Below are 57,671 nucleotides of genomic sequence, written 5' to 3'. Positions count from 1 at the left end.
TCCAGCGCGGAATGCCCGGCATCCGGCACCAGGGTCAGGCGTGCCCGCGGCCAGGCCTCGGTCAGCGCGAAGGCCGTGGCCGGCGGGCAGACCATATCGTAGCGTCCCTGCACGATCTCCGCCGGGATCGAAGCGATGCGGTCCATCCGCCCCAGCAGGCCCTCGGGCGGCAGGAACAGGTCATGGGCGAAGTAATGCGCCTCGATCCGCGCCAGGCCCAGGGCGGAACGGTCCTGCGCGAAGCTCGCGACCAGCTCCGGCGAAGGCAGCAGCGTGCTGCACATGCCCTCGAAGTTGCTCCAGGACCGGGCGGCGGAAAGATGCACCACCGGGTCGGGATCGGTCAGTCGGCGCAGATAGGCGGAAAGCAGGTCGCCCCGCTCCTCGGGCGGGACATGCTCGGCGAAGGCGGCCCAGGCATCCGGAAAGATCCGGCGCAGCCCATAGAGGAACCAGTCCACCTCCTCCCGCCGCCCCAGGAAGACCCCGCGCAGCACGCAGCCCAGCACCCGCTCGGGATGCGCCTGGGCATAGGCGAGCGCCAGGGTCGACCCCCAGGAGCCGCCGAAGAGCAGCCAGCGCTCGATGCCCAGGAACCGCCGCAGCGTCTCGATATCCCGCACCAGATGCGGCGTGGTGTTGTCGCGCAGCTCCCCCAGCGGCCGCGAGCGCCCGGCGCCGCGCTGGTCGAAGATCACCACGCGCCAGTGGCCGGGGTCGAAGAAGCGGCGATGCACCGCCCCCGCCCCCGCCCCCGGCCCGCCATGCAGGAACAGCACCGGCTGGCCCCGGGGATTGCCCACCTGCTCCCAGTACATCACGTGGTTGACCCCGTCCGCCGCGGCGCCCGAGGGCGAGAGCGGCAGCAGGCCGGTCTCGTAGGGGGAGATATCGGGAAAAAGATCGCCGCGGGGCATCGCGCCTTTGGTCACCGGAAGCATAAGGGAAGGCCATCATGCACAAGATGGTGCGCGCCCGCCATCTGCCCCCTTCGCCCGCGCGCCTCCTGCGCCTAACTTGGACCGTCATGGCGAGTTCATTCCCCACGCGCGAGCCCCGAGGCGGCAATCCGGACAACGGTCCGGGCGGCGATCCGCAGCGCCACGCCCCCGGCCGCACGGGCCCCGGGCGCCCGGGGCCCGGACGCCTGGGAAAGGACGGCCCCTTCCAGCCTGGCGCGGGACGCTCCGGCGGCAAGCCCGGCATGGTGCGCTGCGCGGTCTGCGGAACGGAAAGCCGGCAGCCCCGCGCCGTCGCGCCGCCGCCGGAACAGGCCCCGGACCTGGATCTGCGCCCCGGGGAACCGCTGCGCTCCACCATGCGCTTCTGGCTGCAGCAATGCCCCCATTGCGGCTATGCGGCGCCCGACATCACCCGCGCGCACCCGGCCGTGGCCCAGGCCGTGGCCGCCGCCCCCTTCCGCGCGCTGGTGAACGAGACGGCGCACCCTCCCCTCGCCCGCCGCTTCCTGGGCTGGGCACATGTGCTGGAGGAAAGCGGCGCCCTTCATGCCGCCGCCGAGGCGACGCTACAGGCCGCCTGGGTGGCGGATGACGAAGGCCTGCCCGAACTCGCCCGGAGCTGGCGGCTGGAGGCCGTGGCGCTCTGGCGCAGCGGCCCGCCCCTGGCGCCCGAACAGGCAGTGCGCGTGGTGGACGCCCTGCGCCGCGCCGGCGCCTGGCACGAGGCCGCCCATGCCTGCCGCCTCGCCATCGCGGCCGCCACCGAAACGACGGACGAGGTCCTGGCCCTGGAAACGCGCCTGATCGCGGCCGAGGATGGCGGGCGCCACACCCTGGCCTCCGCCCTGCCGCCCCCCGCGCACCGGCCCCATGTCAGCCATAACGGCCCTTCCACCGCCATCGACCGGACAGCCGGCTGGTGGGGCCGGATGAAACGCTTCTTCGGCGGCCACTGACCCCCGGCCAAGCGCCTCAGCCGGCGCGGCGACCTCGGTTGTGGACCACGAAGCCACGGATGGCATCCACCAGCGCCTCGGGCTCGTCGGCACGGATCGAATGGCTGCTGTTCTCGAAGATCCGCAGGTCGGAGCCGGGAACCAGGCGGTGGATCTCCTCCGAGAATTCCGGCGCGCAGATCCAGTCGTGCCGCCCGGCCAGGATCAGCGTGGGCGCGGTGATGCGGCCGAGTTCGGGCCGCAGGTCGAAGCTGCGCAGGAAGCCGCCCGGACGGAAGGCGCGGTTCAGCGCCTCGGGCTCGTGCAGGGTCCGCATCCGGCTGGCGGTCCCGGCGGCGGGATCGTAGCGGCGCGAATAGAGCGGCCCCATCACCTCGTAGTAGTGCCGCACCTCCTCCACCGTGCGGAAGGCGCCATCCCAGAGCATGTCGCAGACGCGGCGCTGTTCCGGCGTGCCGGTCTCCTCGATGATCCGCTGCGCCCGGGGAACGAAGCCGCCATGGGAGGCGGTGACCACCAGCACCAGGTGCGACACCGCCTCGGGATAGCGGGCCGCATGCGCCTGGGCGACCATGCCGCCATAGCTGGTGCCGATGGACACGACCGGCCCCAGGCCGAGATGCCGGCGCAGCGCCTCCATGTCCTCGACATTCTCGTCGAGGTTCCAGCTCTCCGGGTCCTTCTTGCTGGAACGCCCCTGGCCGCGATGGTCGAAATAGACGAGCTGCATCCGCTCCGCGAGCGGCGTGTAGCCTGGCTTGAAGCCACTGTGGTCCCCGCCCGGGCCGCCATGGATCACCATCGCGACCGGGCGCTCGCGCATCGTGTCGCCATCGGGCACCAGCCCCATGCCTTCCACGTCGAAATAGATCTCGGTCCCACGGATGCTGGCGCGCATGCGGCCTCCTCGCCCGGGCGGTCCGCCGCCCCTGCCTGATTCCAGGCCGCGAGCTTAGCCCCCGTTCGGCCCATGCGGGAATCCCGGCCTGGACGGCACCACGGACCCCGGACGGAAACGCGGGGGACGCCGGCCACGGAAACGCAACAGGCCCCGCCGGTATCGCCGGCAGGGCCTGTTCCGTGAAGCTGAGGACAATCCTCCCGGGCGGGGGTCAGGCCGCCAGGGCGCGCCGCAGCGTGTCGCCGTTGCGGAGCTGGACCAGCGTGAAGAGCCCCGCCGGCGGGCAGGGCTCGATCGCCTCGATCTCCGCGGTCTCACGGTCCAGCAGGGCGGAAAGCTCGAAATCCGGATGCCAGCCGAGGACGCGCGACAGCGGCGCCATGGCCCGCTCGACCCACCAGCGGGGCCCGGCCTCGGCGGCGAAATGGTTCACGAAGAGCAGGCGGCCACCGGGGCGGACGACGCGGCTCATCTCGGCATAGAGCTGCCGCGCGTTCGGCACCACGGAGGCGGTGAACATGGCCACCGCCATGTCGAAGGCGCCGTCCTGGAAGGCCATGGCCTCCGCGTCCATCTCCAGCAACCCGTCCACATTGGGCAGCCGCTCGCTGGCCACGCGCTCGGCGGCCTTCTCCAGCATCTCCCGCGACAGGTCGATGCCGGTCACGCGCAGGTCGCGCCGGTAGAGCGGCAGGGCCAGCCCGGTCCCGACGCCGACCTCCAGGACCCTCGCGCCGGGCAGGCGGTTGACCGCCGCCACCGCGCGCTTGCGCCCGAAAGCCGAGACGCCGCCGAAGAGCGCATCATAGACCCCCGCCCAGCGCCGATAGGCATCCCTGACCGACGAAGCATCCAACGCTGCGCGCGGATGGTCCCGGCTCACACTGCTGCGATCCACCGCCGACGACATTCTGGCCCCAAGACTGCTTCAGGAAGGGATGCGCTAGACCACCGGGGGGCGCTGCGCAAGCCATAGGCAACGCAACTGCACGCGCCTCTCACGCGCGCACAACACAGATGTGTCCTCAGAGTCTCGCCGCACGGGAGGGCGGGGCATCGTCGCTTCGTTGCAGGGACGGCTCGCCAAGGGCGGCGGGCAAGGCCGTCTCCTCCTGCTGTGTCGTGCCGCCCTGGGCGGAGCCGGCCGTGGTCCGCGTGGGAAGCGGTGCGCCGAGGATGCTGGCCACCAGAGCGAGGCGGATCGGGTACATCGGGTACATCTGCATGTCGGCGGCCCAACGCCGCATCGGCGCACGGGTTTCCCCTTCCGCCATCACCCGCAAGCTCGTTTCTTTTCAAGAACATGGCCGGATGGCCCCGCCATGATGCCCGCCGGGGCCAGGGCCGGCCCGGGCGCCCGGCCCGCCGGTTGCGCCACCGAGGCGAACATCGAGGCCAGGAAACACGGACCGGGCGGAAGCCTCCCGGCCCGAGGCCCGGCCTTCAGCCGCGCGAATGCCTCGGCGGTCCGGCGTGGCGGAAGGACTGGGGACGCCCATGCCCGCCCCCGGGGCCGCCACGGGGGCGATCCCGGCCCTGGCCCTCGCGCGGCCCGCTGAAGGAAGGCGGGCGCACGGGGCTGCCATGCCCCAGCGGTTCCACCTGGATATGCGCGTCCTCGCCCTCCGCCCGGCGCGCGGCGGCGGCGAAGCGGCTGGCGGCGGCGGCGGCCACCTCGAACTGGGTCTCGCGGCCCAGGATGCGGATCCGGCCGATCTCCCCACGCGTGACATGGCCACGCCGGCACAGGAAGGGCAGCAGCCAGCGGGGATCGGCATTCTCGTTGCGCCCGACGCTGGCGCGGAACCAGACGCCCTCCGGCCCGCCCTGGCGCTCCGGCCGCTCGCGCGGGGTGCGGTCATTGGTGTCCGACAGCTCCTCCGGCGCCGGCAGCGGGCCGCGCAGGGTGCGGATCAGGGCGGCGGCGACCGCCTCGGGCGCGTTCTTCTCCAGCAGGCCGCGGGCCAGCGCCAGATCGTCCTCCGCCGCCTCCTCGGCGACCAGCTCGCCGGCCTGGACGGACAGGCGCTCGTTGTCCTTGGCGCGGATCGTCTCGGCGGAAGGCGGCGGCCCCCAGCTCGCCTGCACCCGGGCGGCGGCCAGCAGCCGCTCCCCGGTGCGACGGCGGTTATAGGGCACCAGCAGCACGCTGATGCCCTTCCGCCCGGCCCGGCCGGTGCGGCCGGAACGGTGGGTCAGGGTCTCGGGATCGCGCGGCAGCTCGGCATGGATCACCAGCCCCAGATCCGGCAGGTCGATGCCGCGCGCCGCCACGTCGGTGGCGACGCAGACCCGCGCCCGCCCGTCGCGCAGCGACTGCAGCGCACGGGTGCGCTCGGACTGCGACAGCTCGCCGGACAGCGCCACGGTGGAGAAGCCGCGCTCGGTCAGGTTGCCGTGCAGCCGGGCCACCATGGCGCGGGTGGCGCAGAACACCATGGCAAGGCGTGGGTCCTCGAAGCGCAGGATGTTCACCACCGCCCGCTCGATCTCGTGCGGGGCGATGGTGATGGCGCGGTGCTCGATGTCGCCATGCCCGGCGCCGTCGCTCTTCACCTCGATGCGCTGCGCGTCCTTCTGGTAGGAACGCGCCAGCGTGGCGATCTCGTGCGGCACGGTGGCCGAGAAGAGCAGCGTCCGGTGCGGGTCCGGCAGCGTGTCGAGGATGGCCTCCAGCTCCTCGCGGAAGCCGAGGTCCAGCATCTCGTCCGCCTCGTCCATCACCACGACCTGCAGCGTGTCCGGCCGCAGGTTGCCGCGGTCCAGGTGGTCGCGCAGGCGGCCCGGCGTGCCGACCACCACATGGGCACCGCGCGACAGGTCACGCCGCTCGGCCACCGGGTCCATGCCACCGACGCAGGACACGACCCGGCCCCCGGCGCTGCCATAGAGCCAGGCCAGCTCGGTCTTGACCTGCAGTGCCAGCTCGCGCGTCGGCGCGATCACCAGGGCGAGCGGCGTGCCGGCGGGGGGAAGGCGCTCGGCCGTGCCGAGAAGGTTGCTGGCCATGGCCAGGCCATAGGCCACGGTCTTGCCGGAGCCGGTCTGGGCGGAAACCAGAAGGTCGCGCCCCGCCGTGTCGGCGGCGAGGACGGCGGCCTGCACCGGCGTCGGCTCGGCATAGCCGCGCTCGGCCAGGGCCAGGAGAAGGGGGGCGGGAAGATCGTCAGGAAAGGGCATGTCGTGCTTTGCTGAACGCGGCGCGCCGAACGGCGATGCGATCGGGGTCGAATTTTCGCCAGGGCCGACAGGACCACCGCAGGGCACCGCGCCCGGAGGCGCTGAGCAGAACGGCAGGGCGGAAGCACCGTCCACGGGTTGGCCGGATGCATACGGCCCGGCCACGCCGGAGGCTGCCCCGCCTTTCAGGCTCCGGCCAGGCGTCGGAACGCGCGCGGAAGGGGATCAGGAGCGCGGCAACTACCGAATTGCCCCCCGCAAGTCCAGAGAATTTGAGACATGCCCGCCCCGACGGCGCAGCCAAGGCAGGATCGTCCTGTTTGCACAACCTCGGATTGTATTTCATGATATCTTGATCTGGACTCGGGAAAGTTCCGGGCAAGACCGACCAGCAGTGCGATGCCCCCACGATCCATCGATCACCACCTTCCGCCAGAGCCCGGCCAGACACCCCTGGAAGGGCTGATCCGCCTCGACCAGCTCCGGGCCGTCCGGCGCAGCGTGCTCATCTCGCTTCCCGTCACGGTGCTGCTCAGCCTCTCCAACCTGGCGATGGCGAACTACGGCGGCCACGGAGAGGCTGGCTTCGCCTGGTTCTGGGCCAGCATCGCGGTCAACCTGCTGCGCAGCCTGCTTTGCGGCTTCCCGCCCCGCGCGGTGCTGCTGGAGGGGCGCGAATCCCCCGCCGTCCGCCGCTGGTTCCACGCCATGTGCCTGCTGGCCTGGTGCTCGGGCATGATCTGGGCGGCCGTGCCCGTGCTCTGCGACGGCTTCACGACATCCCAGGCGCCCTTCTTCCTCGTGGTGGTCTGCGGCATCACCGCCGGCGCCGTGGTGCACGGCACCGCCTATGCCCGCGTGCCGATCTGCTTCATCACCCCGGCCCTCTTCTCGGTGATCACCTGCCTTGTCTGGGCCGGCAGCTTCGAGCAGCGGATGCTGGCCGCCACGGTCGCCCTCTACACGATGGCACTGGTCCGCAGCGCCTGGGAGGGCGAGCGCGCCTTTCTCCAGGCCAGCCGCAGCAAGCAGGAGGCCCGGGCCCTGGCCACCTCCCTGCACGAGTCCCATCGCCAGACCCTCGACATCGCCGAGGACCTGCGCCACCGCGCCACGCACGACATGCTGACCCAGGCGCTGAACCGCGCCGGCTTCATGCAGGTCCTGGACGACAGCCTGGCCAGCGCCGCCGGCAGGACCGACGCCCCCCCCGGCGCTCCCCCCGGCGCCACCCCCGACCCGGCCGGCGCGCCGGCGCGGATGGAGGAAGGGCCGCACTGCCTGATGCTGCTCGACCTCGACGGCTTCAAGTCGGTCAACGACCTTTTCGGCCACAAGGCGGGCGACCTCCTGCTCGTCGAGGTGGCGCAGCGCCTGCGGCAGGCCCTGCCCCGGGGCTATGTGCTCGGCCGGCTCGGCGGCGACGAGTTCGCCGTGCTCGGCCGGCTCTGCCCCGCCAGCCTGGCGCCGGAGCGTGAGGCGGCGGAGCTGGCGACGCGGCTCACGGCGGCGGTGGCGATCCCCTTCACGGTCTGCGAGGCCGGGCGGGTCGGGGTGAGCATCGGCGTCTTCTGCGACCAGTCCTCCGGCATCTCCGCCAGCAGCGGGGAGATGCTCTCCTGCGCCGACGCCGCCCTCTATGCCGCCAAGCGCAGCGGGCGGAACCGCTTCTGCCTGTTCGACGACACCCTCCGGCACCAGCGGGAGGTGACGCGCGACATCGAGCGCGACCTGCCCCGCGCCCTGGCCGGGGGTGGGCTGCAGGTCCACTACCAGCCGCTGCTCCGCCGCCCCTGCGGCACCCTGGCCGGGATGGAGGCGCTGATCCGCTGGAGCCACCCCCGCCACGGGCCGATCGACCCGCCCGCCATCATCCTGGCGGCCGCCAGCGCCGGACAGGCCGAGCCGCTGCTGCGCTTCATCCTGCGCGACGTCTGCCGCATGATCGCCACACTGCGCCAGATGGGGCACGCCGATGCGGTGGTAAGCATGAACGTCTCGCCGCGCGAGATGACCCAGTTCGGCGTGGCCCGGCTGGTCATGTCCACCCTGGCGGAGTTCGGCCTGCCCCCCGGGATGCTGGAGATCGAGCTGACCGAGGAGGCGATGATGGACCTGCGCATCGCCCAGGCAGGGCTGGATACGCTCGGCCGCGCAGGAGTGCGGATCGCCATCGACGATTTCGGCGTGGGCTTCGCCTCCCTCGGCTCCCTGCAGAAGCTGGAGGTGGACCGGATCAAGATCGACCGCAGCTTCATCTCGGGCATGGTCAAGGCGCGCAGCGACCAGGTGCTGGTGCAGGCGGTGCTGAGCCTGGCCCGCTCGCTGGAGATCGAGGTCGTGGCCGAAGGCGTCGAGAACGAGGAGACGCTGCAGATGCTGGACCGCTTCGGATGTCCCATCGTGCAGGGCTACCACCTCTCCCCGCCCCTCCCGCCCGCCGCGCTGCTCGACCGGATCCGCCAGTGGGACGCCGTCCTCCCCCGCCCCGCCACCCGCGCCCTGCCCTGGCGGTGACCACCCGCCCCTGACCGCCCCCCGCGACTCCCCCTCGCGGGCGGGACCGGCCCACCGCCGGACAAGCATCTCCGGGTGCCGCGCGGCCTCCCCTTCCCGGCCGATCCGCTCTACATGCGGGGCGACATGGCTCCTCCTCCGCTGCTCCTCCTGACCGACATCCGGCTGAACTTCGGCACCACCCCCCTGCTGGCGGGCGCCTCCCTCGGCGTCGGCGCCGGCGAAAGGCTAACCCTGGTCGGGCGCAACGGCTCGGGGAAATCCACGCTGCTGAAGATCGCGGCGGGACTGGCCGAGCCGGACGGCGGCACCCGCTTCGTGCAGCCCGGCGCCACCGTGCGCTACCTGCCGCAGGAACCCGACCTTTCCGGCTTCCCCACCACCCTGGCCTATGTGGAATCCGGCCTCGGCCCAGGGGACGACCCCTACCGCGCCCGCTACCTGCTGGAACAGCTCGGTCTTTCGGGCGAGGAAACCCCCGCCGTCCTGTCCGGCGGCGAGGCCCGCCGCGCCGCCCTCGCCCGCGTCCTGGCGCCGCAGCCGGACATCCTGCTGCTGGACGAGCCGACCAACCACCTCGACCTGCCCGCCATCGAATGGCTGGAAGGCGAGCTGCGCTCCCTGCGCTCGGCCCTCGTCCTGATCTCGCACGACCGCCGCTTCCTGGAGAACCTGTCCCGCGCCATGGTCTGGCTGGACCGCGGCGTGACCCGGCGGCTGGACCAGGGCTTCGCCCATTTCGAGGCCTGGCGCGACCAGGTGCTGGAGGACGAGGAGCGCGAGGCGCACAAGCTGACCCGCAAGATCGCGCGGGAGGAGGACTGGCTCCGCTACGGCGTCACCGCCCGGCGCAAGCGCAACGTCCGCCGCCTCGGCGAGCTGCACGACCTCCGCAAGAGACGGCGCGAGCGGGTGGGTGCCCTGGGCAAGGTCAGCATGGCCGCTGCCGAGGCAGGCGGATCGGGCTCCCTGGTCGTCTCGGCGGAGGAGATCAGCAAGACCTATGACGGCCGCACCGTGGTCGCCCCCTTCTCCACCCGCGTCCTGCGCGGCGACCGGGTGGGCATCGTCGGCCCCAACGGCGCCGGCAAGACCACGCTGCTCAACATGCTCACCGGCAACCTGCCCCCGGACAGCGGCGAGATCCGCCTCGGCACCGGGCTGGAGATGGTGAGCCTGGACCAGCGCCGCGCCAGCCTCGACCCCGCCATGACGCTGCAGAAGGCGCTGACCGGCGACGACAGCGACCTCGTCCATGTCGGCGGCACGGCCCGACACGTCATCGGCTACATGAAGGACTTCCTTTTCCCACCGGAACAGGCCCGCACCCCCCTGGGCGTGCTCTCGGGCGGGGAGCGCGGCCGCGTCATGCTGGCCCGCGCCATGGCCCGCCCGAGCAACCTGCTGGTACTGGACGAGCCGACCAACGACCTGGACCTGGAAACCCTGGACCTGCTCCAGGAGCTGATCGCCGACTACGCCGGCACCGTCCTGCTGGTCAGCCACGACCGCGACTTCCTCGACCGCTGCACCACCTCGGTCATCGCCTATGAAGGCGCGGGCCGCTGGCAGGAATATGCCGGCGGCTATTCCGACATGGTGGCCCAACGCGGCCACGGCGTGCAGGCGCGCGCGTCCGCTTCCACCCTCGCCCCGGCGCGCTCCACGCCCGCCCCGCTTCCCCAGGCCGGGGAAGCCCTGGCCGGGCCGCGCCGGCTGAACATGCGGGAACGCGAGGCGCTGAAGACCCTGCCCGCCCGCATGGACAAGCTCCATGCCGAGATCCGCAAGCTCGGCGAGATCCTGGCCGATCCCGGCCTCTACGCCCGCGACAAGCCGCGCTTCGACAAGGCCAGCGCCATGCTGGCGGAGCGGCAGGCGGAACTCGCGAAGGCCGAGGAGGAATGGCTGGAGCTGGAAATGCTGCGCGAGGCCGCCGAGGGCAACTGACACGGGACGATGCGCTCCGGCGTCAGGGAGGACCGGAGAAAACGGGCCCAGGGCACGCAGCGTCCTGACGGAGTGGGAACATCGGGGACGAGGCAGCACCTTGCCCCCGGGCCAACGCCCCCCACCACCCCGGAAGCGGCCGAAGAAGGCTGCGGAAGCGGGATCAGGCCCGCAGCGGCCCCGCGCTATGGGTCGCCAGCACCGCCTCCGTCATGGCGTCCACCTCCACCAGCTTCACCTCATAGCCCCAGAGGCTGGCGAGATAGCGCAGCGTGTTCTCTGCATCCTTGGCCTGCAACAGGCGCCCCGGCGTGGTGCGGTGCTGCAGCATCAGCCGCCGGTCGCCCGCCAGGTCCACATCCACCACCTGCACGTCCGCGGTATTGACGCCGGGGTCATAGACGCGGGCCAGGGAACGGCGGATCTCGCGATAGCCGTCCTCGTCATGGATGGCGTCCACCAGCAGATAGGGCTCCCGCGTGTCGTCATGCAGGCGGAACATGTGGAACTTCCGCATCACCGCCGGGGACAGGAACTGCTGGATGAAGCTCTCGTCGCGATAATTCGCCCAGGCGTCGCGCAGCGTGCCCATCGGATCGCCGTTGCCGGCGAAATCGGGGAACCACCGCCGGTCCTCGGCGGTCGGCTCGCGGCAGATGCGCTCGATATCCGACATCATCGCATAGCCCAGCGCATAGGGGTTGAAGTCCCCCCCCGCCGGGTGGTCGAAGCCGGGCTGGGTGATGACGTTGCTGGTCGAATGCAGCACCTCCAGGAAGGCGGCGTCGTCGATCAGCTCCTTTTCGTGCAGCCGGGTCATGATCCGCTGGTGCACCCAGGTGGCACAGCCCTCGTTCATCACCTTGCCCTGGGGCTGCGGGTAGAAATACTGCGCGATCAGCCGGACGATGCGGATGATCTCCCGCTCCCAGCTCTGCAACCGCGGCGAGGTCTTTTCCAGGAAGTAGAGCAGGTTCTCCTCGGGCAGGCCGAGCCTGCGCCGTCGCTCCGCCACCGGGTCCGTCCCCGGGGCGGGCTTGGTGGTGGGCACCGTCCGCCAGAGGTCGTTATAGACCTTCTCGTCATACTCCCGCCGCTCGCGCTGCCGCCGCTCCTCGGTCTGCAGGTTGAGCTGCCGGGTTCCGGCATGGCGGTGTACCCCGTGATGCGACAGCGCATGGGCGGCATCGAGCACGCGCTCCACCGCCGCCGCCCCGAAGCGGTCCTCGCAGCGCGCCACGTAGGACCGGGCGAACTCCAGGTAGTCCAGGATCGAGGAGGCCTCGGTCCATTGCCGGAACAGGTAGTTGTTGCGGAAGAAATGGTTGTGGCCGAAGGCGGCATGGGCGATCACCAGCGCCTGCATGGTCGCGGTGTTCCCCTCCATCAGATAGGAGATGCAGGGATTGGAGTTGATCACCACCTCGTAGGCGAGGCTGGTATAGCCCTTCCGGTAGCTGACCTCGTGCTGCAGGAACCGCTTGCCGTAGGACCAGTGCCGGTAGGTCAGCGGCATCCCGTGCGAGGTGTAGATGTCGAGCATCTGCTCGGGCGTGATGATCTCGATCCGGTTGGGATAGACCTCCAGCCCCAGCTCCTTCTCGGCGATCTCCTCGATCGCGTCATAGGACCGCCGCAACGTCGGGAAATCCCAGTCCGTGCCCGTGTAGAGAAGTCCAGCCCCCATCGTCCTACCCTCCCGAGGCCCAGCCGGCCGGCGCCGTGCGCTTGCCGAACAGGTCTCGGAAGACCGGGAAGATGTCCTTCCGCTCCCCGACCCGCCGCAAGGCGAGGTTCTCGGCCCGTCCGGCGACCGGCGCATAGCCGCGCCACAGGTCGCTTTCGCCCCGGATCACCGCCCCGGACACGCCGACCTCGATATAGGCGAAGTACTGCACGATCGGCAGGATGCCCTTCTCCAACAGGGAGACGGTCTTGGGCGTGTCGCCGCTGTAGTTGTCGCCATCCGAGGCCTGGGCGGCATAGATGTTCCAGGAATCCGCCGGATAGCGTTCCTTCTGGATGCGGAGCAGCTCCTCCAGCGCCGAGGACACCACCGTGCCGCCGGTGCGCGGATCGGTGAAGAAGGTCTTCTCGTCCACCTCCTCCGCCGCCTCGGTATGACGGATGAAGACAAGGTCCACCCGCTTGTAGCGCCGTTCCAGGAAGACGTGCAGCAACAGGAAGAACCGCTTGGCCAGGTCCTTCATGCTTTCGGTCATGGAGCCGGAAACATCCATCAGGCAGAACATCACCGCCCGCGCGGTCGGCCGCGGCGTTGGGGTGAAGCGGCGGTAGCGCAGGTCCACCGGGTCCACCCAGGCGATCCGCCCCAGCCGCCGCAGCGCCGTTGCCAGCTCCTCGCGCAGCACCGGCAGGCGCTCCGGCGCTTCGCCACTTTCCTCCAGCCCGGCGATCTCGGCCTCCAGCGCCCGGATCTCGTCCGTCTTGGGGCGCCGCAGCCCGATCCGCCGCGCCATGGACTGGCGCATGGTGCGCGCCATGTCGAGCTGCGACGGTGCCCCATCCGTGCTGATCCCGGCGCGGGAGGGGGACACGTTCTCCACGTCCATGACCTGGGCCTTCACCAGGTCCGGCAACTCCAGGTCCTCGAAGAACAGGTCCAGGAATTCGTCCCGGGTCAGCACGAAGCGGAAGTTGTCCTCCGACTGTCCCTGGGCATTGCCCGCGCCCTGCCCCCCGCCACCATCGCCGCCACCTCCGGAGGGTGGCCGCTTGATGCGGTCGCCGACCGAGAACTCCTTGTTGCCGCCCAGCACGATGTCGCGCTGGCCGCTGGTGAAGACGGTGTGGAAGAAGGGCTCGTGCAGGCTGTCGGCGGGGATGGTGACCGCTTCCCCGCTCTTGCCGACCTCGCGCAGTGTCCCGCTGTCCACAGCCTCCCGCACTGCCCGCGTCACGGCGGACCGCGCGCGGGCCAGCACGCGCCGGCGGTTCTCCAGGTTCTTCCCGTGCGGATTCGGACGTCGGTCGATAATGTCCAAGCGGTGTGCCTCGCTCCCCGGAACCTTCAGGCCGACTGCTTCACGCGCATGTACCACTCGACCAGCCGGCGGACCTGCCGCTCGGTATAGCCGCGCGAGACCATGCGCTCGACGAAGTCGTTGTGCTTCTTCTCCGTATCGCCATCCTTCTTCGAACCGAAGCTGATGACGGGGAGCAGATCCTCGACCTGGCTGAACATCCGCTTCTCGATCACGTCGCGGATCTTCTCGTAGGAGGTCCAGGACGGGTTGCGCCCGCCATTGTTGGCCCGAGTCCTCAACGCGAACTTGACCACCTCGTTGCGGAAATCCTTCGGGTTCGCGATGCCCGCCGGCTTCTCGATCTTGGTCAGTTCCCCGTTCAGCAGCTCGCGGTTCAGCATCTGCCCGGTATCGGGATCCTTGAAGTCCTGGTCCTCGATCCAGGCATCCGCATAGTCGAGGTAGCGGTCGAACAGGTTCTGGCCATAGTCGTGGTAGCTCTCCAGATAGGCCTTCTGGATCTCGTTGCCGATGAACTCGGCATAGCGGGAGGCGAGCTCCGACTTGATGCTGGTCAGGTAGTTCTGCTCGACCTCGGCGGGGAACTGCTCCCGCTTCACGGTGTTCTCCAGCACGTACATCAGGTGCACCGGGTCGGCCGCGACCTCGGTCGGGTCGTGGTTGAAGGTGGCCGAGAGCACCTTGTAGGCGAAGCGGGTGGAGATGCCCTCCATCCCCTCGTCCACCCCGGCGGAGTCCTTGTACTCCTGCATGGTCTTCACCTTGGGGTCGGTCTCGCGGAGGTTCTCCCCGTCATAGACCCGCATCTTGGTGAAGGGCCGCGAATTGGCATGCGGCTTCAGCCGCGACAGCACGGCGAAGCGGGCCAGCATCTCCAGCGTGTGCGGGGCGCAGGGCGCCTCGGCCAGGGCGGAGGAGGAGATCAGCTTCTCGTAGATCTTCGTCTCCTCGGTGACCCGCAGGCAGTAGGGCACCTTCACCACGTTCACGCGGTCGAGGAAGGCCTCGTTGGTCCGGTTGTTGCGGAAGCTCTGCCACTCCGCCTCGTTGGAATGGGCCAGGATGATCCCGTTGAAGGGGATGGCGCCGATATTCTCCGTGCCGAGGTAGTTGCTCTCCTGCGTCGCCGTCAGCAGCGGGTGCAGCATCTTGATCGGAGCCTTGAACATCTCGACGAATTCGAGGAGCCCCTGGTTGGCGCGGTTCAGCCCGCCCGAGAAGCCATAGGCGTCCGGGTCGTTCTGCGAGAACATTTCCAGCTTGCGGATATCGACCTTGCCGACCAGGGCGGAGATGTCCTGGTTGTTGTCGTCGCCCGGTTCGGTCTTGGCGACGGCGATCTGCTTCAGGCGCGAGGGATGCAGCTTCACCACCCGGAACTTCTGCAGGTCGCCGCCGAACTCCTCCAGCCGCTTCAGCGCCCAGGGACTGGCCAGGCCGTTGAGGTAGCGGCGCGGGATGTTGAACTGCTTCTCCAGCACCGGTGCCATCCGCTCCGGCTCGAACAGGCCGAGCGGGCTCTCGAAGACCGGGCTGAGGTCGCGTCCGGCCTTGAGCACGTAGATGGGCTCCTGCTCCATCAGCGCCTTCAGCCGCTCGCCCAGCGAGGACTTGCCGCCGCCGACCGGGCCCAGCAGGTAGAGGATCTGCTTGCGCTCCTCCAGCCCCTGCGCGGCATGGCGGAAGAAGGCGACGATGCGCTCGATCGTCTCCTCCATGCCGTAGAACTCGGCGAAGGCCGGATAGACCCGGATGGTGCGGTTCAGGAAGATGCGACCGAGCCGTGCATCCTTGGCCGTGTCGATCGTCTCGGGCTCGCCGATCGCCTTCAGCATGCGCTCCGCCGGGGAGGCATAGCAGAGCGGATCGTCGCGGCAGGCTTCGAGGTATTCGGACAGGCTCATCTCGGCCTCGCGGCGCTGCTCGCGCAGCGAGGAGTGCAGGGAGAAGATGTCATCGAGCGGAGCCATGGAACCCTCCGGAAAAGAGATGTTGGCGACGGGCGGTGCTCTGGTCAGTCCTTGCGAAACGAAACAGCGGTCTGAATTCCGCGCCGCGCGCCGATGCCATAGGAAAATTCTGGGCACGGCTCGGGCAACGGCAAGAGAGCGATACACAACGGTTTCAAAGAAACGCGCCCCCTGGACCAGGGCGGACACACGGGATCAACTTCGGTTGCCCCGGCCCGTGGCAGGACGTTACAATCCCGCGGGCTTCACCTTGCTTGGATATGGAAGCGTAGGGCAGCGGTGCCAATAGCTTCAACTCCATTCCTCATCGATTGTGGGAAGAGAGTTGCACTGTGGTTTTCCCATCCTGCTGCATTGCCGCGACAGCATGACATGCCGGTGCCGGATTCGCTTCTTTTTTTGGATACCCCAGCGAAAACCCGGTGACATTCGGACCGTCCTCCCCACCCCGACGGCCACCCATGCAAATCGCTTGCCGCCGCGCCGCGCCGGCCGGCGGAAGGGTCCCGGGCGCGTCCGGACAGATCCCCACGCCCTCCTCCGCGCCCTCGCGCATCCCCAGGGGGCTCTTGATGGGCGGCGCGATCGGGCCTCTTGATCGGGGCCGCATTCTGATCCGGAGGCTCCCGATGACCCAGACGTCCCTTCCGCTCGAACAGCGCATCGACCGGCTCGCCGAGGTCGCCGTCCGCGTGGGCCTCGGCCTGCGGGAAGGGCAGGAGCTGGTGATGACCGCGCCGCTCGACGCCCTGCCCCTGGTGCGGCGGATCACCGAACATGCCTACAAGGCAGGCGCCTCGCTCGTCACCACGCTGCTGAGCGACGAGGAAATGACCCTCGCCCGCTTCCGCCACGCCCCCGACAGCGCCTTCGACACCGCGCCCGGCTGGCTCTTCGAAGGCATGGGCCGGGCCTTCGCCGGCAATGCCGCCCGCCTTGCCATCACCGGTGAGGACCCGAACCTGCTTTCCGCCCAGGACCCGGAAAAGGTCTCCCGCGCCAACCGCGCCCGCTCGAAGGCCTATCTGCCGGCGCTGGAGCGGATCGTGAACTTCGACATCAACTGGACCATCGCCTCCTACGCCACCCCCTCCTGGGCCCGGGCCATGTTCCCGGAGGAGGCGCCCGAGGCCGGGGTGGCGAGGCTCTGGGACGCGATCTTCGCCGCCTCCCGCGTCGATGCCGCCGACCCGGTCGCCGCCTGGGCCGCCCACAACGCCAGCCTCCACGCCCGCACCCGCCTGCTGAACGGCAAGCGCTACAGCGCGCTCCGCTTCCGCGGCCCTAGCACCGACCTGACCGTCGGCCTGGCGGACGGCCATGCCTGGCTGGGCGGGGCTGAGGTCGCCAAGAACGGCATCACCTGCAACCCGAACATCCCCTCCGAGGAGGTCTTCACCACCCCCCACGCGGCGCGGGTGGAAGGACATGTCCGCTCCACCAAGCCGCTCTCCTATGGCGGCACGCTGATCCGCGACATCGCCGTGCGCTTCGAGGGCGGCCGGATCGTGGAGGCCCAGGCCAGCACCGGGCTGGAGGTGCTGCGGAAGGTGCTCGACACGGACGAAGGCGCCCGCCGCCTGGGCGAGGTCGCGCTGGTGCCGCACTCATCCCCCATCTCCGCCAGCGGGCTGCTTTTCTTCAACACCCTCTTCGACGAGAACGCCGCCTGCCACATCGCCCTCGGCCAGGCCTACAAGACCTGCTTCGAGAACAGCGCCGGCCTGACCGACGAGACCTTCCAGGCCCAGGGCGGCAACAAGAGCCTGATCCATATCGACTGGATGATCGGCTCCGGCGAGGTGGACGTGGACGGCATCACCGCCTCCGGCGAGGCCGAGCCGGTGATGCGCCAGGGCGAATGGGCCTGACCGGGCGGGCCTCCTGACCGGGAAGGGCTGAGGCGGGACCGGCCCCGCCCGCCCCCGGGGGTCACCTCCTGGGGGCCACGGCGCCGGGCCGGGGCATCGCCGGCCTACCGTCAGCGCCGCGCTGGCACGCGGCCCCGGCTCTCCCCATCTTGCCCTCGGGCGGTCTAGAAACCCCGCCGAACCGCATAACGCACTGACAGGAAAGCTGCCGATGGACCAGCCCGTCCTTTCCCGGCCGTCTGGTCCGGAAACCCATGCCGCCACCGGGGCCGCCGAAACCGCCGTGGCGCGCGAGGCCGCGCGGCGCCGCGCCTTCGCCATCATCGCCCACCCCGACGCCGGCAAGACCACCCTGACGGAGAAGCTGCTGCTGCGCGGCGGCGCCATCCAGCTCGCCGGCCAGGTCCGCGCCAAGGGCGACCGCCGCCGCACCCGCTCGGACTGGATGAAGATCGAGCAGGACCGCGGCATCTCGGTGGCCACCTCGGTCATGACCTTCGAGCGCGACGGGGTGGTGTTCAACCTGCTCGACACGCCGGGCCACGAGGACTTCTCCGAGGACACCTACCGCACCCTCACCGCCGTGGACGCCGCGGTGATGGTGATCGACGCCGCCAAGGGCATCGAGGCCCAGACCCGCAAGCTCTTCGAGGTCTGCCGCCTGCGCGACATCCCGATCATCACCTTCATCAACAAGATGGACCGGGAGTCGAAGGACATCTTCGAGCTGCTGGACGAGATCGAGAAGACGCTGGCCCTCGACGTCGCCCCGGTCGCCTGGCCGGTGGGCGCCGGCCGCTCCTTTGTCGGCACCTACGACCTGCTCGACCCCGCCCTGCACCTGATGGCGGAGGGCTCCGGCCCGGTGAGGCTTTCCGGCCTCGGCGACCCGAAGCTGGACACGCTGGTCAAGCCCGACCTGGCCCGGGAGCTCCGCGACGGCGCCGAACTGGCCGGCGCCTATCCGGATTTCGACCCGGCGCGCTTCCTGGAGGGTACGATGACGCCGGTCTATTTCGGCTCTGCCCTGCGCGACTTCGGTATCGGCCACCTGCTGGAGGGCCTGGCCCGCTTCGCCCCCCCGCCCCGCGACCGCGCCGCCGACAGCCGCACCGTCACGGCCTCCGAGCCCGAGCTGACCGGCTTCGTCTTCAAGATCCAGGCGAACATGGACCCCAACCACCGGGACCGCGTCGCCTTCCTGCGCATCTGCTCCGGCCGGCTGCAGAAGGGCATGCGCCTGCGCCAGACCCGCACGGGCAAGCAGGTCCCCGTCAACGCCCCTCTCTTCTTCTTCGCCCAGGACCGCCAGGTGGCCGAGGAGGCCTGGCCCGGCGACGTGGTCGGCATCGCCAACCACGGCATCCTTCGAATCGGCGACACGCTGACCGAGAAGGAGGCGCTGAACTTCTCCGGCGTGCCGAGCTTCGCCCCCGAGATCCTGCGCCGGGTGATGATCGAGGATGCCATGGTGGGCAAGAAGCTCCGCACCGCGCTGGAACAGCTGGCCGAGGAAGGCGTGGTGCAGCTCTTCCGCCCGCTGGACGGAACGCCGCCGGTGGTGGGCGTGGTCGGCGCCCTCCAGCTCGACGTGCTGGCCGAGCGCCTGAAGGCCGAGTACGGCGTCCCCAGCCGCTACGAGAACACGCCCTGGAGCCTGATGCGCTGGGTCGCCTCGGAGGACGCGGCGGCGCTGGAACGCTTCCGCCGCGCCATCCCCCATGACGTGGCCGAGGACCACGACGGCGCGCTGGTGGCCTTCTTCAGCAGCGACTGGCGCCGCAACAGGGCGGCGGAGGACTTCCCGGAACTGCGCTTCCTGGAGGTCCGCGAGCAGCACAGCCTCATGACGAAGGCAGGGTGAATCGCCTGATGCGCGAGTAAATACTAATTTACTCGCGCTTCACGTTTGTTAATTATTAGGAATTATATCCCATATACGGCTTTTCGCGACCGCAGAATGTTGCGATCAGTAGCAGAGTTGTGATGAAGTTCTTGTTCACATTCCCCGGCTGTGCCACCCGATCAGCATCATTGTCGAGGAGTTGATCTGTGAGCACTCGTCCCATCGGTTCAACGGAAAGCTTTCTCGATTCGATCGGTGTCAATACCCATATCAATGACACCAGTGGTGGGTACGGGAATATCAGCAAGGTTATTTCCAATCTCGACTATATCGGCGTCACGCATGTCCGTGATGGTCTTACCGGTTCTTTGTCCACCGAGCTTTTCGAGGTCCTTGCCAACAACGATATTACCTTCTCTCTGCTGACCAGTGGCAACAACGGTGCCAGCCTCAGCAGCCAGATCTCGGCCATCGCGAAGCTGGAAAGCCTTTACAACGCGATCGACTACGTCGAAGGTCCTAATGAGACGGACTACTTCCCTATCAGCTATAACGGCCTGACCGGCTTCGCCGCGACCCGGGCCTTCCAGTCGGCCCTCTACTCGGCGGTGCACGGCAACAGCGCCCTGAGCGGCACGCCGGTCATCCAGACCAGCCTGGGCGACGGCAATTCCTACAGCCAGCTCGGCAACCTCTCCTCCTCCGCCGACTACTCCAACATCCACAGCTACTATTTCGGCTGGGGCTTCACCCGGAGCGTGGCTGACCAGGTGCCGGAACGGATCGCCGAGGCGCAGACCATTTCCCCCGGCAAGGACACCGTCGCCACCGAGGGCGGCTGGTCCACCGCCACCTATTCCAGCGACGGCTACGGCGTGAACGAGCGGACCCAGGCGGTCCTGACCCTCAACATGCTGCTGGACCAGTACAAGGACGGGGTCGACCGCACCTACATCTACGAGCTGGTGAACTCCGGCACCTATTCCTCCACCAACCTGCAGACCGGCTTCGGCCTGTTCAACGCCGACGGCACGCCCAAGCAGGCCGCCACGGCCCTGCACAACCTGAACAGCATCCTGTCCGACCCAGCGGCGGGCACGAAGGGCGTCTCGCTGACCAATCTCGGCTACACCCTCCAGGGCATGCCGACCGAGGGCCAGGACATGCTGCTGCAGAAGAGCTCGGGCAACTATGACCTGGTGCTGTGGAACGAGCCGACCATCTGGAACACGACCACCCACAGCGCCTATTCCATCGCCAGCCAGACGGTCACCATCAACTTCGACAACGCCCAGTCCGGCACGATCTACGACCCGCTCCTGGGCAGCACGGCGATCGCCAGCTTCTCCAACACCAAGAGCGTCCAGGTCGCGCTGTCCGACCACCCGCTGGTGGTCGAGGTCGGCACCGCCGCGACCGCCACGGTGGCCACGGACACCGCCACCACCGGGACGAACAAGATCGTCCTGCACGTCTCCGAGGACACCTACCAGGGCGATGCGCAGTTCGTCGTCCGCGTGGACGACAAGGTGGTGAGCGACGTGCTGACCGCCACGGCCTCGCACGCCGCCGGGAAGACGCAGGACATCACCGTCAGCGGCGATTTCGGCAGCGGCACGCACAAGGTCTCGGTCACCTACCTGAACGACCTCAACGGCGGCTCCGCCGGCGACCGGAACCTCTACGTGGAGGGGATCACGGTGGACGGCACGCTGTATTCCAGCGCCAAGGCCAACATGACCTATAACTACACGGCTGACTTCAACCTCAACTTCAAAGCCTCCAGCAGCGCCTCGTCGGGCAGCAGCACCTCCAGCTCGACGGCCGGCACCACCACCAGCAACGTCAGCACACCCAACGCCAGCAGCACCGACAGCATCACGCTGCGGGTGTCGGAGGATGCCTACAAGGGCGATGCCCAGATGGTGGTGAAGGTGGATGGAAAGCAGCTGGGCGACTCAGCCTATACCGTGACCGCCTCGCATGCCGACGGGAAGACCCAGGACATCACCCTCCACGGCGACTTCACCACCGGCACCCACAAGGTCGAGGTGGCCTTCATCAACGACTTCTACGAAGGCAGCGCCAGCGCCGACCGCAACCTGTACCTCCAGGGCATCGACGTGAACGGCACCTTCCACGCCGAGGCGGCCGCCAGCCTCACCTGGAATCACTCGGTCAGCTACGACCTCGCCTTCGCCTGAGGCGGGATGGGGCGGGCCGGGATCATCCCGGCCCCCTCCGCGGGATGGGCGGTGAGCGAAGCATCGTCGCCCTTCTCCTTCCGCCGGATCCGGCCGCCGCCGTAATGGCGGGCATAGCACTTCACGCATTCCGCGCCGAACAGGAAGATCAGCGTGGAATAATAGATCCAGAGCAGCATCACGAAGAGCGTCCCCGCCGCACCATAGGTGGAGGCGATGCTCGCCTGGCTCAGATACAGGCTGATCCCGAAGCGGCCGAACAACAGCAGCACGGCGGTCACCACCGCCCCGACCATCACCTCGCGCCAACTCAGCCAGCGGTTCGGCAGGACCCGGTAAAGCACCCCGATGGCCAGGCTCAGCAGCAGAAAGGACACGCCGGTGTTCAGCAGCTGCAGCACGACCTGCGTCCAGGGCAGCAGGTTCAGATAGACCTGCAGCGCCGCCATCACGGTATTGGCCAGAAGCAACACGATCAGCAGGAAGCCCACGCTGATCACCAGCCCGACGCCGAGCAGACGCGTGCGGATCAGTGCCCAGACCGTGGAACGGGGCGGCGGCACGTCCAGGATGGCGTTCAGGGAAGCCTCGACGGCGCTGAACAGCCCGCTGGCGGTGACCAGGATGCCGACGAGGCTGATCAGCGTGGCGGTCAGGCCGGAACCGAAATGGCTGGCGCTGCGCAGCAGGGACAGCACGAACTCCGTCGCCTGTGGCCCCACGATCTCGTTCAGCTGAGTCTCGACAGCCTTCTGCGCCGCCTCGGCACCGAAGACATAGCCCGCGATCGCCACCGCGATCACCAGGATCGGCGCCACCGAGAAGATCGCGTAGTAGGCGATGGCGGCGCCCCGCGTCATCGCGTCATCCTCGAAGAAGAGGAGGACGCTCTCCTTCACCACTCGCCATACACGCCGCAATCCGCCGGTTCCTTGAACTGTCAGGAGCCGCCACTCTTGGCGGCAAAGCCCATGGCATGAAAGTCACATCAGCGTCGGGGCCTGTGGCAATTCCGCCATGGTCAACGGCAGGGCGCAACGCGGGAACCAGCTGGCCCCAGCCGGCCAGCCACGTCGTGTCGCCGGTCCTGGGGCCGCATCCGGCAGCGGCCCCGGCGCCGGTTCCCAGGGCAACGGGGCAGGCTGCTCAGGCGTCCTCGGCTTCCCAGAAATCCTCCGCCAGCTCCGCCTTGAAGGAGGCGCGGGCCTTGCCGCCGTCCACGTCCTCGATCAGGCCGAGCGGCAGGTAGTGGTGCTTGCCGGCCGCGCCACGATCGGACTTGGTCAGCTTGATGCGATCGCCGATGACGTGATCGACCGTGCCGATATGGCCGCCATCCGCACCGATGATCTCCATGTGCTCCTTGATCGCGCTCGCATCCGCCATGGCCTGTGCTCCTCTTGCTGACAAAGGCACCGGCTTAACGCGCATCCGCGTCCCGGGATGCGGTGGCCCGTCGCGACCGGCCGGCGATCCAGAACCCCATCTGGCCGATGGCGCAGCCTCCCACCAGCACCAGCCCCGCGCCCACCGCCGGATCGCCGCCGATGGCAACCAGCGCGGAGCACAGGGCGCCCCAGCCCATCTGCGCGCAGCCATAGAGCCCGGCCGCCGAGCCGATCACGGCCGGGTTCACGCTGATCGCCCGGGTCAACGCCATGGGGCTCGCCATGCCGCTGCCGAAGGTGAAGAGCACCAGCGGCGGCATGATCAGCGCGACACTCATATGCCCCGACAGCACCACGCCCAGGAAAAGGCAGGCGCCGAGCAGCCCCGCCAGGCTGGCGCCGATCATCACCCGGTCGATCCCAGAGCGCCGCACCAGCCGGCTGGCGACCAGGCTGCCGGCGGAAAGGCCCAGCACCATGACGGCGAGATAGAGCCCCACCTCCTGCACCGGCCGGTGCAGTTCGTTGACGAAGATGAAGGGCGAGGCCGAGATGAAGCCGTACATGCTGGTGGTGGTGCAGGCCCCGCCCAGGGTGAAGCCCAGGAAGGCTGGCGAGCGCAGCAGCCGCAGGTAGTCCCGCATCACATGGCCCGCGCGGATGCCGGTCCGCATCTGCCCCGTCTCCGGCAGGCGCCGCCAGCACAGCAGCAGCAGCCCCAGCCCGACGGCGGCCAGCAGCCCGAAGATCGCCCGCCAGTCGAACAGCGCCACCAGCGCCCCGCCCAGGGCGGGCGCCAGGCCCGGCCCGGCCGAGACCATCAGGTTCAGCAGCGCCAGCCGTGACGCGGCGGCCTGCGGCTCCGCCGTGTCCCGCACCATGGCCCGCCCCAGGGCGAGCCCGGCGCAGCCGCCCAGCGCCTGGAAGAAGCGCGCCACCGACAGGCTGCCGATTCCCGGGGCGAAGAGCGCCACGAAGCCCGCGAAGGTATAGAGCATCAGCCCCGAGATCAGCACCGGCCGCCGCCCGAACCGGTCGGCGAGGGGGCCGTAGAAGAGCTGCCCGCAGGCCAGGCCGATCAGGTAGAAGGTGATCGCCCCCTGCATGGCCCCGGCGCCGACCCCGAGGCTGCGGGCCGCGCTCGGCAGGGCCGGCACGAAGATATGCATGGCCAGCGTGCCGGAAAACGTCACCAGGGCCAGCAGCCAGAGCGGGGGATGCGGTCTCGGGATCGCCTCGCCCGGCTCCAGCGGCACGGCGGAGGGCGACGCGGGGCGGTTCTCCGTCCCCTTCGTCAAGGATGCCATGCCCCGGAGCATGTCCCCGCCACCCGCCCCTGTCACCCCGGCCGGGCCGCCCTTTCCCGTGCCCGCGGCCGCGTCCTGCCGCATCCGGCGCCACCCCCTGCCCGGCCCCGGCGCGTCGGATGCGGCCGGACGGCGCCAATGTCCCGGAAAAAGCAGCCTTGTGGAGGACTCCGCCCCTGCCTATGGTGGCTTGCCCCGGCGGCAAGTCGCCGGTGGGGGGACGATGCGCCTCGGCTGGCCTGGATGATGGACCGGCCCTGACGCGACGACCCGTGCGCCCGGACTGGCGCCGGTGGCTGGCCGATCGCGCCCGCCATGACAGGCGGCCGTTCCTCCGGGAAGGTGCGGGTCCCGGTTCCCCGGCCGGTGCGTCCCGCGGCGCGCATGGGCGCTCTTTGCCAGGCAACCCTGGAACCTGCCAGCCCTCCGCGCGCCTGCCGCCGGCCCGCTTGCGCCGCGATTCCGCGATGCGCGCGGGGCCTGCGCGCGGTGCGCCCAACCATCGGGCCGGCCCTTTCCCGGGCCGCGCCCTGCGAGAGTGAGGACGGGACCGGCATGGCCGCGACGACGCGCCTATCGCGAATCGCCACGACGCCCTGCGCCGGCTTCCGCTCCGCATCCCACAACCGAGCCGACGCCGCCGCCCCGAGAGGCAGGCGGCTGTCGCGGAGCACACGCTTCCATGACCAAGCGCATGCTGATCGACGCCTCCCACCCGGAAGAGACCCGGCTGGTGGTGATGGATGGCAACCGGATCGAGGACTTCGACGTCGAGGCGGCTGACCGCCTCCCCCTCAAGGGCAACATCTACCTGGCGAAGGTGGTCCGCGTGGAGCCGAGCCTCCAGGCGGCCTTCGTCGAGTATGGCGGCAACCGCCACGGCTTCCTGGCCTTCAGCGAAATCCACCCCGACTACTACCAGATCCCCGTCGCCGACCGGCAGCGCCTGCTGGAGATGCAGGCGCAGGAGGCCGAGGAGGAGGAAGAGGACGAGGCGGAGCTCGACACCGCCGCCGAGCGCCCCGCCCCCGAGGACGACCGTGACCTGCGCCGCCGCGAGGCGCGTGAGCCCCGTGGCTCCCGCTCCGGCCGCTCGCGTTCCGTCAGCCACGCCGCCCCGGAAGAGCCGCCGGTGGACACCGCCCCGCCCGCCGGGGACGCCCCCGCCGCGCCGGAGGCCATGGCATCCGGGACCGCCGCCCCGGCGCCGGGCGGCGAGGCCGCGAACCCCGGCCCGCACCAGGTCTTCGGCGAAGCCATCCCCGAGCTTCCCCCTGGCCCTTCCCTTCAGGCACCGCGCGAGGCGGGCGAGGAAACCGCGCCCCTCCCCATCGCCCGCAGCGAGGCGGCCCCGACGGACGCCGCCCCGGAATCCGCGACCCATGAGCCGGCACAGGCCCCGGACGCGGCCTCCGGGACCGGCACGCCCGGCGAGGCCCAGGAAGGCAACGTCCAGGAAGGCAGCGTCCAGGAAGGCAACGGCGGCACCCCCCGCCCCGGTCGCGCCCAGCCCATGTCCATGCATGTGGACCAGGTCTCCGAGGGCGATCCGGTGCGCGAGGCCGGCGATGCCCTGGTCCTCGACGACACGCCCGAAGTCCCGCCCGAGACCCTGGGCGGCGATGCCGAGGGCGGTGGCGAGGAGGACCGCAGCCGCGAGCGCCGCATCCCGCCCCGCTTCCTGCGGCACTACAAGATCCAGGAGGTGATCCGCCGCCGGCAGATCATGCTGGTGCAGGTCGTGAAGGAGGAGCGCGGCAACAAGGGCGCGGCGCTCACCACCTACATCTCGCTGGCCGGCCGCTTCTCGGTCCTGATGCCGAACTCGCCGCGCGGCGGCGGCGTCTCGCGCAAGATCACCCAGGTCGCCGACCGCAAGCGCCTGCGCGAGGCGGTGGAGGAGATGAGCCTGCCCAAGGGCATGAGCATCATCGTCCGCACCGCCGGCGCCCAGCGGCCGAAGCCCGAGATCCGGCGCGACGGCGAGTACCTGCTCCGCCTCTGGGACGACATCCGCGAGCGGACCATGGGCTCCACCGCCCCGGCCCTGATCTACGAGGAAGCGGACCTCATCAAGCGGTCGCTGCGCGACAGCTACGGCCGCGACATCGACGACGTGGAGGTCGAGGGCGAGGCCGCCTGGAAGCAGGCCCGCGACTTCATGCGCATGATCATGCCGCAGCACGAGCGGCGCGTGCGCCTGTACCGCGACCCGGTGGTGCCGCTCTTCGTCAAGGCGGGGGTGGAACAGCAGCTCGACGCGATGATGTCGCCGGTCGTGCAGCTCCGCTCCGGCGGCTACATCGTCATCAACCAGACCGAGGCGCTGGTCGCCATCGACGTGAACTCCGGCCGCAACACCCGCGACCGGCACATCGAGGACACGGCCCTTCGCACCAACATGGAGGCGTCGGAGGAGATCGCGCGGCAGCTCCGCCTGCGCGACCTCGCCGGCCTCATCGTCATCGACTTCATCGACATGGAGTCGAGCAAGCACGACGCCCAGGTCGAGCGCCGCCTGAAGGAATCGCTGCGCACCGACCGCGCCCGCATCCAGGTCGGCCGCATCAGCCATTTCGGCCTGCTGGAGATGAGCCGCCAGCGGCTGCGCCCCAGCCTGACCGAGCACGCCTTCATGACCTGCCCGCACTGCCAGGGCCGGGGCATCGTGCGCTCGCTGGAAAGCAGCGCGCTGCACGTCCTGCGCGCGATCGAGGAGGAAGGCGCCAAGCGCCGCGCCTCGGAGATCATGGTCCAGGCCGCCGAGCCGGTGGCCATGCACATCCTGAACAACAAGCGCGAATGGCTCGCCAACATCGAGGCGCGCTTCAACATGCACGTCCTGCTGTCGGGCGAGCATGAGATGTCCGAGGCGCAGTTCCGCATCGAGCGCCTGAAGGCCCAGACCATGCCGGCACCGCAGGTGGCGAGCCGTGCCCCCGCCCTGCGCATGGACTACCTGCCCGAGGCGGTGGCCGAGGAGCCGGAGGAGGCCGAGGACGAGCCGGAGGCCGAGGCCGCCCCGGCCGGCGACGACAAGGCCGAGCACCGTCCCGAGGGCAATGCGGACGAGAAGGGCGAGAACGGCCGCCGCCGCCGCCGCCGCCGCCGTGGCGGCCGCCGCGAGGGTGGCGAGCGCCCGGAAGCGGAGGCTGCGGGCGAAGGCGACGCCGACCAGGAGCAGCCGGTCCCGTCGGACGAGGCCGGCCCGCCCGATCAGCCCTCCGACCAGTCCCCCCATGAGGCCCCGGCCCTCCCCGCCGAGGCGGAAACCGCTCCGGACGAGGAGAAGCCCGGCGGGAAGTCCCCGGAGGCCCTGGCGGACGAGCGCGGCGAGGAAAGCCGTGGCCGCCGCCGTGGCCGCCGCGGCGGTCGCCGCCGCCAGGAGGAAGGCAGCGAGCAGACGGAGGAATCCTCCGAGGCCGTCCCGCCGCGCCGTGGCGAGCGTGCCGCCAGCCGCTACACCGGGCCGACCCCGGCCGATCCCTTCGGCGGCGCCTATGATCCGGTGATGGATGCCCTGGCCGCCGCCGAGGCCGCCGCCGAGGCCGCCGCCCGCCGCCTGACCGCCGGCGAGCTGCCGCCGCTGGCCGTGTCGATCACCGCCGGGCCGCCGCCGGAGATCCCGGCCGTGCTGAGCGGCGAGGATGCCGCGACGGCGCCCCTGCCCGTGGCGGGCGAGGCCGAAGCCCCAGCCCAGCCCCCCGAAGCCGCCCCCGCCGAGGCATCCGCGCCGGCCGGCGAGCCGGCCGGGGAGGCCACCGAGGAAGCCGTGGTCGTCGCCACCCTGTCGGAAGCGGTCGTGGAAGCCCCCGTCGCGGAAGCCCCCGTCGCGGAAGCGATGCCCCCGGCCAACGAGGCCCCGGCGGCTCCGGATGCCGCGGCACAGGCTGTCGAACCCGCCGGAACGGCGGCGGACGCCACCAGCGCCCCCATTGGCACCCCCATTGGCACCCCCACTGGCGCCGCCGAGCCCGTCGTGGGCGAGCCGGCGAAGCCCGTGGTCCTGGACGGGACCTCGCCGTCCCAGGCGCGCCGCGCGGGATGGTGGCGGCGTTGAGCGAGTCCGCGGCCGCGGCGGCGGAGGAGGATGCTTCCCTCTTCCCGCCGCTGCGGACGGAAAGGCTGCTGCTGCGGCCTCTGCGCCCGACGGATGCGGCCGACCTGCACCGCCTGGTGAACGACTGGGAGGTGGCGCGCATGCTGGCGCGCGTCCCCTTCCCCTACCCGCGCGAATTGGCGGATGACTGGATCGGCTCCACCCGGTCGCAGATCGCGGCCGGGAAGGCCTGGCACCTCGCCATCGTGGAGGAGGCGTCCCAGGGGCGCGAGCAGCTCGTCGGCTGCGTCGCCCTGACCCGCCCCGATACCGCCGCCCCGCGCAGCGCCGCCCTCGGCTACTGGGTCGGCCGGCGCTACTGGGGGCGCGGCATCGCCAGCGAGGCGGCGGGCCGCCTCGCCCGCTGGGCCCTGGCCAACCTGGACCTCGACACGCTGCAGGCCAGCGCCCTGGTGGAGAACGAGCGATCCGCCGCCGTGCTGCGGCGGATCGGCTTCGTCGAGGCGGGCACCGGGGAGCAGGAATTCTCCGCCCGCAACGCCCGCCTGCCCGTCCGCCTCTTCCGCGCCGGCCGGGCGGAGCTCTCGACCCCGGCCGATCCCGCCCCCGCCCCGGTCCTGGCGGAACAGCCCGTCCCGGCCGGTGGCTCGCGCCTGCTGCTGGTCTCCGCCTGCGCCCTGATCGACGCCGACGGCCGGGTGCTGCTGGCCCGGCGGCCGGAGGGCAAGGCCCTGGCCGGCCTCTGGGAATTCCCCGGCGGCAAGGTGGACCCCGGCGAAACGCCGGAAGCAGCCCTGATCCGCGAACTTCGGGAGGAGCTGGGCATCGACGTCGCGGAAACCTGCCTCGCCCCCTTCGCCTTCGCCAGCCACGCCTATGACGGCTTCCACCTGCTGATGCCGCTCTACCTCTGCCGCCGCTGGGAAGGCACGCCGGAATCCCGCGAAGGCCAGGCCCTCGCCTGGGTGCGGCCGCAGAAACTCGCCGACTATCCCATGCCCCCGGCCGACAAGCCCCTGGTCGCCCTCCTCCGCGACTTCCTCTGATCCGGCCGCCGCGCCGTCCCCGAGGGACAAGGCTCCGCCTTTCCCCCGGGCGCAGCCGCGAAGCGAAACGCCTATCCCTCCGGGCGGAACAAGACGCCTCCCCCGCATGACACACTTTCCCTCGCCACGGATGGTGGCACTCTGGCGCCCCCGAACCGCCGCCGGAGTGCCCTGCCTTGTCCGCCAACCCCACCGCCTGCCTCCTGATCATCGGCAACGAGGTGCTTTCGGGCCGCACCCGGGACGCCAACCTGCAGTTCCTCGCCACCCGGCTGGGAGAGATCGGCATCCCGCTGCGCGAGGTACGGGTGATCCCCGACGTGCCGGAGGTCATCGTCGAGACGGTGAACGCGGTCCGCCCGCGCTTCGACCATGTCTTCACCACCGGCGGCATCGGGCCGACCCATGACGACATCACCGCCGAATGCATCGCCCGCGCCTTCGGCGTGCCGTGGGAAAAGCACCCGGAGGCCATGGCCCTGCTCACCGCCCATTACGAGAAGCAGGGCACCGAGTTCAACGCAGCCCGGCAGCGCATGGCGACCATCCCGCGCGGCTCCGCGCTGATCCCCAACCCCGTCTCCGTGGCGCCGGGCTTCACCATCGGCAACGTGCACGTCATGGCTGGCGTGCCCCGGATCATGCAGGCGATGTTCGAGGCCCTGGCCCCCGGCCTGATCGGCGGCCGTCCGGTCCTCTCGCGCAGTGTGCATGCCGACGGGATCTACGAAGGGCAGATCGCGGAAGGCCTGGGGGCGATCCAGGCGCGCCATCCCGCGCTGGATATCGGCTCCTATCCCTATTACCGCCCCGACCGGAGCGGCGTGGCCCTGGTCGCCAAGGGTCTGGAGGAGGCCGAGGTCGTGGCGGCCGCGGCGGAGATGGTGGCGCTGATCCGGCAGGTCGGAAAGGAGCCGCTCGAAGGGGAACCCGGCTGAGGCACCCGCCGACCGTGCCTTGATTCCGGGCGAAGGTTAACAACCCAAAAGAGTAATCCTTGTGTTTAGGCGACTTTGCGTTGCATATGCTCTCTCATTACCACCACATGAGCCCGCGCGCGTGTGGAACCCACGAGGAATGGCCCCTGCCTGAGAACGGAGCCCCACCGGCCTGCCCGGAACCGGGATACCGGCCGGACCGGGCCCTTCCCGCGGGATGCGTGCCCGGGCCGGGGCCTGCCTTCCGAGGCGGGCCGGGGTTCCAGAAGGGGATAAGCCGCGATGCAAGAAGCCGTCCTGCACCACACCGCCGGAACCGCGGACACCTCCGCCGCGGAGCCCGCGCATGACCCGCAGGCCCTGCGTGCCCTGAGCCAGCAGGCCCTGGCGGCGGGCCGGCTGGAGGAGGCCCGGCAATGGGCCGAACAGGCCCGCGCCGCGGCGCCCGAGCACGACCTGCACACGGCCCTGCACCTCGCCGCCGTGATGCATCGGCAACAGGATCTGGCGGGCGCCGAGGCGGTCTTCCGCGCCCTCCTGCCGCACCATCCGAAGCACCCGGCCCCCGCCCAGCGCCTCAGCGGCCTGCTGCTGCAACAGGGCCGGGTCGAGGAAGCCTACCGCCTCGCCCGCCAGGCCCGCGACCTGGCGCCGCAGGACCTGGGCGCCGCCCTGAACCTCGCCCGCGCCGCCACCCAGGCGGATGACCCGGGCGAGGCCGAGCAGGTGCTGGAGGAGATCCTCGTCCGTGACCCGGGCAACCGGGCGGCCCTGCACCAGCTCACGGACCTGGCGCTGCGCCAGTCCCGCCGCTCGGAGGCCCGGCAATGGGCGGAACGCGCCGTCGCGGCCGCGCCGGAGGATATCGGCACGATCCTGAAGCTCGCCCAGGTCCTGCAGGCGCAGAACGACCTGGACGGCGCGAAGCAGCGCGTCGAGGCCGCGCTGGCCCTGGTGCCGCAGGACCTGAACGTTCTGCGCCGGCTCTGCGACATCGCGATCCGCCAGAACGACCTGCCCGCCGCCCGCGGCTACATGGAACGCGTCCTGCAACAGGCGGAACAGGACACCAACGCCCATCTGCGGCTGGTGGAAATCCTCCTGCGCAGCCGGGACTTCGCCGCCGCCCAGAAGGCGGTGACGCGGATGCAGGCGGTCTTCGCACCCGAAACCCTCGCCCCCGCGCCGGCCCCCACCCTGCCGCAGCCGGCCCGGCCCCAGAACCCGAACCAGAACCAGAAGAAGAAGCGCCGCCGCTAAGGCACCCGGCCCTTCGCGGGTCGCGGTTCCGCTTCGGGCCACCCTGGGGGGAGAGGCGCCGCCTCTCCCGCCGGCCCCCCTCTCCGCCAGGGGCCGAAGCCGGTCCCCGGGCTTGAGTTGGCGCCTGCGGTGGACATTTTTCCGCAGCCTGATCCCTGGGAGCAGGTGGGAAGGCGGGGCTACCGAGAAGAAGTAGACACCGTCTCCGCGCTGACGGCACAGGCAGTCCGCCGGAGAGCCATGCTCTCCGGCGCGATCCGGCATCGGCAAGCACCAGCGAAGGGGAGGTCCAGGACCCTCAGGGTCCTGGCGGAGTGGGGGTTTGGGGGCGAGGCGGAGCCTTGCCCCCAAGGCGCGCCCCTTTATCGTTCAGCGCAGCACCGTGCCGCGAGCCGGACGGCGGTATGCCCCCGCAGCACCCGGGGGCTGGGCATCACCAGCAGGCAGTCGTCATGGGGGGTGCGGATCTCCTCCTCCCCGTCGAGGGCGATCAGCGTGTTCCGGCGCGGGATGACCGTGCCGCCGCGGAAGCTCTCGGTGAAGGCGAAGCCATGCCGCCGCGCCGTCACCGTGCGGGTCACGCGCCAGAGCGAGGCGTCCGGAGCCGGTCCGGACAGCACCGTGCCGGGCATGGCCGGCTCCAGCAGGCCGAGGCGCCGCAGCAGGGCGCGCCCGCAGCGGTCCAGCAGTTCCGGCGTCCCCGGCTCCCAGTGCGCGCCGCCTTCCACCAGCAGCCCGCAGGCGCTGGAGGCGGGGTCGCGGAAGCGCGGATAGTCGATCAGCCGCAGCCCGTCCGCATGCCCGTCATCGGCCACCACCACCGGCGGCGTGCCAAGCGACAGCGCCAGCGCCTGCGCCCGGACGGAACGCCCGACCAGCAGCAGCGGATCGGAGGGCCAGAGCATCGAGTGCAGGTCGAGCAGCACGTCGGCGCTCGCCACCAGCGGCCGCAGCTCCCGCGCCCGGGCAAGTTCCAGCGAGGTGCGGGGCCCGTCCAGCACATGCGGCGCCCAGACCCGGTTGAGATCCTCCTCCACGAAGCGCGACATGGTGGGATCCTCCGGATCGAACCGGGCAAAGGCGTCGAGATTCGCGAAGACCAGGCTCAGCCGCCCGATGCGGGGCCGCAGCCCCTGCCGCAGCCATTCCGCCAGCACGATGGCCCCGGCGATCTCGTTGCCATGGACCAGGGCGGTGACCACCACATGCGGCCCTGGCCGCGCCGCGCCAAAGGACCAGGCGCCCGGCAGCAGGTTGCCCGCCAGGAACGGGGCGAGGTCCGGCACCGGCAGCCGCACCGGAAAACGCGCAAGCAGGCCTCTCAGCCCGATCTGCATTCCCCCCTCGCCCCCTCCCTCAGCCGCGCCCGCGCGCCTGCGTCACGAGGCGCCGCAGCGTCGCCAAGTCCACCGCCCCCGGCACCAGCGTGTCGCCGATCACCAGCGCCGGCGTGCCCTCGATCGACAGGGCCTGGGCCAGCCGCAGGTTCTGCTGCAGCCGCGCCTCGATGGCCGGGTCGTCCATGTCGCGCCGCATCCGCGCCCAGTCGAGGCCGAGCTTCTGCGCCTCCGCCTGCAGCACCGCCTCGGTCGGCTCCGCACGAAGCTGCATCAGCCGGTCGTAGAGCGGCACGAACTTCTCCTGCCGCTGCGCCGCCAGCAGGGCGCGGGAGGCCAGCACGCTGTTCGGACCCAGAATCGGGATCGCCTTCATCACCACGCGCAGCTTGCCGTCCTGCGACAGCAGCTCCTGCATGGTCGGTGCCAGCGCCTTGCAATAGCCGCAACGGGGATCGAAGAACTCCACCACCGTCAGGTCCCCGGCCGGGTTGCCCTTCACCGGATCGGCCGGATCGCGCAGCAGGGCCGCCGCCTGGGCCTGGATGGCATCGCGGCGGCCACGCTCCTGCTCCGCCTGTTGCGACTGCTGCATGGCCGCCACGGCATCGCGCAGGATGGTCGGGTCGGTGCGCAACGCCTCGCGCAGGATGCGCACGATCTCCTCGCGCTGTGCCGGGGTGAAGGACGCCTCCTCCGCCCGCGCGGCCGCGAAGGGTGGCAGAGGCGCGGCCACAAGGCCGGAAAGGGCCAGGAACAGGCCGGCGGCGATCCGTGTCCGCATGAATCATGTCCTTCCGAGACGCGCGTCGCGCGGTTCCGATCCGGGCAGGTGCCATCCCCGGGGCCCACCCGGCAAGCCGGGCCCGCCACCCCACGGCCCGATCCATCATCCGGCCCGATAGCCGAACCCGTGACCCTTGGCCGCACATCGTCCGGGGAATCGGCGGCCACGGCAAGCGCGCCCGCGCGCGACATGTCGATTCAGCAACGGGATCTGCCCGGTTGCCGCTGGATGGGAAGGCGTTTAAGGCGCCATTCGTGTTCCAGGGGCGCGGCGGCCCTCCGCGGGCATGGGAAGCCGCGGCGGTGGCATCCGGAAAGCCCTGGAGGAGGCCCCCGGCTTCCCCCTATGGGGTGGCCGGTGGCCTCCGCCATTGCCACAGCCCACCCGTCGAGCCGGCGGGCCGAACCGGTCAGGGAGATTGGACAGCAGCATGGTCACGGCGGTGCAGAACGAGGCCGGTACGGGCCGGACGGATGACGCCCAGCCCCGTTGGGCCCAGCCCCGCCGGCAGGCCGGGCGGCCGGAGGGCGGGCGCCGGATGCGCGGCCTTGGCCAAGACTCCATGGACCGGGGCTCCAAGGGTGGCACCCGGGGTGCCTCCCCCGCCCGGGCGCTGTGCCTGGGCCTCGCCGCCAGCCTGGCCCTGTCCGGCTGCTCAACCGTCGACCGGGTCAGCCAGAGCCTGGGCCTGACCGGCGGGGCGCAGCCCGGCGACCCGGGCTACGTCAGCGGCTTCCTCGGCGGCGCGGCGGCGGACGACCCGCGCGCGGTGCTGGTGGCGCGCGACGTCCTTTCGCGCGGCGGCTCGGCCGCCGATGCCGCCACGGCGGCGGCGCTGGTGATGGCCGTCACCCTGCCCTCCCGCGCCGGCCTCGGCGGCGGCGGCGCCTGCCTGTCCTTCGACCCGCGCCGGGGCACCACCGACGCCATCACCTTCCCTGCCGAGGCCCCCAGCCACGCCAGCCCCGGCGCCGACCGCCCGGCGGCGGTGCCGCTGATGGCCCGCGGCCTCTACGCGCTGCAGGCCCGGGCCGGACGGCGGCCCTTCGAGGAACTGGTGGCCCCCGCCGAGACCCTGGCCCGCTTCGGCGCCCAGGTCTCCCGCCCGCTGGCCACGGATTTCGCCACGGTGGGCGCGCCGCTGCTGGCCGATCCGCGCGCCGGGGCGGTGTTCCGCGGCGTCACCGCCGAGGGCTCGCAGCTCGTCCAGCCGGAACTCGCCAACACCCTTTCCCGCCTCCGCACCGCCGGCGTGGGCGACCTCTATCTCGGCGCCATGGCGCGCCAGCTCGCCGACGGCTCCATGCCGGCCGGCGGCGGCCTCCGCGTGGAGGACCTGCGCGACGCCATCCCGCGCCTGCAACAGCCCCTCACCGTGCGGGCCGGCAGCGACCTCGCCGCCTTCGCCCCCCTCGCCAGCACCGGCGGCGTGGCGGCGGCCGTCACCTTCCAGGCCCTGCGCAACGGCGAAGCGCCCGCCACGGCCCAGGCGCGCGGCCTCGCCGCGGCCAGCGCGGCCCGGGGCGGCGCCGATCCCGCCGCGCTACTGGCCAATCCGCCTGCCCCGGCCGGAAATGCCGCGCCCCTGCCCGCCTCCTCCTCGCTGGTGGTGGTGGACCGCGACGGCGGCGCTGTCAGCTGCAACTTCAGCATGAACAACCTCTTCGGCACCGGCCGCATGGTGCCGGGCATGGGCTTCCTGCTCGCCGCCGCGCCACGGCCGGGCGGCATCACGCCGCCGCTGCTTTCCCCGGTGCTGGTCAGCAACGCCAACATCAAGGCCTTCCGCTATGCCGGCGCCGGTTCGGGCCAGGAAGACGCGCCCCTGGCCGCCGCCCTGCCGGCGGCGCAGGCGCTCGCCCGGCGCGGCAGCCTGGCCGAGGCCCTGGCCGCGGTACCGGAACCCGGGCGCGGCGCGGCGCTCGCCTGCCCCGACTACCTGCCCGGCAATGTCGCCACCTGCCAGGCGGCGGTGGACCCGCGCGGCGGCGGCCTCGCCCTCATGGGCCGGGGGAACTGACGGCATGACCCAGGGGCATCGGAAGCCGCGGCCGGGGCCCGGCCTCAAGGTGGGGCGCGGCGCCGACGCACCGCCCTTCCTGGTCATGGACGTGATCGCGGCGGCCAATGCCCGCGCCGCCGCCCTGCCCCCGGGCGCGCCGGGCGTGCTCCGCATGGAGGTCGGCCAGCCCGGCACCGGCGCCCCGCGCGGCGCCGCCGAGGCCGTGGCGAAGGCGCTGCTGGCCAGCGAGCCCATGGGCTACACGGAGGCCTTTGGCCTGCGCCCCCTGCGCGAGCGCATCGCGCTCCGCTACGCCCGCCACTATGGCCAGCCCGTGCCGGTGGACCGCATCGCCGTCACGGTGGGCGCCTCGGGCGCCTTCCCGCTGGCCTTCCTCGCCGCCTTCGACCCGGGCGACACGGTGGCCATGGCGGCGCCCTACTACCCGCCCTACGCCAATATCCTCACCGCGCTGGGGATGCGCCCCCTGACGCTGCCCTGCGACGCCTCGACCCGCTTCCAGCCCACCGTGGCGATGCTGGAGAAGCTGGACCCGCGCCCCGCCGGCCTGATCGTCGCCTCCCCCTGCAACCCCGCCGGCACCATGCTCGCACCCGCCGAGCTCGCCGCCATCGCCCGCTGGTGCCACGCGAACGGGGTGCGCCTCATCTCCGACGAGATCTACCACGGCCTCAGCTATGGCGTGGAGGAAGCCACGGCGGCGGCCTTCAGCCCCAGCGCCGTGGTGGTCAACAGCTTCAGCAAGTACTTCTCCATGACCGGCTGGCGCATCGGCTGGATGCTGCTGCCGGAGGACCTGCTCCGCCCGGTGGAATGCCTGGCGCAGAACATGTTCATCTCCGCCCCGCACATCGCCCAGCTCGCCGCCCAGGCCGCGATGGACTGCACGGAGGAGCTGGAGGCCAACCGCGCCGCCTATGCCCGCAGCCGCGACATCCTGCTGCGCGCCCTGCCGGGCATCGGCCTCGACCGCATCGCCCAGGCGGACGGCGCCTTCTACCTCTGGTGCGATGTCGGCCACCTGACCAACGACAGCGTGGCCTTCTGCGCCGCCATGCTGGCCGAGGCCGGCATCGCCGCCACCCCCGGCGTGGATTTCGACCCGGCCCGTGGCCACCGCTTCCTGCGCTTCTCCTATTGCGGGCCGGAAGCCGACATGGCGGCGGCACCGGAACGCCTGGCCCGCTGGCTCGGGCGCGGCGGCTGATCCCTCACGCCGCCCGCGACGCCATCTCCGGCAGGAACGGGTCCGCCACCGGGTCATGGGTGCAGATGACCTGGACCTCGTCCGAATGCCCGCGCAGCAGCGCCCGAAGCGCCGCCTGGGACGCCGCGGCGATGCGCCCGCTCCGCTGCATCATCGTCTCATAGGCCAGGGCGAAAGGCGGGCAGCGCGGCGCAGCCCGCAACTCGCGCAGGTTGAACACCGCATCGCCCGCATGCAGCAGCCAGCCCGCCCCGGTCCGGACCGCGACGCCGCAATGCCCCGCCGTGTGGCCGGGCAGCGGCACCAGCACGAAGCCGGGCGGCAGCCCCTCGCGAAACGCCGCGAAGCCGAACCAGTTCTGGCCGAGCCGGTCGTGCTCCCGCATGTCGCGCCGAAGCTGTCCGGGCCGGTAGCGCATCGCCCCCGTCAGCCCCCGCCGCGCACGCGCATCCCGCGCCTCCCGCCCCGACACATGCACCGTCGCCCAGGGAAAATCCGTGAGTCCGCCCGCATGGTCGTAGTCGAGATGCGTCATCACGATATGGCGCACATCCTTGGGGTCGAAACCCAGGGTCCGGACCTGGACGATCGCCGTATCCTCCGGCGCGACCCGGACCCGCGTGGCATGGCGCGCGACGCCTGGCAGGCGCGCCTCCGGGTCGAAGACATCCCCCATGCCGAAGCCGGTATCCACCAGCACCAGCCCATCCTCCGATTCGGCGAGAAGGCAGCGGCAGGTCAGGCGCGACGGCCCCATGCCGGGCGTCAGCCCATCCCATAGCCCGCCCCCGAAGGGACGCATGCAGCCGCAGTGGAGGGTGTGAATACGCATGACCGGATGAACGCCGGCGCATGCGCCTTGTTGCGGCGGAACCTCCGCCCCCCTCCCTCGCATCTCCCCTAGTAGCGCGCGATCAGCACGACCCCGCCGACCATCAGCGCGCAGCCCAGCACCCGCAGCAGGCTCAGGGAGCGCACCTCGAAGCCGACAAGGCCGAAATGGTCGAGCAGCACGGAGGTCACCACCGCCGCGGTCAGGGTGAGGGCGGTGTAGGGACCGGCACCCAGCTTCTGCGCCGAGGTCAGCGTCACCAGCACATAGACCGCCCCGAGCAGGCCGCCGATCCAGCCCCACCAGGGCACCTGCCCCGCCCGCCCGCCCAGGCCCCGCCACGACAGCCCGAGAAAGGGCGAGGCCAGCAGCGCCCCCGCGACGCCGCCCGCATAGACCGCCAGCGCGGCCAGGACCGGCTGGCCCAGCACCTTGTTGAGCGTCGCGTTGGTGCCGGACTGGACCGTGTTCAGCGCACCGGCCAGCAGGGCCAACCCCCACAGAATCCAAGGCATGGCTGCTCCTTCTCCTGCGCCGGATGGCGCGGCGGCCGCCGGACCGATCCCGGCGAAGGGCGGCGACATGCGAGGTCAACCGATCCGCTCACCTCGCGTTGCACTCCCGTCGGGGCATCCGGGGGCATCACGACCAGTTGCGAGTCCGCTCGCTTGGCCACTCCCTCGGGGGCTGCGATGACCGTCTCCTCCCGCCAGAACCGGCCGCCGGGCCCACAGCCCGGAGACCGGCCAACGGAACGCGCCCAGGACCATGAACATCCACGAGACCTCCCCCGAGACCTCGCATGACGTCGCCCTGGCCGGCCGCTCCATGCCGCCCCTCTACTACCTCCACCCCCTGATGCTTGGCCCCCTGCGCGGCTGGGGGCCGGAACTGGCCCGCATCGCCGGGCTGGGCTTCGGCGGCGTGGCCATCCCGCCGGTCTTCGCCACCGGCGCCTCCGGCAACCTGTTTCACGTTTCCGACCACGACCGCCCGCACCCGCTGCTGGAGGCCGGGGAGGACGGCACCGAGGCGCTGTCCCGCATCGCCGCCGCCTGCCGCGCGGAGGGGCTGGCCCTTTGCCTCGACCTCATTCCCGAACGGGTCGCCGAGGACAGCACCCTGCGCGCGCAGCATCCCGGCTGGTTCGCCGATCCGGCCGGGCGGCGCCCCGATCCGCGCACCGATCCCGCCCTGCGCGGCTCCGTCCGCGGCGACCTGCGGCAGGAAGGCCTCGCCACCTGGTGGGCGGAGCGCCTGCGCCTCTGGACCCAGGCCGGCGTGTCGGGCTTCCGCTGCGAGGAACCGGAGGAAATCCCGCCCGAGGCCTGGCGCCGCCTGATCGCCGCCGCCCCCGGCGCCCGCTTCATCGCCTGGACCACCGGCCTGCCCCGTGACGTCCTGCCGCGCCTCGCCGGGCTGGGCTTCGCCGCCACCGCCAGCTCCGCTGCCTGGTGGGACTACCGCTCCCCCTGGCTCTTCGAGGAGCGCGACGCCCTCGCCGTCATCGCCCCACCCCTGGCCTTCCCCGAGGCCCCCTTCGGCACCCGCGTGGCGGCGGACCGGCACGACCCCACCCTGCGCGAACGCATCGCCCGCCGCGCCCTGGCCTTCGCCGCCGGCTTCGGCGACGGGCTGCTAGTGCCCATGGGCTTCGAAGCCGGCGCCCGCACGCCACTCGACCCCGCCCATGTCCGGGCCGGGGACTGGGCCTGGCTGCGCGACAACGCGCCCTATGACCTTTCCGCCGCGCTCCGCGAGGCGACCGCCCTGGCCCGCCGCCTCGCGCCCATGGCCGGGGGCGAGACCCGCTCCGTCGCCGCACCGGGCGCCCCGGTGGCGGCGGTGCTGCGCCTCGACGGGCGCGACGCGCGGGCCGCCGGGGCGGCGGCGCTGATCCTCGCCAACCCGGACGTGCGGAACAGCCGCGACCTGATGCCGGAGACGGTGCTGCCGGAACTGGGCGGCATGCTGGGCGGCTTCGCCGTGCCCGGCGGTTCTTCCACCCAGGCGCTGGTGCCCGGCACGCCGCTGCGCCTGGAGCCCGGCGGGGTGGTCGCCGCCACGGCGAAGCGCGGCCGGCCGATCCTGCGCGACGCCTCCGAACTGCCGGCGGAGGAGGCAGTGGAAAGCCCCCGCATCGCCATCGAGGCGATCACCCCCGTCGTGGATGACGGCCGCTTCCCTGCCAAACGCATCGTCGGCGAGGTGGTGGCCGTGGAGGCCGACATCTTCACCGACGGCCACGGCAAGCTGAACGCCGCCCTGCTCTGGCGCGCCGCCGACGAGACGGAATGGCGCGAGGCGCCGATGACGCTGGTTAGCAACGACCGCTGGTCGGCCACCTTCCCGCTGGAACGCCTGGGCCGCCACGTCTTCGCCGTGGAAGGCTGGATCGACGTCTTCGCCGCCTTCCGCGACGAGCTGGGCAAGAAGCACACGGCAGGCGTGCCGGTGCATCTGGAGCTGGAGGAAGGCCGCCGGCTGGTCGCCGCCGCCGCCGACCGCGCCGGCTCCGACATCCCGGGCCTCGCCGCCCTCGCCGCCCGCCTGCTGGACGCGGCGGATGCGGAACGCCTCGCCCTGCTTCTCGCCCCCGACACGGCGGCGATGATGGCCAGCGCCGACGACCGTCCGCACCGCCTCCGCTCCGCGCCGATGCCCGTGGAGGTCGAGCGCACCGCCGCCCGCTTCGCGAGCTGGTACGAGATCTTCCCGCGCTCGCAGAGCGGCGATCCGAAGCGTCACGGCACCTTCGACGACGTGATCGGCCAGCTTCCGCGCATCCGCGCCATGGGCTTCGACGTGCTCTACTTCCCGCCGATCCACCCGATCGGCCGGAAGAACCGCAAGGGCCGCAACAACACCCTCACCCCCGGCCCAGACGATCCCGGCAGCCCCTATGCCATCGGCTCCGAGGATGGCGGCCACGAGGCGCTGCACCCCGAGCTCGGCTCGCTGGAGGATTTCGAGCGCCTGCGCCAGGCCGCGGCGGACCAAGGGCTGGAACTGGCGATGGACTTCGCCATCCAGTGCTCCCCCGACCATCCCTGGCTGCGCGAGCATCCGGAATGGTTCGACTGGCGCCCCGACGGCACCATCAAGTACGCCGAGAACCCGCCCAAGAAGTACGAGGACATCGTCAACGTCGATTTCTACGCCGAGGGCGCGATGCCCTCGCTCTGGATCGCGCTGCGGGACTCGGTGCTGTTCTGGGCGGAGCGCGGCATCCGCACCTTCCGCGTGGACAACCCGCACACCAAGCCTCTGCCCTTCTGGGAATGGATGATCGCGGAGGTGAAGGCCCGTTTCCCCGACACGATCTTCCTCTCCGAGGCCTTCACCCGCCCCAAGGTGATGTACCGGCTGGCCAAGGTCGGCTACTCGCAGAGCTACACCTACTTCACCTGGCGCAACACCAAGGCCGAGATGCAGGAATACCTGACGGAGCTGACGACGACGGCGCCGAAGGAGTTCTTCCGGCCGCATTTCTTCGTCAACACGCCGGACATCAACCCGAAGTTCCTCCAGACCAGCAGCCGCCCCGGCCACCTGATCCGCGCCGCGCTGGCCGCCACGCTCTCGGGGCTCTGGGGCGTCTACAACGGCTTCGAGCTCTGCGAGGCCACGCCCGTCGCCCCGGGCAAGGAGGAATACCTCGACAGCGAGAAGTACGAGATCCGCGCCTGGGACCACGACCGCCCCGGCAACATCGTCGCCGAGATCACCCGGCTGAACGCCATCCGCCGCGAGAACCCGGCGTTGCACAGCCACCTGGGCGTCACCTTCCACAACGCCTTCAACGACAGCATCCTCTATTTCGGCAAGGCGACGCCGGACCGCTCGAACTGCCTGCTGGTCGCGGTGAGCATGGACCCCTTCAACGCGCAGGAGGCCAGTTTCGAGGTGCCTCTCTGGGAATGGGGCCTGCCCGACCATGCCTCGATCGAGGCGGAGGACCTGATGCGCGGCAACCGCCTCACCTTCGCCGGCAAGATGCAGCACCTGCGCCTCGATCCCGCCGACCTGCCCTTCGCCATCTGGCGCCTGCGCCCCACCGGTACGCCCTTCGGGGCTTGAGAGCGAACGAACCGAGATGTCCATGACGGAAGACCCGCACTGGTACCGCGACGCGGTCATCTACCAGTTGCACATCAAGAGCTTCTTCGATTCCAACAATGACGGGATCGGCGACTTCGCCGGCCTGATCGACAAGCTCGACTACCTCTCCGAACTGGGCGTGGACACGCTCTGGCTGCTGCCCTTCTACCCCTCCCCGCGCCGCGACGACGGCTACGACATCTCGGAGTATCGCGATGTCAGCCCCGACTACGGCACGCTGGACGAAGCCAAGCGCTTCATCGGGGAGGCGCACAAGCGCGGCCTGCGCGTCATCACCGAGCTGGTGATCAACCACACCAGCGACCAGCACCCCTGGTTCCAGGCCGCCCGCAAGGCGCCCCCGGGCGACCCGGCGCGCGACTACTACGTCTGGTCGGACAATGACGAGCTCTATTCCGGCACCCGCATCATCTTCCTCGACACGGAGAAGTCGAACTGGACCTGGGACGAGGAGGCCCAGTCCTATTTCTGGCACCGCTTCTTCAGCCACCAGCCGGACCTGAACTTCGACAACCCCCGCATCATGGTGGAGGTGCTGAACATCATGCGCTTCTGGCTCGATGCCGGGGTGGATGGCTTGCGCCTCGACGCCGTGCCCTACCTGATCGAGCGCGACGGCACCAGCAACGAGAACCTGCCCGAGACGCACGAGGTCCTGAAGACGCTCCGCCGCAAGCTGGACGAGGAGTACCCCGACCGGATGCTGCTGGCCGAGGCCAACATGTGGCCCGAGGACACGCAGCAGTATTTCGGGGTGGGCGACGAATGCCACATGGCCTTCCACTTCCCGCTGATGCCGCGCATGTACATGGCGATCGCGCAGGAGGACCGCTTCCCGATCACCGACATCCTGCGCCAGACGCCCGACATCCCCGACGGCTGCCAGTGGGCGATCTTCCTGCGCAACCATGACGAGCTGACGCTGGAGATGGTCACGGACAAGGAACGTGACTACCTCTGGAACACCTATGCCGCCGACAAGCGCGCCCGCATCAACCTCGGCATCCGCCGCCGCCTCGCCCCGCTGCTGGAACACGACCGCCGCCGCATCGAGCTGATGAACGGCCTGCTCATGTCCATGCCCGGCACGCCGGTGATCTACTACGGCGACGAGATCGGCATGGGCGACAACATCTATCTCGGCGACCGCGACGGCGTGCGCACGCCGATGCAGTGGTCTCCCGACCGCAACGGCGGCTTCAGCAAGGCCGACCCGGCCGGCCTCGTCCTGCCCACCATCCAGGACCCGCTCTACGGCTTCCAGGCGGTGAACGTGGAGGCGCAGTCGCGCGACGCGCATTCCCTGCTGAACTGGACGCGGCGGATGCTCGCCACGCGCAAGCGCTCCCGCGCCTTCGGCCGCGGCGGCATGCGCCTGCTCTACCCGGGCAACCGCAAGGTCCTTGCCTATGTCCGGGAATACGGGGACGAGAGCATCCTCTGCGTCTTCAACCTGTCCCGCACCTCCCAGGCGGTGGAGCTCGACCTCTCCGCCTATGTCGGCCGCGTGCCGGTGGAGATGCTGGGCGGCACCGCCTTCCCGGAGATCGGCCAGCTCACCTACCTGCTCACCCTGCAGCCCTTCGGCTTCTACTGGTTCGTGCTGGCGACCGAGCAGGCCCTCCCACCCTGGCACGTGAAGGCGCCCGAGCCCTTGCCCGACCTGCGCACCCTGGTCTTCCCGGCCAACACCACCGGCTTCGGCGAGGCGCAGAAGCGCGAGCTGGAGCGCGAGGTGCTGCCCAGCTACCTGCCCAAGCGCCGCTGGTTCGCCTCCAAGGGCGAGAAGCTTGAAGGTGTCAGCCTGAAGGCCATCGCCCCCTTCCCGCACGCCCGCTACGTCATCTTCGCCGAGATCGAGGCGAAGCTGCCCGACCGCACCGAGCGCTACTGCCTGCCCCTGGCCGCGGTGGAGGACGACGACAGCGCCAGCCCGCTGGCCTATCAGCTCGCCATCTCCCGCGTGCGGCAGACGCGCCGCGTCGGCTACCTGACCGATGCCTTCGCCTCCGACGACTTCGTGCATGCCGCGCTGGTGAACTTCCGCCGCAACAGCACCACGCAGAGCGACGAGGGCGAGATCCGCTTCATCGGCGGCGCCCTGCTGCACGGCATCGAGATCCCCGAGCGGCCGGAGATCCGCCGGCTTTCCGCGGAACAGTCCAACTCCTCGATGATCGTCGGCGACCAGGTGGTGCTGAAGATCCTGCGCAAGCTCTTCTCCGGCATCCATCCGGAGGCCGAGATGACGCGCCATCTCACCGAGGCCGGCTTCCAGAACATCGCCCCGCTGCTGGGCGAGGTGGTCCGCACCGGGCCGGACGGACAGCCGGTGACGCTGATGCTGCTGCAGGGCTTCGTCCGCAACCAGGGCGACGGCTGGGGCTGGACCCTGGACTGGCTGGCCCGCTCGGTGGACGAGGCCGCGCTGGCCCATGACGGGCACGAGGACATCTTCGCCGGCTACCTCAGCTTCGCCACCGCCCTGGGCCGCCGCCTGGGCGAGTTGCACGCCGTGCTCGCCGCACCGTCCGACGACCCGGCCTTCACGCCCGAACCCGCCGTGGAGGCGGACCGCACGGCCTGGGCCGAGGGCGCGCTGGAACAGCTCGAACCGGCGCTGAAGCTGCTGGAAAAGGCCACCGACCTGTCGGAGGCGGACGCGGCCCGCGCGCAGTCCCTGCTCAGCAAGGCCCAGGCCCTGCGCGGCAAGGTCCACGCGCTGGCGCAAGCCGCCGACGGCGCGCTCAAGACCCGCGTGCATGGCGACTTCCACCTGGGCCAGGTCCTGGTCTCCCAGGGCGACGCCGTGATCGTGGACTTCGAGGGCGAGCCCGCGCGCTCGCTGGAGGAACGCCGCGCCAAGGGCTCGCCGCTGCGCGACGTGGCCGGGCTGCTGCGCTCCTTCGACTACGCCGCCGCCGCCGCCGCCCAGAGCCACGACACGGGCAGCAGCTCCGCCGTGCCGCAGGAACGCCGCGAGGCGCTCCTGGCACGCTTCCGCCAGGAGGCCTCCGACGCCTTCCTGGCGGCCTACCGCGTCGTGGAGCACGCGGCGGAACGCCCCTGGGTGCCGGAGGCCTCCGAACAGTCCCTGCTCGATCTCTTCCTGATCGAGAAGGCTGCCTACGAGATCCGCTACGAGGCGGCCAACCGGCCCGCCTGGCTTCCCCTCCCCCTGCGCGGCCTGGCCGCCATCGTCGAGAGGCTGATCCCCGATGCGGAATGATGCCGCCATCCAGGCCCTCGCCGAGGGCCGCCACGGAGATCCCTTCGCCATCCTGGGCGCCCATGACGGCCCCGGGGGTAAAACGGTCCTGACCTTCCAGCCGGGCGCGAAGGCTGTGGAACTCCTCGACGCGGAAAGCGGCGAGGTCCTGGCGCCGATGGAGCGCATCCACCCCGCCGGCGTCTTCGAGGCTCCCGTCCCCGATGCCCGCCCCTACCGCTTCCGCGTCGAATGGCCCGGCGGCGTGCAGGAGACCGAGGACCCCTACAGCTTCGGCCTGCTGCTCGGCGACATGGACCTCTACCTCTTCGCCGAGGGCCGGCACCGGGAGATGGGCCGCGTCTTCGGCGCCCAGGCGATGACCCTCGGCGGCGTTCCCGGCGTGCGCTTCGCCGTCTGGGCCCCGAATGCCGAGCGTGTCTCGGTGGTCGGCGGCTTCAACAGCTGGGACGGCCGCCGCCACCCGATGCGCCTGCGGCGGGAGGCCGGGATCTGGGAGCTCTTCATCCCCCGCCTCACCCCCGGCACCGCCTACAAGTACGAGATCCGCGGCCCCGGCGGCGCCATGCTGCCGCTGAAGGCCGATCCCGTCGCCCTGGCCTCGGAGCTCGCCCCCGCCACCGCCTCCGTGGTGGCGGACCCGACGCCGCACGAATGGCAGGACGCGGAATGGATGGCCGGCCGTGCCGCCCGCCACGCGCCCGACGCGCCGATCGCCATCTACGAGGTCCACCCGACCTCCTGGTGGAAGGCCGAGGACGGCCATGCGCCGGACTGGGAGGGCCTGGCCGACCGGCTGATCCCCTATGTGGCGGAGATGGGCTTCACCCATGTCGAGCTGCTGCCCGTCATGGAACATCCCTTCGGCGGCTCCTGGGGCTACCAGCCGCTCGGCCTCTTCGCCCCCACGGCACGCTTCGGCACGCCGGACGGCTTCGCCCGCTTCGTGGACCGCTGCCACCAGGCGGGCATCGGCGTCCTGCTCGACTGGGTGCCGGCCCACTTCCCGACCGACGCCCACGGCATGGGCCATTTCGACGGCACCGCCCTCTACGAGCACGCCGACCCGCGCGAGGGGTTCCATCAGGACTGGAACACGCTGATCTACAATTTCGGCCGCAACGAGGTGCGCGGCTTCCTGATCGCCTCCGGCCTCTTCTGGCTGGAGCACTACCACGTGGACGGGCTGCGCGTGGACGCCGTGGCCTCGATGCTCTACCGCGACTACTCCCGCAAGCAGGGCGAATGGGTCCCCAACCAGTATGGCGGCCGCGAGAACCTGGAGGCCGTGGCCTTCCTGCGCGAGCTGAACACGGCGGTCGCCGAACGCTGCCCCGGCGCGGTGGTGATCGCAGAGGAATCCACCGCCTGGCCGGGCGTGACGAAGCCGGTCAGCGAGGGCGGGCTCGGCTTTTCCTACAAGTGGAACATGGGGTGGATGCACGACACGCTCCACTACATGCAGGAGAACCCAGTCAACCGCCGCTGGCACCACGACAGCATGACCTTCGGCCTCGTCTATGCCTTCTCCGAGAAGTTCGTGCTGCCGCTCAGCCATGACGAGGTGGTGCATGGCAAGGGCTCGCTGCTCGGCAAGATGCCCGGCGACGACTGGCAGAAGCGCGCCAACCTGCGCGCCTACCTTTCCTTCATGTGGACCCATCCGGGCAAGAAGCTGATCTTCATGGGCATCGAGCTTGCCCAGCCGACGGAATGGAACCACGACGCCGCCCTGCCCTGGCACCTGCTGGACGATCCCGGGCATCGCGGCATGCAGGACCTCGTCCGCGACCTCAACGCGCTCTACCGCGGCCTGCCCGCCCTGCACCGTCTCGACGCGGAACCCGCGGGCTTCGAATGGGTGATCGGCGACGACAGCGCGCAAAGCGTCTTCGCCTATCTCCGCCGCGGCCAGGATGGCGACCCGCCGGCACTCGTGGTCTGCAACCTCACCCCGGTGCCGCGCGAGGGCTACCGCATCGGCGTCCCGGCCAGTGGGCATGGGGGCGGCTGGTGGCACGAGCTGCTGAACAGCGATGCCGGCAACTACGGCGGCAGCAACCTGGGCAATGCCGGCGGCGTGATGGCCGAGGATCTGCCCAGCCACGGGCAGGCGCAATCGCTCTCGCTCATCCTGCCACCGCTCGCTACGATTGTGCTGTCCCCCGGAGCACTCAACACGCATGGCCCTACCCCCTGATCGCCTCGCCCCCGGGCGGCCTTATCCGCTCGGAGCCTATTGGGACGGTCTCGGGGTCAACTTCGCGGTCTTCTCCGCCCATGCGGAAAAGATCGAGGTCTGCGTCTTCAACGCCACGGGCCGCAAGGAGCTGGCCCGCTACGCCTTGCCGGAATGCACCGACGAGGTCTGGCACGGCTATCTCCCCGGCGCGCAGCCCGGCCTCGTCTACGGGCTGCGCGCCCATGGCCCCTACGAGCCCCGGCGCGGCCACCGCTTCAACCCGCACAAGCTGCTGCTCGACCCCTATGCCCGCAAGCTGGTCGGGCAGGTCACCTGGTCCGACGCGCTCTTCGGCTACCGCGTCGGCAACAGCCGCGAGGACCTTTCCTTCGACCGCCGCGACAGTGCCGTGGCCATGCCCAAGGCCCTGGTGGTGGACGAGAGCTTCACCTGGGGCGACGACCGCCCCCCCGCCACGCCCTGGACGGACACGGTGATCTACGAGGCGCACCTGCGCGGCCTCACCATGCGCCACAGCGCCCTGCATCCACGCCTGCGCGGCACCTTCGCCGGCCTGTCCGACCCGCGCATGATCGAGCACATGCTGCGCCTGGGCATCACGGCAGTGGAGCTGCTGCCCGTGCACGCCTTCCTGCAGGACCGCTTCCTGGTGCAGAAGAGCCTGCGCAACTACTGGGGCTATTCCACCCTGAACTTCTTTGCGCCGGAAGCCGCCTATCTCAGCACCGGCTCGCTGAAGGAGATCAAGGTCGCCATCCGTCAGCTCCATGCTGCCGGGATCGAGGTGATCCTCGACGTCGTGTACAACCACACGGCCGAGGGCAACGAGATGGGCCCGACCCTGTCCTGGCGGGGCCTCGACAACGCCAGCTACTACCGCCTCCTGCCCGGCGACGAGCGCGTCCACATCAACGACACCGGCACCGGCAACACGCTGAACATCGCCCATCCGCGCGTGCTGCAGATGGTGACCGACAGCCTGCGCCACTGGGTGCAGACCTACCGCGTCGACGGCTTCCGCTTCGACCTCGGCACCATCCTGGGGCGGGAGGCAAGCGGCTTCGACCCTGGTGCCGGCTTCTTCGACGTGCTGCGCCAGGACCCGGTCCTGTCCCAGGTCAAGCTGATCTCGGAGCCCTGGGACATCGGCCCCGGCGGCTACCAGCTCGGCAACCACCCGCCGGGCTTCGCCGAATGGAACGACCGCTTCCGCGACGACGTGCGCCGCTTCTGGCGCGGCGATTCCGGCCTGCGCCCCGGCCTCGCCAGCCGCCTCACCGGCTCCAGCGAGATCTTCGACCGCCGCCGCCGCCAGCCCTGGGCCTCGGTGAACTTCGTGGCCGCGCATGACGGCTTCACCCTGCGCGACCTCGTCTCCTACGCCCGCCGCCACAACGAGGCCAATGGCGAGAACAACCAGGACGGCCATGGCGAGAACTTCTCGGCCAACTGGGGCGTGGAGGGCGGGACGCAGCAGCCCTGGGTGCTGGAAACCCGCGCCCGGCTGCAGCGCGCCCTGCTGGGCACCGTCTTCCTGTCCGCCGGCACCCCCATGCTCCTGGCCGGGGACGAGATGGACCGCACCCAGGGCGGCAACAACAACGCCTATTGCCAGGACAACGAGGTCTCCTGGCTGGACTGGGAGCACGCGGCCACCCCCCGCGCCCAGGCGCTCGCCGAATTCGTTTCCCGCCTCGCCTGGCTGCGCCAGTGCTGGACCCCGCTCCGCCCCCGCTACTTCCCCCACAGCCGCACCGAGCCCGCCCCCGGGGTGCAGGACACCGGCTGGTTCGACCAGCACGGCCAGCCGATGCAGCCGGAGGCATGGAACGAGCCCGAGGCCCGGACGTTGACGCTGCGCCGCGCCGACATGGCCGCGGATGGCTGGGTCGAGGTCGTGATGCTGATGTTGAATGCCGACGGCGCGGAACAGAGCTTCCAGTTGCCGGAACCGGTGCTCCCCTGGCGGCTGCTGCTGGACACGGCGCTGCCGGAAGCCGAGGAGCGCTCCCTGCTGCCGGAGGAAACCAGCGTGACGGTGGGGGCGCATTCGCTGCTCCTGCTGGGCGCACGGGTCGAGAAGCCATGAGCGGCGCCCCCTCGCCCTGGGGCGCGGAACTCCTCCCGGACGGGGCGCGGACCCGCTTCCGCCTCTGGGCTCCCTCGGCCACGGAGGTCGCGCTGGAGATCGCGGACCACCCCCCCGCGCCCATGCGGGCGGAACCGGACGGCTGGTTCTCGCTGGAGGCCGCCGCCCCGGCCGGCACGCGCTACCGCTTCCAGGCCCGGCTGGAGGACGGCTCCACCCTCCCGGTGCCCGACCCGGCGGCGCGCTTCCAGCCGGACGACGTGCACGGCTTCAGCCAGGTGGTCGATCCCCGCGCCCATGCCTGGCGGAACACCGGCTGGAAGGGCCGCCCCTGGCACGAGACCATCCTCTACGAGCTCCATGCCGGAACCTGCGGCGGCTATGCCGGCATCCGCGCCATGCTGCCCCGGCTCAAGGCCCTGGGCGTCACGGCCATCGAGCTGATGCCGATCGCCGAGTTCCCCGGCCCGCGCAACTGGGGCTATGACGGCGTCCTGCCCTTCGCCCCCGCTGCCTCCTACGGCACGCCGGAGGAGCTGAAGGCCCTGATCGACGAGGCGCACGGCCAAGGCCTGATGGTGTTCCTCGACGTCGTCTACAACCATTTCGGCCCGGACGGCGCCTATCTGCACGCCTATGCAAAGGACTTCTTCGACGAGGGCGTCCACACCCCTTGGGGTGCCGCCATCGACTTCAAGAAGGCCCCGGTCCGCGACTTCTTCGAATCCAACGCCCTCACCTGGCTGCGCGAATACCGCTTCGACGGCCTCCGCTTCGATGCGGTCCACGCCATCGCGAAGCAGGACTGGCTCGACCACCTCGCCACCCGCATCCGGAGCGAGATCCAGGCCGAAACCCCCGGCCGCCATGTCCATCTCGTGCTGGAGAACGAGCGCAACGGCGCCAGCCATCTCCGCACCGGCCCCAGGGCGCCCGGATTCGACGCCCAGTGGAACGACGACGGCCACAACGTCCTGCACCCGCTGCTGACCGGCGAACGCGAAGCCTATTACGAGGACTTCGCCGACGATGGCGCGGAAAAGCTCGCCCGCGTCCTGGCGGAAGGCTTCCTCTTCCAGGGCGAGACCATGCCCCATCTGGGCCATGCGCGCGGCGAGCCCAGCGCCCACCTGCCGCCCACCGCCTTTGTGCTCTTCCTGCAGAACCACGACCAGGTCGGCAACCGCGCCTTCGGCGAGCGCCTGCCCGCCCTTTCCCGCCCCTCGGCGCTGAAGGCCGCCACCGCCCTCCTGCTGCTCTCGCCCCAGATTCCGATGCTCTTCATGGGCGAGGAATGGGCCGCCACCGCCCCCTTCCTCTTCTTCACCGCCTTCCCGCAACAGGAGCTGGCGGATGCGGTGCGCGAGGGCCGGCGCAAGGAATTCGCCAAGTTCGCCGCCTTCCAGGACCCGGAGAAGCGCGAGCGCATCCCCGATCCGAACGCCGAAAAGACCTTCACCGATTCCATCCCCGACCCCGCGGAAAGCGAACATGGCTTCCATGCGGAGATGCTGGCCCTGCACAAGGCCCTGATCGCCCTCCGCCACGACGAGATCATCCCCCGCCTGCCCGGTGCCAGAGCCATCGGCGCCGAGGCGGTGGGGCCGAAGGCCGTGCTGGCCCGCTGGCGCCTGGGCGACGGCACCCGCCTGACCATCGCCCTCAACCTGGACGAGGCCCCCGCGCCGGTGACGGCGGGCGGCACCCTCGTGCTGCATGAATCCATCCCGGACGCCGCGGAAGCGCTGGCCGCCGGAAGCCTGCCGCCCGACTGTGCGGTGGTGATGCTCGACCTGCCGGAGAACACGGGCCCATGAGCCGGGATGAACTCCACGCCCTCGCGGAGGCCGCCGGAATCGCCTCGCAATGGCGCGACGCCCAGGGCCGCGACCAGACCGTCGCCCCGGACGCCATCGGCGCCGTGCTGGAGGCCCTGGGCCTGCCCACCGGCTCGCCGGAGCAGATGCGGGAGGCCCGCGAGCACCTGGCCGCCCAGGCCGCACTGCCCCCGCTCTGCACCGCCACCGCCGGACAGCCCGTGCTGTTGGGCCTGCCCGGCGAGCCCGAGTACCGGCTCGACCTGGAAGACGGCGGCGTGCTGGAAGGCCGCGCCCGGCAGGAACACGGCCTCTGCCACCTGCCCATCTCCCCGCCGCCCGGCTACCACCGCCTCCGCATCGGCGGCGCGGAAACCACCCTCGCCATCGCTCCGGCCCGCTGTTATCGCCCGGAGGACGCGTTGGCGGAAAGCGATGCGCGCCAGCTTTCCGGCAGACTCCCCTGGGGGCTGACCGTCCAGCTCTACGGCCTGCGCCGCGGCCGCCCGGAAGGCCCGGGCCAGGACGGCATGGGCGGCGGTGGCGTCGGCGACTTCACCGCCCTGGCGGAATTCGTTTCCTCCGCCGCCCGAAAGGGTGCCCAGGCCGTGGCCATCAGCCCGGTCCACGCCCAGTTCTCCGCCGACCCCAACCGCTTCTCCCCCTATTCCCCCTCCTCGCGCCTCTTCCTGAACGTGCTCCACGCCGACCCGGCCGTGCTGGGCGAGGCCCCGCTCCGCGCCGCCTTCGGCCGCACCGGCCTGGCCGGGGAATTCGGCCGGCTGGAAGCCCTGGAGCTCGTGGACTGGCCCGCCGTGGCCCGCGCCCGCCTCGCCGTCTTCCGCGCCCTCTTCGACAGCTTCCCCGGCGACCCGGAATTCGACCGCTTCCGCGCCGAACAGGGCGAGGCCCTGGAAAGCCATGCCCGCTTCGAGGCCCTGCACGCCCATCTCTTCGCCCGCGACCCTGGGCTCTGGAACTGGCGCCAATGGCCCGCCGAATTCCGTGACCCCGCCAGCCCCGCCGTGGCGGAATTCGCCCGCGCCCATGAGCGGGAGGTCGCCTACCACGCCTTCCTGCAATGGATCGCCGACCGCGGCCTCGGCACGGCCCAGCAGGCCGCCCGCGACGCCGGCGCCAGCATCGGCCTCATCGCCGACCTCGCCGTCGGCACCGATGGCGGCGGCAGCCATGGCTGGAGCCGCCAGCGCGAGATGCTGCGCCACCTCACCGTCGGCGCGCCCCCCGACATCTTCTCGCCGCTCGGCCAGGGCTGGGGCATCACCGCTTTCTCCCCCCTCGGTCTGAAGCAGGGCGGCTACGGCGCCTTCCTGGAGATGCTGCGCGCCGCCATGCGCCATGCCGGCGGCGTGCGCATCGACCATGCCATGGGCCTCGCCCGCCTCTGGGTCGTGCCGGAAGGCGCCGACCCGCGCGACGGTGCCTACCTGCAGTTTCCCGCCGACGACATGTTCCGCCTCGTCGCCCTGGAATCCCGGCGCCACCGCGCCATCGTGGTGGGCGAGGATCTCGGCACCGTCCCGCACGGCTTCCGCGAACGCCTGGACCATATCGGCATGCTCGGCATGCGTGTCCTCTGGTTCGAGCAGCGGGACGGCGGCGGCCCCTACATCCCCCCGCGCGAATGGTCGCGCAACGCGGCCGCCATGACCACGACCCACGATCTGCCCACCGCCGTCGGCTGGTGGCGCGGCCTGGATATCGGCTGGCGCGCTCGCCTCGGCCTGCTGGGAGAGGGCGAGGACGGCTCCGCCCAGCGCGCCGAACGCGCCCGCGACCGCGCCACGCTCTGGCAGGCCATGCGCGACAGCGGTGCCGCCCAGGGCGATCCCCCGCCACCAGAGGACGGCACCCCGCTCGCCGAGGCCGCCGCCGCCCAGATCGGCCGGTCCGCCTGCACCCTGGCCCTGCTGCCCGTGGAGGATGCCCTCGCCCTGGCGGAACAGCCCAACCTCCCCGGCACCACCGACCAGCACCCCAACTGGCGCCGCCGCCTGCCGGGCGAGGCCGCGACCCTCCTCGACGATCCGGCCTGCGAGCGCCGCCTCGCGTCACTCGCGGAGTCCCGGCCACCCGCCGGCTGAACCATACCCGCCGCGGACCGCCAGCGTCACATTGAGTGGACCGTGGCCCCGGTTGGGATGCAGCACTCGCACTGCCAGACAGGCCCGCTCCGTCAGCTCCAGCGCGAGGCTGGTGCTGACAGCGATCCGGACAGGCAGGAGCCCCTTTTCGAAAATGGTGAACCTGCTCACCTTCTCTGTCAGGCCCGGGAGGGCCGCAGGGCCCGCGTCCTGGCTGCCATCTCCCCCATCGCATGGTGTGGGGAGAAGTGCCGCGGAAGGCGAGCATCACGACCTCCCCTCCCGCCTCCGATCCGTCCCCCACTCGCCTATGAACCGCGGGGCATCCCGCAAGGAAGCTCAGAGGAGATCGGAGGCAGGACAGCGGTGCACCGACTTCGCCACCATCCGAACCTTGGCTACCCGAGGGCTCCGGTCAGGGTAACAGTGGCCTATGAGAAGCGGGGGCCGAGCGGCATCCGAGAGGATGATCTGTGGCCGAGCCCCAAGACGGCGATGATCGAGAGCTATGCACCGTGGTGGGAATGGGCTGGATGCATGCCGGCCGCATCGCGCAATATCTTCGCGGATCCGACGCTGCTGGTGGCAGTCGATAACCTGGGTCTGCCACAGGTTGGCTGGCGCCGGGGCATGGATCCCGCGTTATGGGTCAACGGACGGTCCTGCGCCATCTCCGGCAGAGTCTATGGCAATACACCTTGATTGAAGGCTGGGTGAGATGTGCGCGAGAGGCGGCCGGATGGTGGAGCCGCGCTCAAAATTACCGTAATAACGATAAATTGTTTGCGGCATCAGCGCTTTTAATGAACCATAAATTCTTTCTCTGCGTTCTCCTATAGCCTTGTCGGAATAGATTACTTGGTACTATGGAATAGCAGCACTCGAAAGCAAAGCCAACAATAGGCAAGCTGCTTTAATACTATTTTGCCGAAAGGCACAAAGTGGTTTGATATAGCCCGCTTCGCGGTACCAGGCGAATATCCCTATCGACCTGGACCACAAAAAGGAAGTGCCGAGCCGAATGAACCGGCGGGTAATATCCCGGACAAAACTTGCGCTGGAGGACAAAACATGTCAGAATCCTACAAAGATATCTATATCACTGGGTTGGTAAACGCTCGCGCTTTAGAGACTCAGGCAATTGAGCTCCTTTCGCGGCAGTTGGATCGCGTCCAGAGCTACCCTGAAGTCGAAGCGGCTTTGCGCAAGCACCTGACTGAGAGTGAACAGCAGCGTGATCGCCTCGACGAACTACTAGCCGCGCACGGAACGTCGCATTCTGGAGTGAAAGATTTTGTGACCGGTCTCGTTGGTAATATGGCCGCTCTGGGCCATGTACCAATGCAGGATGAGATCATTAAGAATTCTCTGGCAAATTATGCCTTCGAACATTTTGAAATCGCGTCCTATAAATCTCTTTTGACGTTGGCTGAGCTTGCTGGTGACAGTTCTGCACCTACTGTGCTTATGCTTTCGCTGGGCGAGGAGGAGCGCATGGCACAATGGTGTGCTGATAATCTTGATGCCATCACGCGTAAGTTCGCCTCTCTTCGAGTGCAGGGTGATCAGGCCGGAATCTGACATGAATTTGGTCAGTAGATAATCATTATCGCCTCAGTGCCAGCCAGTGCAGCAAAACACATGTTAACTCTGGGCACCAAATGTGCGTGCCGGCTCACTACGTTTCAGGGCACGAAAACACCATTGTCGAGATATGCGCCCGGATGGCTCGTGCCTCTGGGCGCTTTCGATTCTGTGCCTGTCCTCCAGAGCGTAGACAGCCGCGCAAGGCATCCTCACCATCCCTGAAGCCGGCCGCTGGATGCATGGAGATCCTCTCCATCGTCCTGTCGCCATACCCAAGCATCTGTGAGTGTCTGCGTTGCTACCTTCTCTCCTTGCCGAGCGTTTTGTCTCGGCTGCCAAATGAGGCGGTGAGCTGGATGGGGAAGATCATCGACATGGCCGAGAAGACCCTTGCGGACGCCTTCCACGAAACACTGAAGGACGTCTACTACGCCGAAAAACAGTCAGTGCGGGCGCTCAAGAAGTCTGCGAAGGCCGCGAAGGCACCGGAACTGAAGGAAGCGTTCACTCAGCATGCCGAGGAGAGCGCCGCGCAGGTGGAGCGCTTGGTCCAGGTCTTCGAGCGTATCGGCAAGTCAGCTCGTGCCAAGACCTGTGAAGCAATGCAGGGCCTGACAACAGAAATGGAAGAGGATCTGGAGGATTTCGGCGGCACTGCGGCAGCCGATGATGTATTGATCGGCTGTGCCCAGGCGATCGAGCACTACGAGATTGCCCGCTACGGGCTGCTGAAGACCTGGGCAGCCAAACTCGGGTATTCTGAAGCAGAGCAGCTATTGGCCGAGACCCTGGAGGAAGAGAAGAAAGCCGACGCCCTGCTGACCCAGATAGCAGAGAGCTTTGCCCCTTCAGGCAACGACGCTAACACTAAGTAAGATAGAGAGCGGGGTACGCCCGCTGCCCATCCTCCCCGATGAGCGTACCCTGACCACCGATCTACTCGACCTGACCGGTGGCTGGGGAGGATGTAGGGAAGAGAGAGGCTCGCAACACTGGTGGAGCGTCCTTGGAGATCCTACCAGCAGCAGGCTTGATCGTTCGTGACAGGCTTGAATGGGCTGAGAACCGTGACTGCCAGGGCAGCCCCTTCAACGCCAAGCTCTTCCACCCGAAAGTGGGCAGCGCACCTAGTGCTGAGTTCTGGCACCACTGCTCTAAGTGGTCGGCCCTGAACAAATCCCAGGCTACTGATCCAATTGATGGATTTGCTGAACTGGACGGCGTGGATTTACAGGATCCAGTTGGTTTGGGCCTCAAACCCTGCGATTCTGTTGGGCGTGAAGCACCGCCCGCGCCCGCCGGAACAGCCTGACCTGCTACGGCCCCGCCTGGTCGGCATGATCAACAGGCGACACGAACTGATCCGGCTGGCGGCGCTGATCGACTGGAGCTGGTTCGAGCGGGAATGGGCCGGCTTCTTTCCCGCCGGTGAGAGCCGGCGAGCCAGCCATCCGCGTCTGGTCGCTGGGCTGATGTACCTTCAGCACGCCTACGGCCTCTCCGACGAGGCGGTGCTCGCCCGCTGGGTCAGAACCCGTACTTCCAGCACTTCACCGGCGAGACCTTCTTCCAGCATCGCCTGCCCATCCACCCCTCCTCGCTCAGCCGCTGGCACGGCCGCATCGGTGAGGAGGGCGTGGAGTGGCTGCTGAGCAAGATCATCAAGGCAGGCCGGGCCGCGGGTGCGGTGTCGGAACGCAGCCTGGCCGAGATCGCGGTGGACACCACGGTGATGGAGAAAGCCATCGTGCATCCGACCGACAGCCACCTGTATGAGAAGGTGCGGCAATCCCTCGTGGCGCTGGCGGACAAGGCCGGGATCGCCTTGCGCCAGAACTACAATCGCCTGGCGCCACGTCTGGCCGCACGGGTGGGGCGGCATGCCCATGCCCAGCAGTACCGGCGCATGTGCCGGGCGCTGCGCACGCTCAAGGGCTACACCGGCCGCGTGCTGCGCGATGTGGGGCGCAAGCTCGGCGCCGTCGCGCAAGGGCCGCTGCGGGATCGGATCAGCGACAGGATGGCCCTCGTCACCCGCCTGCTGCGCCAGACACCGAAGACGCCCCGCAAGCTCTATGCCCTGCACGAGCCCGCGGTGGACTGCATCTCGAAAGGCAAGGCCCGCATGCGCTACGAGTTCGGCTCCAAGGTCAGCGTCGCCACCACCATCGAGGGCGGCTTCGTCGTCGGCATGCGCTCCATGCCCGGCAACCCCTATGACGGCCACACCCTCACCGAAGCCATCCAGCAGGTCGAGACCCTCACCAGCCATCATCCCAGTACCGTCGTGGCCGATCGCGGCTACCGCGGCCATGGCGTGTGGGGCACGCAGGTGTTGGTCAGCGGCACCCGCCGCCGGCTGACACCAAGGCTTATCAGGCTGCTGCGCCGTCGCAGCGCCATCGAGCCTGAGATCGGCCACCTGAAGACCGACGGCCGTCTCGCCCGCTGTGCCCTCAAGGGCACCTTCGGCGATGCCCTGTTCGCCGTGCTCTGCGGCTGCGGCCACAACATCCGCAAGATCCTTGCCCACCTCCGGGCTTTCTTGCTCGCCCTGTTCGCCAGTCTCGTTCAGGCGCTCACCCAGACCAGCCCCTATCCAGCGGCTGGCCGAACGCACTGACCAAGCTATTCAAGGCCGACTACTTAGTCGGTCTTGAACATCTCATAGTTCACTGATTTATCTGAAATGTTTGCTGGATCGGGCGCTCTGAATTTGCAGAGTGCGATTGTTTTCGACGACAAACGCTGCGATTCTGGTGGGCATGAAGCACCGCCCGCGCCCGCCGGAACAGGCTGATCTGCTGCGGCCGCGGCTGGTCGACATGATCGACGGGCGGCACGAACTGGTGCGGCTGGCGGCGCTGATCGACTGGTCCTGGTTCGAGCGGGAATGGGCCGGCTTCTTCCCCGCCGCTGAGGGACGGCCGGCCACCCATCCTCGCCTGGTCGCCGGGCTGATGTACCTT

General features: G+C 70.2%; 37 protein-coding genes and 2 pseudogenes (1 of these 39 running past the window's edge). 24 read left to right on the top strand and 15 right to left on the bottom strand.

Annotation, left to right across the window (positions count from 1 at the left end):
• Positions 1 to 917 carry the 5' portion of a prolyl aminopeptidase gene (pip, locus tag BT98_RS0116620; protein ID WP_026033554.1) on the bottom strand. Its footprint begins 58 nt before the window's first position, so the window shows 917 of its 975 coding nt (coding positions 1-917); the start codon lies at positions 915 to 917; its stop codon lies beyond the left edge, outside the window.
• Positions 918 to 1,204: 287 nt separating this feature from the next.
• On the opposite strand from pip, the gene BT98_RS0116615 reads away from it, so the two are divergent.
• Positions 1,205 to 1,918: a hypothetical protein gene (locus tag BT98_RS0116615; RefSeq protein WP_174978049.1), complete on the top strand. Its 714-nt coding sequence runs from the start codon at positions 1,205 to 1,207 to the stop codon at positions 1,916 to 1,918.
• Positions 1,919 to 1,934: 16 nt separating this feature from the next.
• Here BT98_RS0116615 and BT98_RS0116610 read toward each other — a convergent pair whose 3' ends face one another.
• From BT98_RS0116610 to BT98_RS0116595, 4 genes are all read right to left on the bottom strand, one after another.
• Positions 1,935 to 2,816: an alpha/beta fold hydrolase gene (locus BT98_RS0116610; RefSeq protein WP_019463066.1), complete on the bottom strand. Its 882-nt coding sequence runs from the start codon at positions 2,814 to 2,816 to the stop codon at positions 1,935 to 1,937.
• A gap of 214 nt (positions 2,817 to 3,030) precedes the next feature.
• Positions 3,031 to 3,729, bottom strand: coding sequence for a class I SAM-dependent methyltransferase (locus tag BT98_RS0116605; protein WP_026033553.1), 699 nt, complete (start codon positions 3,727 to 3,729; stop codon positions 3,031 to 3,033).
• 115 nt (positions 3,730 to 3,844) lie between these two features.
• Positions 3,845 to 4,066, bottom strand: a complete 222-nt coding sequence (locus BT98_RS0116600; protein ID WP_027297303.1) for a hypothetical protein — start codon at positions 4,064 to 4,066, stop codon at positions 3,845 to 3,847.
• A gap of 196 nt (positions 4,067 to 4,262) precedes the next feature.
• A complete protein-coding gene (locus tag BT98_RS0116595) occupies positions 4,263 to 5,999 on the bottom strand; it encodes a DEAD/DEAH box helicase (RefSeq protein WP_019463063.1) in 1,737 nt (578 codons plus the stop codon).
• A 399-nt stretch (positions 6,000 to 6,398) separates the two neighbouring features.
• Here BT98_RS0116595 and BT98_RS0116590 point away from each other — a divergent pair, with 399 nt between their 5' ends.
• Positions 6,399 to 8,516, top strand: coding sequence for a putative bifunctional diguanylate cyclase/phosphodiesterase (locus tag BT98_RS0116590; protein WP_051544295.1), 2,118 nt, complete (start codon positions 6,399 to 6,401; stop codon positions 8,514 to 8,516).
• 126 nt (positions 8,517 to 8,642) lie between these two features.
• Positions 8,643 to 10,466, top strand: a complete 1,824-nt coding sequence (locus tag BT98_RS0116585) for an ABC-F family ATP-binding cassette domain-containing protein (protein WP_027297301.1) — start codon at positions 8,643 to 8,645, stop codon at positions 10,464 to 10,466.
• Between the two features lie 163 nt (positions 10,467 to 10,629).
• On the opposite strand, the gene BT98_RS0116580 is transcribed toward BT98_RS0116585, so the two are convergent.
• From BT98_RS0116580 to BT98_RS0116570, 3 genes are read right to left on the bottom strand one after another with little or no spacing between them, the layout of a single operon-like run.
• On the bottom strand, positions 10,630 to 12,153 hold the full coding sequence (locus BT98_RS0116580; RefSeq protein WP_026033060.1) for a SpoVR family protein: 1,524 nt from the start codon (positions 12,151 to 12,153) through the stop codon (positions 10,630 to 10,632).
• Positions 12,154 to 12,157: 4 nt separating this feature from the next.
• Positions 12,158 to 13,471: a YeaH/YhbH family protein gene (locus BT98_RS0116575; RefSeq protein WP_019460343.1), complete on the bottom strand. Its 1,314-nt coding sequence runs from the start codon at positions 13,469 to 13,471 to the stop codon at positions 12,158 to 12,160.
• Positions 13,472 to 13,497: 26 nt separating this feature from the next.
• On the bottom strand, positions 13,498 to 15,444 hold the full coding sequence (locus tag BT98_RS0116570; protein WP_019460342.1) for a PrkA family serine protein kinase: 1,947 nt from the start codon (positions 15,442 to 15,444) through the stop codon (positions 13,498 to 13,500).
• A gap of 629 nt (positions 15,445 to 16,073) precedes the next feature.
• Here BT98_RS0116570 and BT98_RS0116565 point away from each other — a divergent pair.
• The 3 genes from BT98_RS0116565 (at position 16,074) to BT98_RS0116555 (ending at position 21,365) form a co-directional block, all read left to right on the top strand.
• The gene (locus BT98_RS0116565; protein WP_019460341.1) at positions 16,074 to 17,315 is read left to right on the top strand and encodes an aminopeptidase; all 1,242 of its coding nucleotides are present in this window, start codon (positions 16,074 to 16,076) and stop codon (positions 17,313 to 17,315) included.
• A gap of 211 nt (positions 17,316 to 17,526) precedes the next feature.
• The gene (locus BT98_RS0116560) at positions 17,527 to 19,179 is read left to right on the top strand and encodes a peptide chain release factor 3 (protein ID WP_019460340.1); all 1,653 of its coding nucleotides are present in this window, start codon (positions 17,527 to 17,529) and stop codon (positions 19,177 to 19,179) included.
• A 350-nt stretch (positions 19,180 to 19,529) separates the two neighbouring features.
• Positions 19,530 to 21,365 (top strand): carbohydrate-binding domain-containing protein, encoded by a 1,836-nt coding sequence (locus BT98_RS0116555; RefSeq protein WP_027297300.1) that lies wholly within the window; start codon positions 19,530 to 19,532, stop codon positions 21,363 to 21,365.
• Here the strand turns inward: BT98_RS0116555 and BT98_RS24785 are convergent.
• The 3 genes from BT98_RS24785 to BT98_RS0116540 all read right to left on the bottom strand — a co-directional run bounded on the left by BT98_RS24785 (position 21,344) and on the right by BT98_RS0116540 (position 24,060).
• Complete coding sequence (locus BT98_RS24785) at positions 21,344 to 22,285, bottom strand: YihY/virulence factor BrkB family protein (protein ID WP_155985205.1); 942 nt, start codon at positions 22,283 to 22,285, stop codon at positions 21,344 to 21,346. The genes BT98_RS0116555 and BT98_RS24785 overlap by 22 nt on opposite strands.
• 226 nt (positions 22,286 to 22,511) lie before the next feature.
• Positions 22,512 to 22,751: a DUF2171 domain-containing protein gene (locus BT98_RS0116545; RefSeq protein ID WP_019460337.1), complete on the bottom strand. Its 240-nt coding sequence runs from the start codon at positions 22,749 to 22,751 to the stop codon at positions 22,512 to 22,514.
• A gap of 34 nt (positions 22,752 to 22,785) precedes the next feature.
• Positions 22,786 to 24,060, bottom strand: a complete 1,275-nt coding sequence (locus tag BT98_RS0116540) for a multidrug effflux MFS transporter (protein WP_115359219.1) — start codon at positions 24,058 to 24,060, stop codon at positions 22,786 to 22,788.
• Positions 24,061 to 24,742: 682 nt separating this feature from the next.
• Between BT98_RS0116540 and BT98_RS24780 the strand changes: the two genes are divergently transcribed.
• From BT98_RS24780 to BT98_RS0116520, 4 genes are all read left to right on the top strand, one after another.
• Positions 24,743 to 28,120 carry an Rne/Rng family ribonuclease gene (locus BT98_RS24780; protein WP_019460335.1) on the top strand — a complete coding sequence of 1,126 codons (3,378 nt, stop codon included), beginning with the start codon at positions 24,743 to 24,745 and terminating at the stop codon, positions 28,118 to 28,120.
• Entirely contained in the window at positions 28,117 to 29,166 is a 1,050-nt protein-coding gene (locus BT98_RS28465) for a bifunctional GNAT family N-acetyltransferase/(deoxy)nucleoside triphosphate pyrophosphohydrolase (protein WP_019460334.1), read from the top strand. The genes BT98_RS24780 and BT98_RS28465 overlap by 4 nt, the downstream gene beginning before the upstream one ends.
• 176 nt (positions 29,167 to 29,342) lie before the next feature.
• Entirely contained in the window at positions 29,343 to 30,104 is a 762-nt protein-coding gene (locus BT98_RS0116525) for a competence/damage-inducible protein A (protein ID WP_019460333.1), read from the top strand.
• 282 nt (positions 30,105 to 30,386) lie between these two features.
• Positions 30,387 to 31,364 carry a tetratricopeptide repeat protein gene (locus BT98_RS0116520; RefSeq protein ID WP_019460332.1) on the top strand — a complete coding sequence of 326 codons (978 nt, stop codon included), beginning with the start codon at positions 30,387 to 30,389 and terminating at the stop codon, positions 31,362 to 31,364.
• 362 nt (positions 31,365 to 31,726) lie between these two features.
• Here BT98_RS0116520 and BT98_RS0116510 read toward each other — a convergent pair whose 3' ends face one another.
• Both BT98_RS0116510 and BT98_RS0116505 read right to left on the bottom strand, forming a co-directional pair.
• Positions 31,727 to 32,701, bottom strand: a complete 975-nt coding sequence (locus BT98_RS0116510; RefSeq protein ID WP_019460331.1) for a M14 family metallopeptidase — start codon at positions 32,699 to 32,701, stop codon at positions 31,727 to 31,729.
• Positions 32,702 to 32,720: 19 nt separating this feature from the next.
• A complete protein-coding gene (locus BT98_RS0116505) occupies positions 32,721 to 33,485 on the bottom strand; it encodes a DsbA family protein (RefSeq protein WP_019460330.1) in 765 nt (254 codons plus the stop codon).
• Between the two features lie 421 nt (positions 33,486 to 33,906).
• Between BT98_RS0116505 and BT98_RS24770 the strand changes: the two genes are divergently transcribed.
• Both BT98_RS24770 and BT98_RS0116495 read left to right on the top strand, forming a co-directional pair.
• On the top strand, positions 33,907 to 35,508 hold the full coding sequence (locus BT98_RS24770; protein WP_162175656.1) for a gamma-glutamyltransferase: 1,602 nt from the start codon (positions 33,907 to 33,909) through the stop codon (positions 35,506 to 35,508).
• A 4-nt stretch (positions 35,509 to 35,512) separates the two neighbouring features.
• Entirely contained in the window at positions 35,513 to 36,718 is a 1,206-nt protein-coding gene (locus tag BT98_RS0116495; RefSeq protein ID WP_019460328.1) for a pyridoxal phosphate-dependent aminotransferase, read from the top strand.
• Positions 36,719 to 36,722: 4 nt separating this feature from the next.
• Here BT98_RS0116495 and BT98_RS24765 read toward each other — a convergent pair whose 3' ends face one another.
• Positions 36,723 to 37,550, bottom strand: a complete 828-nt coding sequence (locus tag BT98_RS24765; RefSeq protein WP_037251252.1) for an MBL fold metallo-hydrolase — start codon at positions 37,548 to 37,550, stop codon at positions 36,723 to 36,725.
• 68 nt (positions 37,551 to 37,618) lie between these two features.
• The gene (locus BT98_RS0116485) at positions 37,619 to 38,065 is read right to left on the bottom strand and encodes a DMT family transporter (RefSeq protein WP_026033056.1); all 447 of its coding nucleotides are present in this window, start codon (positions 38,063 to 38,065) and stop codon (positions 37,619 to 37,621) included.
• A 253-nt stretch (positions 38,066 to 38,318) separates the two neighbouring features.
• Here BT98_RS0116485 and BT98_RS0116480 point away from each other — a divergent pair, with 253 nt between their 5' ends.
• The 12 genes and pseudogenes from BT98_RS0116480 to BT98_RS24755 all read left to right on the top strand — a co-directional run.
• Positions 38,319 to 41,630, top strand: coding sequence for a maltotransferase domain-containing protein (locus BT98_RS0116480; protein WP_019460325.1), 3,312 nt, complete (start codon positions 38,319 to 38,321; stop codon positions 41,628 to 41,630).
• Between the two features lie 16 nt (positions 41,631 to 41,646).
• A complete protein-coding gene (treS, locus tag BT98_RS0116475) occupies positions 41,647 to 44,901 on the top strand; it encodes a maltose alpha-D-glucosyltransferase (protein ID WP_019460324.1) in 3,255 nt (1,084 codons plus the stop codon).
• A complete protein-coding gene (glgB, locus tag BT98_RS0116470; protein WP_019460323.1) occupies positions 44,891 to 47,101 on the top strand; it encodes a 1,4-alpha-glucan branching protein GlgB in 2,211 nt (736 codons plus the stop codon). Before treS ends, glgB begins: the two co-directional genes overlap by 11 nt.
• Positions 47,085 to 49,193, top strand: coding sequence for a glycogen debranching protein GlgX (glgX, locus tag BT98_RS0116465; protein ID WP_019460322.1), 2,109 nt, complete (start codon positions 47,085 to 47,087; stop codon positions 49,191 to 49,193). The genes glgB and glgX overlap by 17 nt, the downstream gene beginning before the upstream one ends.
• Positions 49,190 to 51,010 (top strand): malto-oligosyltrehalose trehalohydrolase, encoded by a 1,821-nt coding sequence (gene treZ, locus BT98_RS0116460; RefSeq protein ID WP_019460321.1) that lies wholly within the window; start codon positions 49,190 to 49,192, stop codon positions 51,008 to 51,010. The genes glgX and treZ overlap by 4 nt, the downstream gene beginning before the upstream one ends.
• Positions 51,007 to 53,115 (top strand): 4-alpha-glucanotransferase, encoded by a 2,109-nt coding sequence (gene malQ / locus BT98_RS0116455; RefSeq protein ID WP_019460320.1) that lies wholly within the window; start codon positions 51,007 to 51,009, stop codon positions 53,113 to 53,115. The genes treZ and malQ overlap by 4 nt, the downstream gene beginning before the upstream one ends.
• Before the next feature lie 426 nt (positions 53,116 to 53,541).
• On the top strand, positions 53,542 to 53,817 hold the full coding sequence (locus BT98_RS27305) for a hypothetical protein (RefSeq protein ID WP_126281887.1): 276 nt from the start codon (positions 53,542 to 53,544) through the stop codon (positions 53,815 to 53,817).
• Positions 53,818 to 54,186: 369 nt separating this feature from the next.
• Positions 54,187 to 54,696, top strand: coding sequence for a ferritin-like domain-containing protein (locus tag BT98_RS26715; RefSeq protein ID WP_081798630.1), 510 nt, complete (start codon positions 54,187 to 54,189; stop codon positions 54,694 to 54,696).
• A 380-nt stretch (positions 54,697 to 55,076) separates the two neighbouring features.
• Positions 55,077 to 55,577 carry a YciE/YciF ferroxidase family protein gene (locus tag BT98_RS24760; RefSeq protein ID WP_037251256.1) on the top strand — a complete coding sequence of 167 codons (501 nt, stop codon included), beginning with the start codon at positions 55,077 to 55,079 and terminating at the stop codon, positions 55,575 to 55,577.
• A gap of 155 nt (positions 55,578 to 55,732) precedes the next feature.
• Positions 55,733 to 56,014 (top strand): hypothetical protein, encoded by a 282-nt coding sequence (locus tag BT98_RS27300; RefSeq protein WP_147292462.1) that lies wholly within the window; start codon positions 55,733 to 55,735, stop codon positions 56,012 to 56,014.
• Positions 55,980 to 57,325, top strand: a pseudogene (locus BT98_RS0116445) (IS5 family transposase). Before BT98_RS27300 ends, BT98_RS0116445 begins: the two are co-directional and overlap by 35 nt.
• Before the next feature lie 142 nt (positions 57,326 to 57,467).
• Positions 57,468 to 57,671 (top strand): annotated as a pseudogene (locus BT98_RS24755) (IS5/IS1182 family transposase); the annotation flags it as partial.

This window comes from Roseomonas mucosa ATCC BAA-692 (assembly GCF_000622225.1).
Classification (GTDB): domain Bacteria; phylum Pseudomonadota; class Alphaproteobacteria; order Acetobacterales; family Acetobacteraceae; genus Roseomonas; species Roseomonas mucosa.
The sequence above is the reverse complement of the archived record's forward strand: the minus strand, read 5'-3'. Positions and strand labels throughout refer to the sequence as shown.

Excerpts from the sequence above, each read along its gene's own strand:
- BT98_RS0116485 (WP_026033056.1), bottom strand. The coding sequence starts at position 38,065 with ATGCCTTGGATTCTGTGGGGGTTGGCCCTGCTGGCCGGTGCGCTGAAC.
- BT98_RS24760 (WP_037251256.1), top strand. The coding sequence starts at position 55,077 with ATGGCCGAGAAGACCCTTGCGGACGCCTTCCACGAAACACTGAAGGAC.
- BT98_RS0116615 (WP_174978049.1), top strand. The coding sequence starts at position 1,205 with ATGGTGCGCTGCGCGGTCTGCGGAACGGAAAGCCGGCAGCCCCGCGCC.
- BT98_RS0116495 (WP_019460328.1), top strand. The coding sequence starts at position 35,513 with ATGACCCAGGGGCATCGGAAGCCGCGGCCGGGGCCCGGCCTCAAGGTG.
- BT98_RS0116570 (WP_019460342.1), bottom strand. The coding sequence starts at position 15,444 with ATGGCTCCGCTCGATGACATCTTCTCCCTGCACTCCTCGCTGCGCGAG.
- malQ (WP_019460320.1), top strand. The coding sequence starts at position 51,007 with ATGAGCCGGGATGAACTCCACGCCCTCGCGGAGGCCGCCGGAATCGCC.
- BT98_RS0116600 (WP_027297303.1), bottom strand. The coding sequence starts at position 4,066 with ATGCGGCGTTGGGCCGCCGACATGCAGATGTACCCGATGTACCCGATC.
- BT98_RS0116560 (WP_019460340.1), top strand. The coding sequence starts at position 17,527 with ATGGACCAGCCCGTCCTTTCCCGGCCGTCTGGTCCGGAAACCCATGCC.
- BT98_RS0116540 (WP_115359219.1), bottom strand. The coding sequence starts at position 24,060 with ATGGCATCCTTGACGAAGGGGACGGAGAACCGCCCCGCGTCGCCCTCC.
- BT98_RS26715 (WP_081798630.1), top strand. The coding sequence starts at position 54,187 with ATGTCAGAATCCTACAAAGATATCTATATCACTGGGTTGGTAAACGCT.
- BT98_RS0116545 (WP_019460337.1), bottom strand. The coding sequence starts at position 22,751 with ATGGCGGATGCGAGCGCGATCAAGGAGCACATGGAGATCATCGGTGCG.
- BT98_RS24780 (WP_019460335.1), top strand. The coding sequence starts at position 24,743 with ATGACCAAGCGCATGCTGATCGACGCCTCCCACCCGGAAGAGACCCGG.
- BT98_RS0116605 (WP_026033553.1), bottom strand. The coding sequence starts at position 3,729 with ATGTCGTCGGCGGTGGATCGCAGCAGTGTGAGCCGGGACCATCCGCGC.
- BT98_RS0116565 (WP_019460341.1), top strand. The coding sequence starts at position 16,074 with ATGACCCAGACGTCCCTTCCGCTCGAACAGCGCATCGACCGGCTCGCC.
- BT98_RS0116590 (WP_051544295.1), top strand. The coding sequence starts at position 6,399 with ATGCCCCCACGATCCATCGATCACCACCTTCCGCCAGAGCCCGGCCAG.
- glgB (WP_019460323.1), top strand. The coding sequence starts at position 44,891 with ATGCGGAATGATGCCGCCATCCAGGCCCTCGCCGAGGGCCGCCACGGA.
- treS (WP_019460324.1), top strand. The coding sequence starts at position 41,647 with ATGTCCATGACGGAAGACCCGCACTGGTACCGCGACGCGGTCATCTAC.
- BT98_RS0116480 (WP_019460325.1), top strand. The coding sequence starts at position 38,319 with ATGAACATCCACGAGACCTCCCCCGAGACCTCGCATGACGTCGCCCTG.
- BT98_RS0116580 (WP_026033060.1), bottom strand. The coding sequence starts at position 12,153 with ATGGGGGCTGGACTTCTCTACACGGGCACGGACTGGGATTTCCCGACG.
- BT98_RS0116610 (WP_019463066.1), bottom strand. The coding sequence starts at position 2,816 with ATGCGCGCCAGCATCCGTGGGACCGAGATCTATTTCGACGTGGAAGGC.
- BT98_RS0116595 (WP_019463063.1), bottom strand. The coding sequence starts at position 5,999 with ATGCCCTTTCCTGACGATCTTCCCGCCCCCCTTCTCCTGGCCCTGGCC.
- BT98_RS24765 (WP_037251252.1), bottom strand. The coding sequence starts at position 37,550 with ATGCGTATTCACACCCTCCACTGCGGCTGCATGCGTCCCTTCGGGGGC.
- treZ (WP_019460321.1), top strand. The coding sequence starts at position 49,190 with ATGAGCGGCGCCCCCTCGCCCTGGGGCGCGGAACTCCTCCCGGACGGG.
- BT98_RS0116505 (WP_019460330.1), bottom strand. The coding sequence starts at position 33,485 with ATGCGGACACGGATCGCCGCCGGCCTGTTCCTGGCCCTTTCCGGCCTT.
- BT98_RS0116520 (WP_019460332.1), top strand. The coding sequence starts at position 30,387 with ATGCAAGAAGCCGTCCTGCACCACACCGCCGGAACCGCGGACACCTCC.
- BT98_RS0116510 (WP_019460331.1), bottom strand. The coding sequence starts at position 32,701 with ATGCAGATCGGGCTGAGAGGCCTGCTTGCGCGTTTTCCGGTGCGGCTG.
- glgX (WP_019460322.1), top strand. The coding sequence starts at position 47,085 with ATGGCCCTACCCCCTGATCGCCTCGCCCCCGGGCGGCCTTATCCGCTC.
- BT98_RS0116585 (WP_027297301.1), top strand. The coding sequence starts at position 8,643 with ATGGCTCCTCCTCCGCTGCTCCTCCTGACCGACATCCGGCTGAACTTC.